At 36.8% G+C, this 57,671-nt stretch carries 45 protein-coding genes and 2 pseudogenes (1 of these 47 running past the window's edge); 30 read left to right on the top strand and 17 right to left on the bottom strand.

Annotated features, from left to right (window positions below; all coding sequences use genetic code 11):
- A pseudogene (locus tag ES765_RS21805) lies at positions 1-238 on the top strand (FAD-binding oxidoreductase); the annotation flags it as partial.
- Positions 239-379: 141 nt separating this feature from the next.
- Here the strand turns inward: ES765_RS21805 and ES765_RS14915 are convergent.
- Positions 380-592 carry a glycogen/starch/alpha-glucan phosphorylase gene (locus ES765_RS14915; protein WP_138115111.1) on the bottom strand — a complete coding sequence of 71 codons (213 nt, stop codon included), beginning with the start codon at positions 590-592 and terminating at the stop codon, positions 380-382.
- 3 nt (positions 593-595) lie between these two features.
- Positions 596-799: a hypothetical protein gene (locus ES765_RS14920; protein ID WP_138115112.1), complete on the bottom strand. Its 204-nt coding sequence runs from the start codon at positions 797-799 to the stop codon at positions 596-598.
- Between the two features lie 326 nt (positions 800-1,125).
- On the opposite strand from ES765_RS14920, the gene ES765_RS14925 reads away from it, so the two are divergent.
- The 4 genes from ES765_RS14925 (at position 1,126) to ES765_RS14940 (ending at position 5,918) form a co-directional block, all read left to right on the top strand.
- On the top strand, positions 1,126-2,574 hold the full coding sequence (locus ES765_RS14925; RefSeq protein WP_138115113.1) for an NADP-dependent isocitrate dehydrogenase: 1,449 nt from the start codon (positions 1,126-1,128) through the stop codon (positions 2,572-2,574).
- 162 nt (positions 2,575-2,736) lie between these two features.
- Positions 2,737-4,080, top strand: a complete 1,344-nt coding sequence (locus ES765_RS14930; RefSeq protein ID WP_138115114.1) for a dihydroorotase — start codon at positions 2,737-2,739, stop codon at positions 4,078-4,080.
- A gap of 11 nt (positions 4,081-4,091) precedes the next feature.
- Positions 4,092-5,054: an L-threonylcarbamoyladenylate synthase gene (locus ES765_RS14935; RefSeq protein WP_138115115.1), complete on the top strand. Its 963-nt coding sequence runs from the start codon at positions 4,092-4,094 to the stop codon at positions 5,052-5,054.
- Between the two features lie 15 nt (positions 5,055-5,069).
- The gene (locus tag ES765_RS14940; protein WP_138115116.1) at positions 5,070-5,918 is read left to right on the top strand and encodes a DUF6671 family protein; all 849 of its coding nucleotides are present in this window, start codon (positions 5,070-5,072) and stop codon (positions 5,916-5,918) included.
- A gap of 231 nt (positions 5,919-6,149) precedes the next feature.
- On the opposite strand, the gene ES765_RS14945 is transcribed toward ES765_RS14940, so the two are convergent.
- On the bottom strand, positions 6,150-6,539 hold the full coding sequence (locus ES765_RS14945) for a hypothetical protein (protein ID WP_249356484.1): 390 nt from the start codon (positions 6,537-6,539) through the stop codon (positions 6,150-6,152).
- Here ES765_RS14945 and ES765_RS22975 point away from each other — a divergent pair.
- Entirely contained in the window at positions 6,481-6,636 is a 156-nt protein-coding gene (locus ES765_RS22975; RefSeq protein ID WP_410504667.1) for a type II toxin-antitoxin system RelE/ParE family toxin, read from the top strand. The two genes, ES765_RS14945 and ES765_RS22975, sit on opposite strands and share 59 nt — an antisense overlap.
- Before the next feature lie 299 nt (positions 6,637-6,935).
- Here the strand turns inward: ES765_RS22975 and ES765_RS14955 are convergent, their stop codons facing one another.
- The 7 genes from ES765_RS14955 to ES765_RS14985 all read right to left on the bottom strand — a co-directional run bounded on the left by ES765_RS14955 (position 6,936) and on the right by ES765_RS14985 (position 19,533).
- Entirely contained in the window at positions 6,936-7,841 is a 906-nt protein-coding gene (locus ES765_RS14955; protein ID WP_138115119.1) for a helix-turn-helix domain-containing protein, read from the bottom strand.
- Positions 7,838-8,335 (bottom strand): hypothetical protein, encoded by a 498-nt coding sequence (locus ES765_RS14960; protein ID WP_138115120.1) that lies wholly within the window; start codon positions 8,333-8,335, stop codon positions 7,838-7,840. Before ES765_RS14960 ends, ES765_RS14955 begins: the two co-directional genes overlap by 4 nt.
- A 109-nt stretch (positions 8,336-8,444) precedes the next feature.
- The gene (locus tag ES765_RS14965; RefSeq protein WP_138115121.1) at positions 8,445-8,936 is read right to left on the bottom strand and encodes a hypothetical protein; all 492 of its coding nucleotides are present in this window, start codon (positions 8,934-8,936) and stop codon (positions 8,445-8,447) included.
- Between the two features lie 4 nt (positions 8,937-8,940).
- On the bottom strand, positions 8,941-9,771 hold the full coding sequence (locus tag ES765_RS14970) for an oxidoreductase (RefSeq protein WP_138115122.1): 831 nt from the start codon (positions 9,769-9,771) through the stop codon (positions 8,941-8,943).
- A gap of 204 nt (positions 9,772-9,975) precedes the next feature.
- A complete protein-coding gene (locus ES765_RS14975) occupies positions 9,976-10,866 on the bottom strand; it encodes a type IX secretion system membrane protein PorP/SprF (protein WP_138115123.1) in 891 nt (296 codons plus the stop codon).
- Positions 10,867-10,887: 21 nt separating this feature from the next.
- Positions 10,888-17,460: a gliding motility-associated C-terminal domain-containing protein gene (locus ES765_RS14980; RefSeq protein ID WP_138115124.1), complete on the bottom strand. Its 6,573-nt coding sequence runs from the start codon at positions 17,458-17,460 to the stop codon at positions 10,888-10,890.
- 864 nt (positions 17,461-18,324) lie between these two features.
- Positions 18,325-19,533, bottom strand: a complete 1,209-nt coding sequence (locus ES765_RS14985; protein ID WP_138115125.1) for a site-specific integrase — start codon at positions 19,531-19,533, stop codon at positions 18,325-18,327.
- 370 nt (positions 19,534-19,903) lie between these two features.
- Here ES765_RS14985 and ES765_RS22380 point away from each other — a divergent pair.
- The 7 genes and pseudogenes from ES765_RS22380 to ES765_RS15015 form a co-directional block, all read left to right on the top strand.
- Positions 19,904-20,140 (top strand): annotated as a pseudogene (locus ES765_RS22380) (integrase core domain-containing protein); the annotation flags it as partial.
- A gap of 267 nt (positions 20,141-20,407) precedes the next feature.
- Positions 20,408-21,604 (top strand): helix-turn-helix domain-containing protein, encoded by a 1,197-nt coding sequence (locus tag ES765_RS14990; protein WP_138115126.1) that lies wholly within the window; start codon positions 20,408-20,410, stop codon positions 21,602-21,604.
- A 317-nt stretch (positions 21,605-21,921) separates the two neighbouring features.
- A complete protein-coding gene (locus ES765_RS14995) occupies positions 21,922-25,011 on the top strand; it encodes a SusC/RagA family TonB-linked outer membrane protein (RefSeq protein WP_138115127.1) in 3,090 nt (1,029 codons plus the stop codon).
- Positions 25,012-25,015: 4 nt separating this feature from the next.
- Complete coding sequence (locus ES765_RS15000; RefSeq protein ID WP_249356487.1) at positions 25,016-26,518, top strand: SusD/RagB family nutrient-binding outer membrane lipoprotein; 1,503 nt, start codon at positions 25,016-25,018, stop codon at positions 26,516-26,518.
- Positions 26,519-26,529: 11 nt separating this feature from the next.
- Positions 26,530-27,033: a hypothetical protein gene (locus ES765_RS15005; RefSeq protein ID WP_138115129.1), complete on the top strand. Its 504-nt coding sequence runs from the start codon at positions 26,530-26,532 to the stop codon at positions 27,031-27,033.
- Between the two features lie 54 nt (positions 27,034-27,087).
- Entirely contained in the window at positions 27,088-27,441 is a 354-nt protein-coding gene (locus ES765_RS15010; protein WP_138115130.1) for a hypothetical protein, read from the top strand.
- Between the two features lie 2,102 nt (positions 27,442-29,543).
- Complete coding sequence (locus ES765_RS15015; RefSeq protein ID WP_171017315.1) at positions 29,544-30,569, top strand: Ig-like domain-containing protein; 1,026 nt, start codon at positions 29,544-29,546, stop codon at positions 30,567-30,569.
- Positions 30,570-31,051: 482 nt separating this feature from the next.
- Here ES765_RS15015 and ES765_RS15020 read toward each other — a convergent pair whose 3' ends face one another.
- Entirely contained in the window at positions 31,052-31,846 is a 795-nt protein-coding gene (locus tag ES765_RS15020; RefSeq protein ID WP_138115132.1) for a type II toxin-antitoxin system HipA family toxin, read from the bottom strand.
- A 1,623-nt stretch (positions 31,847-33,469) separates the two neighbouring features.
- Here ES765_RS15020 and ES765_RS15035 point away from each other — a divergent pair.
- Positions 33,470-36,451, top strand: coding sequence for an ice-binding family protein (locus ES765_RS15035; RefSeq protein WP_138115133.1), 2,982 nt, complete (start codon positions 33,470-33,472; stop codon positions 36,449-36,451).
- A gap of 419 nt (positions 36,452-36,870) precedes the next feature.
- Here the strand turns inward: ES765_RS15035 and ES765_RS22385 are convergent, their stop codons facing one another.
- Genes ES765_RS22385 through ES765_RS15045 form a run of 3 tightly spaced genes read right to left on the bottom strand, consistent with a single transcriptional unit; the run spans position 36,871 to position 39,120 of the window.
- Positions 36,871-37,239: a hypothetical protein gene (locus ES765_RS22385; protein ID WP_249356490.1), complete on the bottom strand. Its 369-nt coding sequence runs from the start codon at positions 37,237-37,239 to the stop codon at positions 36,871-36,873.
- Between the two features lie 44 nt (positions 37,240-37,283).
- Entirely contained in the window at positions 37,284-37,463 is a 180-nt protein-coding gene (locus tag ES765_RS22390; protein WP_249356491.1) for a hypothetical protein, read from the bottom strand.
- A gap of 31 nt (positions 37,464-37,494) precedes the next feature.
- Entirely contained in the window at positions 37,495-39,120 is a 1,626-nt protein-coding gene (locus ES765_RS15045; protein WP_138115134.1) for a BCCT family transporter, read from the bottom strand.
- 371 nt (positions 39,121-39,491) lie between these two features.
- Here ES765_RS15045 and ES765_RS15050 point away from each other — a divergent pair, with 371 nt between their 5' ends.
- The 5 genes from ES765_RS15050 (at position 39,492) to scpA (ending at position 45,751) form a co-directional block, all read left to right on the top strand.
- Complete coding sequence (locus ES765_RS15050; protein ID WP_249356493.1) at positions 39,492-40,442, top strand: DUF4382 domain-containing protein; 951 nt, start codon at positions 39,492-39,494, stop codon at positions 40,440-40,442.
- A 284-nt stretch (positions 40,443-40,726) separates the two neighbouring features.
- Positions 40,727-40,879, top strand: coding sequence for a YqaE/Pmp3 family membrane protein (locus ES765_RS15055; RefSeq protein ID WP_138115135.1), 153 nt, complete (start codon positions 40,727-40,729; stop codon positions 40,877-40,879).
- Positions 40,880-41,285: 406 nt separating this feature from the next.
- Positions 41,286-42,065 carry a DUF6503 family protein gene (locus ES765_RS15060; RefSeq protein WP_138115136.1) on the top strand — a complete coding sequence of 260 codons (780 nt, stop codon included), beginning with the start codon at positions 41,286-41,288 and terminating at the stop codon, positions 42,063-42,065.
- A 154-nt stretch (positions 42,066-42,219) separates the two neighbouring features.
- Positions 42,220-43,596 carry a methylmalonyl-CoA mutase subunit beta gene (locus ES765_RS15065; protein WP_317131428.1) on the top strand — a complete coding sequence of 459 codons (1,377 nt, stop codon included), beginning with the start codon at positions 42,220-42,222 and terminating at the stop codon, positions 43,594-43,596.
- The gene (gene scpA / locus ES765_RS15070; RefSeq protein ID WP_138115137.1) at positions 43,589-45,751 is read left to right on the top strand and encodes a methylmalonyl-CoA mutase; all 2,163 of its coding nucleotides are present in this window, start codon (positions 43,589-43,591) and stop codon (positions 45,749-45,751) included. The genes ES765_RS15065 and scpA overlap by 8 nt, the downstream gene beginning before the upstream one ends.
- A 75-nt stretch (positions 45,752-45,826) precedes the next feature.
- Here scpA and ES765_RS15075 read toward each other — a convergent pair whose 3' ends face one another.
- On the bottom strand, positions 45,827-47,068 hold the full coding sequence (locus ES765_RS15075) for an MFS transporter (protein ID WP_138115138.1): 1,242 nt from the start codon (positions 47,066-47,068) through the stop codon (positions 45,827-45,829).
- A gap of 240 nt (positions 47,069-47,308) precedes the next feature.
- Here ES765_RS15075 and ES765_RS15080 point away from each other — a divergent pair, with 240 nt between their 5' ends.
- Complete coding sequence (locus ES765_RS15080; RefSeq protein ID WP_138115139.1) at positions 47,309-47,881, top strand: RidA family protein; 573 nt, start codon at positions 47,309-47,311, stop codon at positions 47,879-47,881.
- Between the two features lie 278 nt (positions 47,882-48,159).
- On the opposite strand, the gene ES765_RS22755 is transcribed toward ES765_RS15080, so the two are convergent.
- Both ES765_RS22755 and ES765_RS15085 read right to left on the bottom strand, forming a co-directional pair.
- Complete coding sequence (locus ES765_RS22755; RefSeq protein WP_317131429.1) at positions 48,160-48,336, bottom strand: DUF6747 family protein; 177 nt, start codon at positions 48,334-48,336, stop codon at positions 48,160-48,162.
- An 849-nt stretch (positions 48,337-49,185) separates the two neighbouring features.
- Complete coding sequence (locus ES765_RS15085) at positions 49,186-49,584, bottom strand: hypothetical protein (protein ID WP_138115140.1); 399 nt, start codon at positions 49,582-49,584, stop codon at positions 49,186-49,188.
- Positions 49,585-49,675: 91 nt separating this feature from the next.
- Here ES765_RS15085 and xerA point away from each other — a divergent pair, with 91 nt between their 5' ends.
- The 10 genes from xerA to ES765_RS15135 all read left to right on the top strand — a co-directional run.
- Complete coding sequence (gene xerA, locus ES765_RS15090; protein ID WP_138115141.1) at positions 49,676-50,806, top strand: site-specific tyrosine recombinase/integron integrase; 1,131 nt, start codon at positions 49,676-49,678, stop codon at positions 50,804-50,806.
- 233 nt (positions 50,807-51,039) lie between these two features.
- Positions 51,040-51,732 carry a hypothetical protein gene (locus ES765_RS15095; protein WP_138115142.1) on the top strand — a complete coding sequence of 231 codons (693 nt, stop codon included), beginning with the start codon at positions 51,040-51,042 and terminating at the stop codon, positions 51,730-51,732.
- Between the two features lie 436 nt (positions 51,733-52,168).
- The gene (locus ES765_RS15100) at positions 52,169-52,981 is read left to right on the top strand and encodes a DUF6694 family lipoprotein (RefSeq protein WP_249356496.1); all 813 of its coding nucleotides are present in this window, start codon (positions 52,169-52,171) and stop codon (positions 52,979-52,981) included.
- Positions 52,982-53,205: 224 nt separating this feature from the next.
- A complete protein-coding gene (locus ES765_RS15105; protein ID WP_138115143.1) occupies positions 53,206-53,985 on the top strand; it encodes a DUF6090 family protein in 780 nt (259 codons plus the stop codon).
- Between the two features lie 526 nt (positions 53,986-54,511).
- Positions 54,512-54,769 (top strand): hypothetical protein, encoded by a 258-nt coding sequence (locus ES765_RS15110; protein ID WP_138115144.1) that lies wholly within the window; start codon positions 54,512-54,514, stop codon positions 54,767-54,769.
- An 86-nt stretch (positions 54,770-54,855) separates the two neighbouring features.
- Positions 54,856-55,152, top strand: a complete 297-nt coding sequence (locus ES765_RS15115) for a type II toxin-antitoxin system HigB family toxin (RefSeq protein WP_138115145.1) — start codon at positions 54,856-54,858, stop codon at positions 55,150-55,152.
- A gap of 11 nt (positions 55,153-55,163) precedes the next feature.
- On the top strand, positions 55,164-55,535 hold the full coding sequence (locus ES765_RS15120) for a type II toxin-antitoxin system HigA family antitoxin (RefSeq protein WP_138115146.1): 372 nt from the start codon (positions 55,164-55,166) through the stop codon (positions 55,533-55,535).
- Positions 55,536-55,748: 213 nt separating this feature from the next.
- Positions 55,749-56,585: a hypothetical protein gene (locus ES765_RS15125; protein ID WP_171017316.1), complete on the top strand. Its 837-nt coding sequence runs from the start codon at positions 55,749-55,751 to the stop codon at positions 56,583-56,585.
- Between the two features lie 43 nt (positions 56,586-56,628).
- Positions 56,629-56,895, top strand: coding sequence for a TM2 domain-containing protein (locus tag ES765_RS15130; protein WP_138115148.1), 267 nt, complete (start codon positions 56,629-56,631; stop codon positions 56,893-56,895).
- A gap of 213 nt (positions 56,896-57,108) precedes the next feature.
- On the top strand, positions 57,109-57,671 hold the 5' portion of the coding sequence (locus ES765_RS15135; RefSeq protein WP_138115149.1) for a hypothetical protein. Its footprint extends 238 nt past the window's final position; only the first 563 of its 801 coding nucleotides appear in the window; its start codon is at positions 57,109-57,111; its stop codon lies off the right edge, out of view.

The following is a 57,671-nucleotide window of genomic DNA, read 5'->3' on the forward strand; positions in this document are numbered from 1 at the left end:
ATCATTTCAAATAGCATTATCTCAGACCAAAGAGAAAAGGTATGTACAAGATGTTTTATTGAAGCAACAAACCGAAGTGGCTAAAACACTTAAAAACGGTGGTGTTTTTATGTTATGTGGCTCTATGGCAATGCAACACTCCGTACTAGATACTTTAGAGGAAATTACGACTACCCAATTACAACAACCATTAAGTGATTTTGAAAATAATGGGCAGATTCTAATGGATTGCTATTAAAAAATAAAAGTTTATTTGGCATCAAATAAAAACTATCGCTAAAAATTTTAATGCACAGCTTTCATTTTGTGAAGGTTGGTCTTATTGGAAAAAGGAAAGAAATTATCTACTAGGCATGTTTAGTTTCTTTTTAGCTCTACTCTATTTAGACTTTAGATATTCCAATTTCATTGCTGTTTCAATCTCGTTTGTTCTAAATTGACCAAATAAGTTAACCAGGTAAGTATCTGGACTAGATATTTCAGAAGTAATTATTTTATCAAACTCTTCTTTGCTAATAAATCCTTTTTCAAACAACGGTTGAAACGTTTCCTTAAGTATAGGATTGATTTTTTCTATTTCTGATTTTTTCATCCCCTATTTAAACTTTAAATATGCTCTTTTCAATCCAAGGTATATTTGACTATTTAGTGGACCAATCATCTTGAAATCAATACATTCAAACATCTCCTTGTCTGATTGTTCCTTGGGAAAATCTCCGTCCAGTAAGATATCTCTAGACAATTCACCTAAGCGGTCAAACTTTCCGGCGCTTATCTCAATAAAAGTGATTAAATCCATAATATACTTTATTTGAACTCTAAAGGAAGATACTAAAATTTGTGCCAAATAATAAACTCTTTCCAAAAGGTACATTCTGAAAAGAGTATAAATGACAATTTAAAAAGTACAAATTGGTTTTTTAGAACGTATAATTAGTATACCGTCCTAACTAATTCCGTCATCTAATAAAGCTCTTGTCGGCCCACGGATATTTTTAAGGACAAGTATATTATCAACGATACAATATCATAAAATATATTTATGTATTCGATAGAAAACATTAATAAAAATTAATGAAATGATACCTTTAATTTTGACTCTCGAAAAATTAAATACACTTCATTATGACGAAAATCACGGTTGCACATGGGGACGGTATCGGCCCTGAGATTATGGATGCCACGCTTAACATCATGAAAGCAGCGGGAGCCCAATTAGAAATTGAACCTATCGAAATTGGTGAAAAAGTATATCTACAAGGGAACAGTGCAGGTATTGCCCCGGAATCATGGGAATCGCTGCGCAGAACCAAAGTATTTTTGAAAGCACCCATTACGACTCCCCAAGGAGGTGGCTTTAAAAGTTTGAATGTTACCACCCGTAAAACCCTCGGACTTTATGCCAATGTAAGGCCTTGTATTTCTTACCATCCTTATGTGGCTACCAAACATCCGATTATGGACCTCGTAATTATTCGAGAAAACGAAGAAGATCTTTATGCTGGTATAGAACACCAACAAACGGATGAAGTTACCCAATGCCTAAAACTTATTACCAAACCTGGCACCGAAAAAATCATCCGTTTTGCTTTTGAATATGCCAAAGCTTATAAAAGGAAAAAGGTGACTTGTTTTACCAAGGACAATATCATGAAACTTACCGATGGATTGTTCCATAAAATGTTCGATGACATAGCTCAAGAATATCCTGATTTAGAAAGTGAACATTGGATCGTGGATATAGGGGCTGCCAAACTAGCCGACACCCCCGAAAATTTTGATGTCATAGTGATGCCAAATTTATATGGTGATATTCTTTCCGATGTAGCGGCACAGATCACGGGATCGGTAGGTCTTGGAGGAAGTGCCAATATTGGTGCTGAATATGCAATGTTCGAAGCGATTCATGGTTCAGCCCCCCGTAGAGCTGGTCAAGATATGGCCAATCCATCTGGTCTATTATTGGGTGCCATACAAATGTTAGTCTATATTGGCCAACCCAAAGTAGCTGAAAAGATACATAATGCCTGGTTGAGGACGATGGAAGATGGGGTACACACCTATGACCTTTTCAAAGAAGTGGTGAGTAAGGAAAAAGTAAGCACCTCCGGCTTTGCTAAAGCAGTCATTCAAAGGCTCGGTCAAAAACCCAAAAAACTAAAGTCCGTTGAATATAGTGCTGGTAGTACCCATAAAATACAGGGGCATTATACCAGAACAAAACCAGCTAAAAAAGAATTGGTGGGCGTAGATATTTTTCTTCACTGGAACGGTGAAAAAAGAGACCCCAATGTTCTAGGCGATATCCTGAGCAAGTTCAAAGCTGGTTCTTTTGAAAACAAACTGATTACTAACAGAGGGGTTAAAGTATATCCTGATGGCCTTCCTGAAACCTTTTCTACAGATCACTGGAGATGTCGTTTTACTACGGATAAGATGGATGTAGCTGGTAGTTATCAAAACGTTCTTGAACTTTGCACCCTTATTTCAGAAGCGGGTCTTGACATTATCAAAACAGAAAACCTTTGTCGTTTTGATGGTGAAATCAGTTTTTCAATGGGACAAGGGCAATAGAAAGTAGCTCACAGATGGAGGGGTAGATTAATAAAGAAAGGGAAAGGGCAATAATCCTAAACTGAGAGCAAAACCAAGGACTACTTAGCTAAGTAGTCCTTGGTTACATTTCGAAGCTATTATCGGATCCCAGCGCCAACTTTCTAATACATAGGGAATAAAATGACATTAAAATACCTGATAAAAAATATAACCATGGTCAACGAAGGATACAGCACTACGACCGATATTCTTATTTACGACGGAATTATTCAGAAAATCGGAAATATTTATGTTGAACCAAACCACAACGTAATTGACGGAACAGATAAACACCTCTTCCCAGGTATTATTGACGGGCAAGTTCATTTTAGAGATCCAGGACTTACACACAAGGGAGATTTATATACCGAAAGTAAAGCGGCTATAGCTGGTGGCACAACTTCATTTATTGACATGCCAAATACGGTTCCGAATATTTTAACCGTTGAAAGCCTAAAGGAAAAGTATGAAATTGCTTCAAAAAAATCTTTAGCCAACTACTCGTTTTTCCTTGGTGTAAACGGAGATAATATTGAAGATGTAATAAAAACAGACACCAGCCAATTTATTGGTGTTTCGGATGACGGTTTATATTTTACCAAAAAAGGAAATCTACTTGCCGATAATCCAGAGACAATGGAAAAACTATTTGCTAACTGCAAATCTATTATCGCTATTCATTCCGAAAAAGAAGCGGTAGTAGAAAAAAATGAACAGGCTTTTAGAGAAAAATATGGCGATGATATTCCCGCAAAGTTTCATCCAATAATTAGAAGTACTGAAGGGTGTTATGAGGCGACCAAACAAGCTATTGAATTAGCTCAAAAACACAATGCCAGACTACATATCCTACATTTAACCACTGAAGCAGAAACGCACTTATTTCAAAATGACATTCCGCTACAAGAGAAAAAAATAACAACTGAAGTCTCTGTACATCACCTTTGGTTTTCAGACAAAGACTATGAGCGATTAGGAATGCTTATTAAATGGAATCCAGCCATAAAAACTGAACAGGATAAAGAAGGCTTGTTAAAGGCATTACTTGATGATAAAATAGATATTATTACCACGGACCATGCTCCACACACTTTAGAGGAAAAACAAAAACCCTATTTCCAATCTATGTCAGGAGCACCAATGGTACAACATTCCTTAAACTGTATGTTAGAGTTTTATAAACAAGACCTAATTTCATTAGAGAAAATAGTTGAGAAAATGTGTCACAACCCTGCAATTCTCTATAGTATGACAAACAGAGGCTTTATTCGAGAAGGTTATTTCGCAGATTTGACCTTGGTAGACTTGAATAGCCAATGGACCGTTGCTAAAGACAACCTACTGTACAAATGCGGTTGGTCACCATTGGAGGGAACAACATTTCAAACGGAAATCAAACAAACATTTGTGAATGGAAATCTAGTTTATGACCATGGATTATTTTATGAAGAAAAATCAGGTATGGCAATAGATTTCAAAAAATAAAAATGCCAAATATGACCCTTGTTTCAAAAGACATTACAAAAGCCATTGAAATCGTAAATAATGAAGATGTAGTAGCAATACCTACCGAGACGGTTTATGGCTTGGCGGGAAATATCTACAGTGAAAAAGCAATTCGGAAAATATTTCAGGTAAAACAAAGGCCCTTATTCAATCCCCTAGTAGTCCATGTTCACTCTATAGAAAAAATACAAGAAATAGTAAGTGAATTTGCCGATAAAGCCAAAATGCTTGCAAAAGCCTTTTGGCCAGGTTCTTTAACTCTAATATTAAAGAAACGATCGGACATACTGGATTTAATAACTGCAGGAAAAGATACCGTTGCCGTAAGAATACCAAACCATCCTATCACGTTAGCTTTATTAAAGGAATTATCCTTTCCATTGGCTGCACCAAGTGCAAATCCATTTGGTAGTATCAGTCCCACTAGTTCGAAACATGTTGAGAGCTATTTTAAGAACACCATACCAATGGTGCTTGAGGGTGGAGACTGTAAAAACGGAATAGAATCTACGATTATTGGCTTCGAAAATAACGAACCCTTACTATATCGGCTCGGCGCTATTTCCATTGAAGAAATTACAACTATTATTGGCGAGGTAAAAGTAAAGAACAAGAAAGAATTAGCCCCAAATGCACCTGGAATGTTAGCTCGACACTACGCACCCGAAACAAAAACCTATCTAGTAAAAAATGCAGAAAAATTCATAAAAGACTACACCGGGAAAAAGATTGGTGTGCTACGATTCTCTGGTGAGATAGATTCTTCGAATATGGAACATGTAGAGGTATTGTCAAAAAAAGGCGATTTAAAAGAAGCAGCATCAAAATTATACGGTACCCTGCACAAGTTAGATAAATTAAATTTGGATATGATTGTAGCCGAAATTTTTCCAGACTTTGGATTGGGTAAATCCATTAACGATAGGTTAGTAAGAGCAACAAAAAACAAATAAACACCAACAACTTAAATGAGCTTGGAATTATTTAAAAACAGAAAACTAATAATTGCTACAAAACATAGCAAAGAAAAGGTAATAGCCCCTTTGTTGGATGAAAATCTCGGTGTACACTGCTTCGTGGATGAAAACTTTGATACGGATGCTTTAGGCACTTTTACAGGAGAAATCGAAAGGGAACTTGACCCAATAGCAACCGCAAGACAAAAATGCCTTTTGGCAATGGAAATCAACAACTGTGATTTGGGGGTGGCAAGTGAGGGGTCTTTTGGCCCCCATCCTTCATTGTTTTTTGCAAGTGCCGACGACGAATTTTTGATTTTTTTGGACAAGAAAAATAATTTGGAGGTAATCACCAGGGAATTAAGTTTGGAAACCAACTTCAACGGCAAAGAAATTAAGAATGAAGAAGACCTTTTTGACTTTGCAGCTTTAGTCAAGTTTCCCTCCCATGGGATAATACTTCGCAAATCGAAGACCGACAACAATCATATCATCAAAGGTATTTCGAATGTTGATGATTTAAAAAATGCATTTCATTCGTTATACAAAAAAGGTGCGATAATCTACGCAGAAACCGATATGAGAGCAATGTACAACCCTAATCGAATGGCCGTAATTGAAACTACGGCCAAAAAATTGGTTGTTAAGTTAAATTCGTGCTGCCCTCAGTGCGATGTTCCAGGTTTTGGGGTCACCGATTCAAAAAAGGGTTTGGAATGCAGTTTATGTGGTTCACCAACCAATTCTACCTTAAGTTACCTCTATACCTGCCAAAAATGTAATTTCACAAAAGAAGAAATGTATCCTCATAAAAAGAAAGTGGAAGACCCTACCTATTGTGATTATTGCAATCCATAATTTTGGACTAAAATATCAAATGGCACCACTTTCATATCTATACGTGTAAATGATACAAACTACTGAAGATGATTTTTTCGAAAAAACACCGAATGTTGCGTGGTGAGAACATTATAGATTTTCGTTATTATGTTATCTAAAGCACCGGCCAAGGGGAACCCAAACTCCTAGCAAATTCATATGGGTGAGGCCGGTGCTTTCAACAACAAAATAAACACTAATTATTATTTATTATTGGTCAATGGAAACTTCCCTTTTTGTGTTGGGCACTTTCAATTCCTTATTGACCAAAGCTTTTTCAAAATCGGCGGTAATTGTAGGCCAGAACCTAAAAAAGTTGCGTCCGTCTTTTCGTTTTAGCGTTACTGCGGTATTACCGTTTTGTGAACTCACTTTGGTAACCACCACTTTTTGTCCTTCGAGATTATTGAAATTGGCGATTGCCCCTCTTTTAATAATGATATTTTTTCTGGGGAAATCGATATGCTGATACCCCGCCGCGTTTGCCGTACCAAGGGTCAGTATGGTGCCATTTTCAACGACACCCATATTTTCTTGTGCAATCAATCCAGAGCTAGGTCGTAGTGCGGCTGAATATGCCCCACAATTAAAAAGATTCAATTACAAGGCACATACTATTTTTTACGAACCAATAGAAAAAGGCATTTTTGTGGTGCGTATCTTAAGCCAAAGACAAGATTTTGAACGCCATCTTTAAAGTCCATATAAACCTGGGTTAAATTAAAATAGTTCAATTAAGTCGGAATCAGGTTTATTTGAACTTTAAGGATTTGGACAAAGGTTTTGACAGAAGCTTTTTGTTGTCTCCCGACATTTCCACTATAGTTTTCAACGACTGACAAGGTTCAAGTAATTTAATTACGCTGTTCCTATTTAATAATTCCACTTTCATTGTCAAAATATCCCTTTTATTCCTTGAATCAGGGATTTCAATACGGGCCGAGCTATCAATGTTAACTGCGGCCACTTGTCCGATTATTTTTTAGTAGTTATTTATTAATTTAAATTACGGTACGCTTTTGGGCTTACACCGGCCTTGTTCTTGAACATCTTACTAAAATGTTGTGGGTATTCAAAACCTAAATTAAAGGCAATTTGACCGATGGGATCGCTTGAATTCAAGAGCCTATTTTTTGCAGTTTCTACGATATGTAGATTAATATGTTCGGTAAGGCTTTTACCCGTTTCTTTTTTGAGCAGATCGCTAAGATATTTGCCGGACATTTGCAAAGATTCCCCACATTCCTTTACCGACGGGATTCCATTTTTAGATGGCATATCACTATCAAAATAAGAATGAAGATATTTCTCGAATTCGGTAACGAAGTCTTTGTTCTGACTCTTCCTTGTAAGAAATTGGCGGTCAAAATAGCGTTGACTATACCCGAGCAATGATTCTATATTGTGTACGATTATATCTTGCGTATGCTTATCCATGTTTTGATGGATTTCACTTTTTATCTTCCTGACAATTTCGTTTAGCGATATTTTCTCTTTTTCAGATATATGTAAGGCTTCGTTACTGTCATAATCAAAAAATGAACGCTGCTGAATGGAATCGGCAAGTGCATACGGTCGAATCAGGTCAGGATGAAAAAAAATACTCCAACCACCTAAATCGGGACTACGATTTCCAGTACTTGTTGTAATCTGTCCTGGACGCATAAATACTAGACTTCCCTCCTGAAAATCATAAGAAGTTCTACCATACTGAAAAGTACCTTGTATATTTTCCTTTAAGGATATGAAATACAAGTGATTGTTAACGCGAACGTCTACCCCAAAATTAAGGTTCATTTTTTCACTATGTTGTACTATCGATATTAAAGGATGCACAGGCTTCTCTACTTGTAACAAACGGTGCATCTCACTTATACTTTCTATATGTAGTATATTGCTCATTGTAAATTGTTTAGAATATGTTCGTAGTATATTTGAGCTCTTTCTTTCGAAAAATAATCCAAAATAATCAATGATAGGCCAAAAACGGAAAGTGCTACACCAATTGCGTGATATGTTGGGCTTTTAGAAAAAACAAACATAAGAATAACAACCAAAAAACATACAGCACTTATGGATAGAGATGTAGGGTACATAAATTGAAAACTCTCTACACGAATTCTTTCATTTTGAAGAAATTCTTCCGAATCCGCTTGATAGGCCGTTTGAAATTCTGTAATTCTATTGTTGTTGGAATACATCATAAAGCTACCCATTGAACTAAAAAGTAACCCGATAAAAAATGATGGTATTACCAATGCCTTTGCGTTTATGGTGGTGCCATATTTCCAGATTAACAAAGTGCAAACTAAGGTCAGGACCCCAAAAATGATAACGCACAATCCTTCGAACATTTCTCCTTTCGCCCATTGAGTGCTGTATTCTATAAATTTCATAGTTATTTTTAAGTGTTATTTTACTATTATCAATTGCCTTATTTTTTAACAAGATTATTTTGCTCAAAAAGAAGCAATTCTTATCCAAATATTGGTGACAATGTACTTTTTAGATTAATTGTTTAAGTGCTTTTAAATAAACTGCCAACCTGTGGTGTAAAGTAGCATCTAAAATTAACATTGTTAGGAATAATCCTATCAAGCCAAGTCCTAATCCTTTGTAATAATATTGAGACGATAAGAAAAATACAATAGCAGCAATGGCAATGCCTACAAACCAAATATATGGCACTATACTGTACGTTTTATCGTCTTTCATCGCTTTGATTAGTTCGGTTTCCAAGGCTTGTTTTGGATTGGTTGTATGACTTTCGGAAACGGTATCTAAGTGCTTTGGGCGTGCAATGACCTGCATGCTACCATAACCGATTAGAATCAGGATAATCAGACCCATTGGAATCACCATTCCCTTTAGGATTTCATTATTGTTTCTAAGAATAAATAATGCTCCAATACATATTATGACACCTAAAACTAGCATTATTTTACCTTGAAAAACTTCTCCGCTTACCCAATTTGATGTGTGTTTTATAAGTTCCATTATTTTATGATTTTAAAAATCGAAGCATCATTTTGTCTAAAGTTTTGTCCGATAATAATTTTCGAGACCAAATCATTTGTGAGGAAGTTTTACCAGCTTCATAGGCCGTTTTAGGGTTCTTACTTTTAATTATTTTCAAAACGGTATCGGCAATTACCGAAGGAGGTGAAGAGTATTTAGGATTATTGTCTCTAGATTTAGACCAGTCAGCTATCACTTTGGTCATTTCTGCATATGATCCGTTCTCAGGTTGGTTTATCATTGGATCTACATAAGTACCGATCAATCCTGTGCTTACTACACCTGGCCTTATAATAACTACATCTATTCCAAATGGTTTTAATTCCACACGTAAAGAACTTGACAAACCCTCCAAAGCGTGTTTTGAAGCCACATACCAAGAGCTTAAAGGCCCGTGAACCTTTCCTGCAATAGAAGACGTATTGATAATTTTTCCCGCACCTTTTTTACGCATAGAGGGAATAACCAATTGTGTAAGATGTGCCAGACCAAAAAGATTGACCTCAAATAGTTTTTTTGCATCTTCAATAGCGGTTTCCTCCAATGAGCCTAGGGTTGCAACTCCTGCATTGTTAAATAAAACATCAATACCACCATGTGCTTTTTCAATAGTACTTACGGCATGTTCTATGTCCTGCTCATTGGTAATGTCAAGCTGAATAGGAATACATCCAAACTCTTTTAACTCATTCAGCTTGTCTATTCTACGGGCTGCAGCATATACTATATAGCTTTGTTTTGCCAATCTTATGGCAGTTTCTCGCCCCATACCAGAGGATGCACCGGTTATCAGAATTACATCTTTTTTGTTCATGTTCTAAATTTTAAAAATGTAAATCTATGGGGAATCCAAATTCCAAACTGCAATCTAACGCAGTAAGTCTAATACATTTGGAGGGATACAAGGCTCTGAATAGCCAACAGGTATAAAATTGGACTCATGACTTACATACTATTAAAATTTATCAAGAGTAAAAATTATCCATGAATTAAATCGAACTTCCTTAAAACCATTTTCTTAGTGTAAGGTTAGCTTTAGAAATATCTCATGGCTGCCGTTATTGGTGTTGTTCAAAGAAGACTCCACATTGGCTTCATAGGCATACCCAATATCAAAACTATTATCCAGATTAAAGAGTACAAACCCTGCAAAACCTTCATTGAGTCTGTAGGCCGCACCAATTTCAAATGTTTGGTCATACCGTAATGCAGCGGTCAGATCGACTGAAATCGGGGCATTTTCAACATACCGAACCATTGACGATGGTTTCAGAAGCAATTTATCGTTAATCTCAATATCATAGGCTCCCATCAGGTATACGTGCAACTTGTTCCTGCCGAGTCGGGCCGTTCCATTTTCTTGTTCCAACCGTCTTGGCCTTAAAATACTTGGGGCGGATAGAGACAATGAAAGTTTTCTGTTCTGGAAATATACCCCTGCACCAATGTTGGGGGTTATGCCTCCGTCAATATTCATCAAAGAGGGATCCCCCTGTATCCCAAAGGTCATCAGACCATCGGTATTGGCATTATAGGAATTTCCCGAAGCCTTTAATCCAAAATAGATATTGGTATAATTATCCCATTGCACTTTATAGGAAAAATCAATGGCCACCGAGGTCTGGGTTTCGATGAAGGTCTTGTCGTTGATAATACTTACACCTAGACCCACGTTCTTGCCGATATGGGTACTGGCCAAAAAACTCTGCGTTTCCGGAGCACCTGCTACGCCCGACCATTGACTACGGACGTTCGCGGCGAACTCTGTACGGTCTTCTGCGCCTGCATAGGCGGGATTCACAAAGTTCATGCTGTACCTATAGAAGATATAGCTCGGGTCTTGTTGGGCCAAAAGGTTTCCCGAGAAGAAAAATATAAATAGGATGATGTAAATGCTGCTGGTCTTCATTGCGATCGTGGTTTGATTTGGTTAATAGTTTATGAATATCCATCCATTGACTGGAGCAGACCCGTTCTGTAGTTCGATGACATAATAGTAGCTTCCCGAAGGCAGGTTCTCCGACCTGGAACTTGATTTTCCGTTCCAATCGTTTTGGTAACCAATCGTTTTAAAAACTTCGTGCCCGTACCGGTTGTAGACTGTAACAACGGCATTCGGATGGTTTTCTATTCCTTGGACTATCCAAGTGTCATTGATGTTGTCGCCATTGGGGGTAAAGGCTTCTGCAGCGGTAATGGACTGTTCCAAGCCTACATTGGGGTCAGAGTCATCGCTATCGGCATTGGAGCCTATGCCATCACCGTCGACATCTATACTTTCGTCAGGGTCGTTCGGAAATGCATCAACTTCATCTGGCACACCATCGCCATCAGTGTCAAGGCGATCGTCCGTCTCATCGTTTTCATCGTTGATGCCGTCGCCGTCGGTATCTTGACCATTATCAAGTATCCCATCTCCATCCACATCGGCATCCTCATTATCCGGTATTCCGTCACCGTCGTCATCGGTATCGGAGTTGTCGCCAGTTCCATCGCCGTCGGTATCCGTATCCTCGTTTTCATCCAACGGGAAATCATCGTCTAAATCGGGAGTGCCATCATTATCGTCATCAGTATCTTCATCATCGGGTATACCATCACCATCATTGTCAGCAATTTCGTCACCACCTAAGGGAAAGTCGTCATCTTCATCAGGTATTCCGTCACCATCATCATCGGTATCGGCATTATCGCCGATTCCATCGCCATCCGTGTCTGTATCTTCGTTCTCGTCCAATGGAAAAGCATCGTCAACATCGGGCGTGCCGTCACCGTCATCATCCGTATCTGCATTGTTTCCGGTTCCATCGCCATCGGTATCGGTGTCCTCGTTCTCGTCCAATGGGAAAGCATCGTCAACATCGGGAGTGCCGTCACCGTCATCATCCGTATCTGCATTGTTTCCGGTTCCATCGCCATCGGTATCTGTATCCTCGTTCTCGTCCAATGGGAAATCGTCATCCGCATCGGGCGTGCCGTCACCGTCATCATCGGTATCGGAATTGTCGCCGGTTCCATCGCCATCGGTATCGGTGGTCTCGTTCTCGTCCAATGGGAAATCATCATCCGCATCGGGCGTGCCGTCACCGTCATCATCCGTATCTGCATTGTTTCCGGTTCCATCGCCATCGGTATCGGTGTCCTCGTTCTCGTCCAATGGAAAAGCATCGTCTACATCGGGCGTAACGTCACCGTCATCATCGGTATCGGAATTGTCGCCGGTTCCATCGCCATCGGTATCGGTGGTCTCGTTCTCGTCCAATGGGAAATCATCATCAACATCGGGAGTGCCGTCACCGTCGTCATCGGAGTCACAGACATCCCCATCTCCATCACTATCGGTATCCAACTGGCTATTATTAGCTATGGCAGGGCAATTGTCCGTTCCGTCAAGAATTCCATCTCCATCGGTATCCAAGTCATCATCCGTGATGATTATCGTCACGCTCTGGTCTGCCGACGAATCAAAGGCATCGTCTGAACCGGCATCGTTTACCGTCACCGTTATGGTTGCCGAATCGTCACGGTCGATATCATCGTCCACACCTGTCACCGTTGCGGTCTGTGGGGTATCCCAGTTGGCCGCCGTGAACGTTAGTTGTGTTGCGTTTACCGTTGCTTCGTTCGTGTCATCACTCGATATATCGAAAACAACATCGCTTGTGGGTTCGCTATCCAATATAATTGTAAAGGTGTCCGTTCCTCCGTCTTCTGCTATGGTCAATGTAATTTCACTTTGAGTAAAGCCTACGGCATCATCATCGGTCAAGGTAATGGCAACTGTTTGGTTCGCCAAGGCATCAAAGGCATCGTCGGAACCGGCATCGTTGATGGCTACCGTGATCGTTGCCGAATCATCACGGTCGATATCATCGTCCACACCGGTTATGGTTATTGTTTGTGCGGTATCCCAGTTGGCTGACGTGAACGTTAACTGTGCTGTGCTTACTGTTGTCTCATTCGTATCATTGCTCGATACATCGAATACAACATCGCTTTCTGGTTCACTACCCAAAACTACCGTAAAGGTATTTGTGCCGCCATCTTCAGCTATGGTCAATGCGGTTTCACTTTGGATAAAGCCTACGATATCATCATTGGTCAAGGTAATGGCTACTGTTTGGTTTGCCAAAGCATCAAAAGTATCGTCGGAACCGGCATCGTTTACCGTCACCGTTATGGTTGCCGAATCATCGCGGTCGATATTATCTTCGACTCCTGTTACCGTTATGGTCTGGGGCGTATCCCAGTTGACTGCGGTGAAGGTCAGTTGTGCGGCACTTACCGTTGCCTCATCGGTATCATTGCTCGATACATCGAATACGACATCGCTCGTTGGTTCACTATCCAATACGATTGTAAAGGTGTCCGTTCCGCCATCTTCGGCTATGGTCAATGCAGTTTCGTTTTGTGTGAAGCCTGCTGTATCATCATCGGTCAAGGTAATGGCAACCGTTTGGTCTGCCAAGGCATCGAAGGCATTGTCGGAGCCGGCATCGTTGATGGCTACCGTGATCGTTGCCGAATCATCACGGTCGTTATCATCGTCCACACCGGTTATGGTTATTGTTTGTGCGGTATCCCAGTTGGCTGACGTGAACGTTAACTGTGCTGTGCTTACTGTTGTCTCATTCGTGTCATTGCTCGATACATCGAATACAACATCGCTTTCTGGTTCACTACCCAAAACTACCGTAAAGGTATTTGTGCCGCCATCTTCAGCTATGGTCAATGCGGTTTCACTTTGGATAAAGCCTAAGGTATCATCATCGGTCAAGGTAATGGCAACCGTTTGGTTCGCCAAGGCATCAAAAGTATCTTCTGAACCTGCATCGTTGATGGCTACCGTAATTGTTGCCGAATCGTCCCGGTCGATATCATCTTCGACTCCTGTTACCGTTATTGTCTGGGGCGTATCCCAGTTGGCCGCGGTGAAGGTCAGTTGTGCGGCACTTACCGTTGCCTCATCGGTATCATTGCTCGATACATCGAATATAATATCACTCGTTGGTTCACTATCCAATACGATTGTAAAGGTGTCCGTTCCGCCATCTTCAGCTATGGTCAATGCGGTTTCATTTTGTGTAAAGCCTACGGCATCATCATCGGTCAAGGTAATGGCAACCGTTTGGTCTGCCAAAGCGTCAAAAGTATCTTCCGAATCTGTATCGTTTACCGTCACCGTTATGGTTGCAGAATCGTCCCTGTCAACAGCATCATCCACACCCGTTACCGTTATTGTTTGTGGGGTGTCCCAGTTGGCTGCCGTAAAGGTCAACTGTGCCGAACTTACGGTTGCTTCGTTGATATCGTCGCTGGATACATCGAATACAACATCGCTCGTTGGTTCGCTATCCAAGACTACCGTAAAGGTATTTGTGCCGCCATCTTCAGCTATGGTCAATGCGGTTTCACTTTGTGTAAAGCCTACGGTATCATCATCCGTTAATGTGATGGCTACCGTTTGGTCTGCCAACGAATCAAAGGCATCCTCTGAACCGACAGCGTTTACCGACACCGTTATGGTTGCCGAATCGTCACGGTCGATATCGTCATCCACACCTGTTACCGTTATTGTTTGTGGGGTGTCCCAGTTTGAAGTTGTAAAGGTTACCTGCGCTACATCTACCGTGGCTTCGCCTGTATCGTCGCTGGAAACATCGAAAACGACATCGCTTGTAGGTTCGGTGTCCAGGACTACTGTAAAGGTGTTTGTGGCCGTATTCTCGTCAATGGTCAATGTTGTTTCGCTTACCGAAAAGTCCGGTGTTGTAGTCACAAAAGCCAAAAATTGGCCATCAGCCGGATCAATGGAAGCTGCGTATACCGTTCCTCCATCGGTTAAATTAATAATGGTATCAGTACTGTCGAATAGGGTGTCATCGGACAATACTAGGGCCGGTATCCCCGCAGGGAAGCTGTACCCACTTTTAGGAATAGCGATGTACACATTACCTACGGTACCGGTCTCCTCTATTTTCCATACACGGTCGGAGCGGTTGTTGGTTCCGCTGTCAAAACTCGAAGTAAATGAATTATCGATACCGTTGTTATGAGCCATCATCATAAAATTGCCATTGCCCAAGCTGGTCAATGCCGGATCTTGATTGCTGGTAACCAACACGGCCGCGGTGGATAGAATGGGTCCGTTGGCGGTGTTAACCGATTGCGATACTCTTTGGTCCAATCCGGAGACATCATCACGCCCGACACCAAAAACATCCGTTGTATATCCGCTGTTAGCGCTATAATCATATATAACGGAACTGTTGGAGGCCAGATAATCTCCTTCGTTGATCGCCCCGGTTTCCCCGGCCACGCCATCGCCATCAAAATCGGGGTCAAAAGTAGTGCCGTATTTTATTGAAAAATAGGACTCGATCCGTTGGCGTTCGTTATCGGTCAATATTCTATCGTATGTAAATACCTCCGCAATTTTTCCGTCCCAATCCCTTGGGCTGTTGGCCGCCTCTCCGTTACCAAGTCTGAATTGATCAACTTCTGTACCTATTCTGTTTGAAGGTGAAATTCCATCGGGATCGGCAACAGGATATTCCCTTCCATAATAAAAACCATCGTAAATACTATTGACTGATCCAGAACTTCCCGAAACTGAACCTGTGCCATCAAAACTAAAACCAACGACCAAGGGTTTGGTAGTCCTGAATTCTATTGTATTTCCAGGATTCCCATCATTATCAAAATATCTTGATTCGGTATTCCCTGTAGCATTAAGTGCTATACCAGTTTGACCGTCGGTAAATCGGATATATAGTTCACTAGCGCCTTCGTTATTAGCGTCGGTGTCCAACCATCCCCTAAATCCGGTAGCTACGTCAGCTTGTACTACGGAATAAAGAGTAATATCTTGATCTCCCTCAAACCAAGGGGCGTCATTTTCATCCCATTGCAGCCAATCATCCCCATCAAAATCTATGGCAGGGTTGTAGTTGATACCGTTTATCACATAAGTAGGATTACCACCATTGGGCTCGTCTAAGTGATTACCAAGGCCAGAGGCATCATGCCATGCTTCGACCACATCTCCATCTTCTGCCATATCGGTACTGCCGCCGTTTACATCGGCATCTTCAAAGACACCGCTATCGGCCTTTACCCAAAACTCTAAACCGGAGGCCACACCGCCAGGCCCTACGGCTATAAGTTTGGCCAAAGTTAGATACTCGCCATCGGATAAGGATGCTCCTGTGATTTCCCCGTTGGTATTTAAATTGCCTACAGAAGTAAAGCCAGAGGTAAAATCGCCATCACTATCTTTAATAAGTGTCCAAGTTTCGTCAAAGCCTTCGAATTTCATGTTGATAGATTGGTTGAAGTTCGTGGTCTTGTCCACTTTCCATTCCCTAGCTATTCTGACATTATAGGTAGTCCCGTCGATTTCTGTAGACTGTGTGCTTATCGTGCTACCGTTATTGGCCAAAGTCAAAAACTGCCTGTCGTTGGTATGCGTTGTACTACGGGAGGCATCGGTGTTGGCTGTCGTAAAATCGGCATCCAAGGCTATACTCAAAATACTATTGGCATTCACCGATTTGGAAACTCTTTGATTTAGACCGCTATTATCGTCACGACCGATTCCGAAAATATCGCTATCATATCCATCATTATCATCTGCCCACATGTTTGTAGTGCCATCTGATGCTAAATAGTCTTGTTCCATTTCAATACCGTACTTCAAGGCGAGATACGAATCTATTTTTTGTTGATCCGCAGCAGATATATTGGCATCGTAAACAATTACTTCTGCGATGTTCCCTGTCCAGAAAAAGCTCGGAGAACTAGCTACATCTGTACCGATACGAGCAATATTGTTTACTGTATTCCAAGTAGGATTGCCGGTGACCCCGGTTTGCTCAACTCCATTTTTGTCAATAAACGTTGTAGAACCATTATATCTTCCGCCGGCAATTACGGGCGTGTCCAACTCCCAAAAATTCGTTTTTAACTTATCGTTGGTCGCACCCCAAGAACCATAAACCATAGTATTACTACTCTGACGACCTGCTAGTAAATGAGCCTGCGTATTCGAAGGGCTACCGTGACCGAATACAATATCATCTCCGCTAAACGTTGCTGTCGGTGTAGCGACCACCCGCATTAGGCGCGCACTATTCCCAGAAGGATAACTCATTAATACTGAACTTTCCAATGCTTGGGAACCATTGAAACTAACTTGTGGATTAAAATTCAAGGTATTGCTAATACCATTGAAGTAGCTAGGGCCAATAATGCCGCTGATAATTCCGAAGTCGCTAGTGCCTGATGACTGGTCATTCCATTGTTGGATTGTTCCATTATTGATGGCATTTGTACTTCCAGTATCAGAAAAAACATCGCTATCGGCTTTAAGCCAAATAGACAAATCTGATGATACGCCACCTGGAGTTTGTGCCGTCATTAATTGTAATCCACCCAATATCAAGGTTAGGTAAAACACTATTTGCAAGGGATGATTCTTTGGGAATTTAGTTTGATATTTCATAAAATGGTTCGTATTTGGATAATAAAACAGGTAACAAATATTAATTATTTGTAGTCTTATTCTTTCTTTTTGTTGTGTATTTATAAAATATGTGTGTAAGAATATCGATTAAAGGTGTTAAACAATCGACAAGTAGTAAAATTGCAGATGTGTGGAACTTGATATTTTAAGTTTTTGTTTCCACTACCATATTTTTCTGATGAATACCGAGCTTATACCAATGGAGTATTTGAAAGGGCAAATAAATAGTACAGATATTCATCTTAGGTATTCTCATTCAAATTATATTTATATGTAGGAAAAGACTACAAAAGTAGAATGTATTTTGTAGGTAAATTTATACGAGATGCTAAATATTGAATACAATTCACTGAATTATCCTATAGATTGAGGAAATAGTGTGATTTTCATTTGCGGACTTTTACTTAATAAATCTCAGATTTGCTTGGTTTTGGTCTAGAAATTAGTCCCGAGCGCCCGTCATAATTGTTTATTTTGGATATAGTAAATGTTCGAAGACCGATCCGCAATTGGTTTTAGTTAGCATCTGAAGAAATTGTTTAGAATACCTGAAATGAAGGAATAATATAGAATCACGTAGAAAAAACATTATTCTGTATAAAGGCTATTTAGCCAAACCGTTTTCTAAAAGTTCATATCCACATCTCACAATGTTTCATTTATGGCTTTCTTAAACTAACTCTTATTCGAACACCCTAAGTATAATTAAACGGTCCGTTATTTGAACATTTACCCAACCACACAATCATTGAGCTTATAAAGTTTAAAGTACCGTATCAATTAATTAGTTTACTTTTTGACCTTTATTTAAACTTTTTGATCAGCTAAAATATTTCGTTTTTTTTATAATAACACCTCAAGCGCCTTGTCAACAATTCCGGTATCTAATTCTTTCAAATACGCCTGTGTTACCGTCAAATTTTGATGCCCCAAAGATTCACTAATCACATCTGTGGCAACCCCTTTTTGTTTTAGACAATTTGCAAAACTATGACGAGCTACATAACTACTAACGTTTTTTGTGATTTTACAGAGGGTGGCCAGTTCCTTAAGCTCCCTGTTATATATGCCTAGCATTTTGTGTTTTCTATCAGCTAGTTGTGTGGGGGTATAGTCCTCTCGAAAAAGAAGTGGAAGTACATACTTGTTGCTATATCCATGTATGCGATAGTAATCCAATATTTTCTGGACTGGGGGCATAATAGCAATAGAGAAATTTCCTTTAGTTTTTGCTCTAGTATAATAAATAATATTGGCTTCAACATCTTTCCATTCCAAACTCATCATGTCCGCAAAATTCATACCCCTAGTGTAGAAGCTAAAAACGAAATAATTTTTTGTGTTTATTAAATGTGGATTGTTGTTCAAATCTAAATGAATGATGGACATGATTTCTTCGAAATCCAAGGCACGTTTGAAACCTTTGCCTCTTAACTTTGATATTTTGTAGGTTTTAAACGGATATAGACTTTCTTTGATTACACCACGTTCTATTGCTTTATTGAATAGTGCCCTAATAGCTCTCATTTTTACACCTATGCCACCATCGGTACCACCCCTCGATCTGAGAAAGGCATCATACTTACTTAAAAAGGAAGAGTTTATTTCTCTAAAGTTCAATTTCTTGAATTTGTGAAAAATCTGAACGGAGGTTTTAGCATCCTTATACGATTTCGCATTCCCTATCCGTCCAGCGAAGGTCATCTCTTCTATGATTTCGTCAAAAAATGCAAAAACGTCATTCTTCACGGGATTGAAAGTTATTCTATAATTTCTATCGAAGTCTCGTATTGAATAATCCGGATTCTCAATTTCTAGATCAGTAATGATTTTATAAGCTCGTTCCTTGAACTTTACAAGTAGTCGATTAAATTGAGTGTGGTTTGAATTTCTTTTATTGAAATTACCTGTGGGTTCTATCCATTCGTTCAATCTTGCGCTGAACGGAGTTTTGTAATGTTTACATTGTCTTTCTTTGGTAACGCGCAAACAGACTGGATATGTCCCATCGGACAATAACTTTTTTTTGAGAACAATCTTGAGCGTTATCATATTTTATACATTTGGGGACAACATTTACATAGTTTAATTTGTAATACCCTACTGCTACTGGTTGCATGTGATGATAATGGGGACAACATAGGGACAACAAATGGGCTATTAAATGTAATTATTGTAAAACCAAATGCAAAATAAAAAATCATAAAATATTGATAATCAGACTATAAGAAGGTAAATGGCACTAAATGAAAACACTCCATTTGCGGCTGTTAATCAGAGGGTCCTTGGTTCGAGTCCAAGAGGGGGAGCCCAGTAAAGACAAGCCTTTCAAGAAATTGAAAGGCTTTCTTCATTTTAGCAGGTACTAGTTTGGGTACTTATTCCTTTCTTTATTCTAAATTTAAAACATGGAAGGAGTTTAAGTTATGATGGAAGGGTAAAGCAAAGTATGAGCAGAAAAGGAAATTGTGGGGTCAATGCAGTCGCCGAAAGTTTTTTTAAGAGCTTAAAAGTTGAATGGGCATACAAACATGATTATGGTCTAAGGTCCGATGCGGAGCTATCCGTCTTTCAAAGGATATAAACTTGGTACAACAGAAAAAGAATGCATTCAACATTAGGATACAAAACCATAGAAGAATTTAAAAAGGAAATATAAAATCAACAAATAGCTGTATGAACTTTATCTAATTGTCCACTTTTTTGTTGCAAGTCCAGATTACTAGAATGGTAAGCGATGATAAAATAGACCAATCAGAAATAATGAGTAACTAACTACTGACCTCTATAAGGTTAAATTGCGAATATTAGAATATCTTCAATTTACGTATGAAAATTTCATCTGTTAAAATCAAGGCACATAAAGCTCTATCTCTAATATCTCAATTTAAAACCTACCTTGTAGGAAATTATTTGCAGCTGATTCATGAAGATGATAATTTCATATGTTTGTTTCATATGCCCAAATTTTCGGGCAACGGCTCTTGGCTTACAAAGCGAGGGAGCCCCTACTATTCAGTATGACCTTTTAAATTATTTTTTTGCTATTGTTGGCATACTTGGTTTGATACTTGGGCTTTATATCATTGTGAGCTATAGAAAAAAAGACAAACACAATATTTTTCTTGGCATTTTTACAATGACGACTGCTTTAGTACTTCTTGAACTTGTGCTTTATTGGCTCGATGGCATATCCTATAATCCAAAAGTTTTCTTTTACAAATGTCTAGTTTTTTTATGGGGTCCCACCTTATATCTTTACTTTGAAAACAAGGCTTTTCCTACAAAATGTATAGATTTAAAACCCTCAATTTCTAAACATTATGGAATTTTTTTAGTTTCAATACTACTCTTATTGCTTATCGGCAACACGAACGTAGTAACCGAGATACCAAAATATGGAATCTTATGGGCGGCGCTAGAGTTTGTGTCTAATACTTGGATAAAATCGGCCTACTGTGCATTTTACTTTGTGTTAATGATAAGACAATACCTACGTGATAAAAAAGAATTAAACCGCATGGGAAGGACTTGGGCAAAAACTTTGATTACATTTTTCACCCTTGTTTTCTTACTTGTGATTTTAAGAGCTAAATATGCAGAATCAAATGATTGGGACAATATAACGAAGTATTTGGCAGCGTATTTATTTGCCACGTTTATTATAATTATAGGCTTTTTGAATATTATTTTCCCTCAAAAACCTGAAGAAATAAACGACAATAACCAACTTTCAGATGAAAAATATAAAAATAGTGGCTTAACCGAAGACATGGTAAAAGCGTTGAAAGAACAATTGATTGTTGCAATGCAAGAAGACAAACTATTTCTTGACCATACCGTTAATCTTCAAAGTTTAGCAGACTCATTAAATACTGATCGCTATAGTCTTTCACAGGTGATTAACCAAGAGTTCGGAAAAAACTTTTATGAGTTCATCAACGACTACCGTATTGCAGAGAGTGTAAAAATTATAAAACAAAATCCAGAAAGAATTGAACTCGTAGTTGATTTAATCTACGAATCAGGTTTTAACAATAAAGTATCTTTCTATAAAGCTTTTAAAAAGCGAAAAAAAATGACTCCCGCAAAATATATCAAGGAATATTCTACTACTTCTTGATGAACATTTAACATATTCTTTAATTATCCCAATAAAACCTTAAATCTTCTTAGTAATTACAAACATCTTATTTTCAGTATTTTAAAATAGAAGTAAACGTTAATCTAAATCGTATTGCCGTTAACTTAGGTCGGTAGTAAGCGATATTTTAGTTTTTAGCTATTTCTTTAGACGTAAAGTTATAGGGGGCGGTACTCTTCAAAACATTAATGGTTTTGATCTTATTTTTCTATTTGGATTAGCTGCCAATAAAATAATGTTGCCCCTTTTTAACCAACCTTATACAAAAACTAAATACTAACACTCAAAAGAATTCCATGAGAACAAAAACAAGAGGTATTCTAACGCTATTATTGGCGTTTGTCGTTCACCTGTCGTATGCGCAAGACAAAGCGGTTTCGGGTACCGTTACTGACCAAACAGGTATACCGTTACCAGGTGTGAACATAATTGTAAAAGGAACCATCAATGGTACCCAAACCGATTTTGATGGTAACTATGCCATTCAAGCCGCAGAAGGTCAGCTATTGGTATTCTCCTATATCGGTCAAAAAGAAGTAAGTCAAACCGTAGGTACAAGTACTACAATTAATGTACAGATGGAAGAGAGTGCTGAGCAACTTGGCGAAGTAATTGTTACCGGAGCGCTTGACATAAAGAGAAGTGCTAGAGAACTAGTAGCCTCTGTAGCCTCACTAGATACCGAAGATATCACAAAAACCAGAGCCGTAAATGTAGCTACAGCAATTGTCGGAAAAGTTTCAGGATTACAAATCAATACTGTAAACAGCGGTGTTAACCCTAGCACTCGTGTTGTATTGCGTGGTAACAGATCTTTATTGGGTAATAATGAAGCACTTATCGTAGTAGATGGTTTTCCATCTTCGAGAGGTGTATTAGATCGAATTTCCGCAAGTGACATTGAAAATATAAGTGTATTAAAAGGTGCTAACGCAGGAGCCTTATATGGTAGTGATGCTACCAATGGGGTAATCGTTGTTACTACCAAGTCAGGTAAAGGTCCATTGTCGGTCACCTACAATACGTCTTATCAAATGGAAACTGTTGCCTACTTGCCAGAATTTCAAGAGAAGTTTGGTGCAGGTGGTTTTCCTGATGGAACTCTTTATCCCTTAGAGAATGTAAACTGGGGTCCTAGATATGATGGTAGGCTAGTAGACGCAAGTGAGACCTTAGATGATGGTCGCGTTTTACAAGTTCCGTTTACCCCTATTAAGAATAGAAACAGAGATTTCTTTAATACAGGTTCAACGATTAGACATGGTGTTACCGCTGGAGGTGGTGATGACAAAGGAGATTATTTCATGTCTATAGATCAAACCAACACTACTGGTACTGTACCAAAAGACACATATAACCAAACAAACTTCAGACTGAAAGGAAGTCGAACTTTAGATAAATTAACAGTAGGTGGTAACCTTTCGTTTTTCCGCTCTCATGCCAATACAGTTGGGGCAGGTGGTAGACAAAACCGCCCCGTATATTGGAATGTAATCAACACGCCTTTACATATTCCTTTGAACGATCCGGAATGGAGAAATTGGAGGACTGGCGAATTTACTAGGAACGAAGTTTCGTATTACCGTTTTTATGAAAACCCATGGTTTATCATTGATACCCAACGAGAAAAAACTGATTTAGCAGAATTTAATATTCTTGCCAATGCTAAATATGAGTTTAACGACTGGATATCTGCATCTATACGTTCTGGTTATACCGGAAATTCAGCCAGTTTCAAACGTGAATTTGGCGCTTTTAACTATGCCTTTCATCTGCAAGACACGTATTCTGAATTAGGGGAATATGGGGCCAGAACAGCAGACAATATTGCGCAATTTGAGCGCTTCAATACAGATGTACTACTTCAGTTTAATAGAGATATAACTGAAGATTTTACAGCCAAGTTAATTTTAGGTCAAAACATTAGACATGAGTCTTCAAAATTCATAAATGTAAGTGGTCAAGATTTAATTATCCCTGATTTTTATAACGTAAGTACGAGAACTGGAGAATTGCAAGGTGGTGAGAGTTCTACATTGCGTAGAAAATTCGGTTCTTATGCTGACCTTACACTTAGCTATAAAAGATACCTAAACTTAAACCTAACAGGTAGAAATGATTGGTCTTCGACACTACCAAAGGGTAATCAATCTTTCTTTTACCCAAGTGCAGGTCTTTCTTTTATAGCTACTGATGCTTTTCCATCTATAAAAGGAGATCGTGGCATTGGTTATTTGAAACTTCGGGCTAGTACTACCAGAACAGGTAATGATCCTAATATATACCAAACGCAGGGTACATTCTTTGCTCCAGGTAATTTTCCTTATGGAACCACAGCTGGGCTTTCACAATCAGTTCAAGAGCCAGCTCCAGATTTAAATCCGGAGTTTACCACTTCAACAGAAGCTGGTTTTGAAATGCAACTCTTTAGAAATAGACTTAAAATCGAGGCAACCGTTTATAAATCAAATTCTACAGATCAAATAGTACCTATTAACGTTTCTACCTCTTCGGGTGCTGTTAGTAACACCATCAATGTTGGTGAAATAGAGAACAAAGGTATTGAGCTTGATGTTAGTGGTACCGTTTTTCAAAACGAAGACTTTAAATGGGATTTAGGCACTAACTATTCAGGTTTTGAATCAGAAGTAATATCACTAATTGATGGTGTAGATGAATTGGACATTGGCGGTTTTGGCGATGCTCAAATTATTGCTAAAGTAGGCCAGCCCTATCCGCAAATTCGAACAAGCGCTTATTTACGTGATCCTCAGGGAAGAGTAATCGTTGGTACTGATGGAGATCCGTTGCAGGATACTAAAAATCAAATTCAAGGTAAAACCACACCTGATTTCACGGTTGGAGTATACTCGAATATTGTTTATAAAAACTGGAGTCTTTACGCGGTAGCCGACTACCGAACAGGTCACGTGTTTTTTAATGATATCGTAAACGCATTAGAATTTACAGGTCTTACGAAGCACAGCGCAAGTTCTGACCGTCAGCCTTTTATATGGCCCAATTCAGTATATGAACAATCAGGAACTTTTGTAGCTAATACAACTAGACCCACTTCTGGTGGTGGTAATGCGTTCTGGGATAAGTACAACGAGGTAAAAGAAAATTATGTGATTGATGCTACAACTTTGAAGATTAGAGAACTTGCGTTGTCGTATACTTTTGATGATAAGACCTTAGATCAAATTGGGTTAAGCAACATTACTTTAGGGCTTTTTGGTAGAAACCTCTTCACTTTTAGACCAAAGGACAATGTGTATACTGATCCTGAATTCAATTTCACAACAGGAAACGCCATTGGGGTTGGTACTCAAGCGCAATTGGCTCCTACAAGATCATACGGTGTCAACCTAAGTATTAAATTTTAAAAAAATGAAAATGAAAATAAATAATATAATTAAACATAGCCTAATTGTAGTGTGCTCAATGTTACTGCTAGTTGGCTGCGATGATTACTTGGATGTCAATGACAACCCGAATAATCCGCCCATATCAACACCAAGCTTAACTTTACCTGTTGCGCAACAGACGTTTGCCACCTTAAATGGTACTTCCATGGTGTATCTCGGTCAATTTATGACCTATAACTGGACCACCCCATCAAACTGGTCTGCAAATCAAAATTTGATTCGGTATAATTTTACGAACCAGCAGAGTACAAATATTTTTGAGACCTCTTATGCTAGTATTTTTAAAGATCTGACCTATGTTCAGAACTACGAAGATCCTACAGGTGCGTCTGATTATAGTGCATATGACGCTATAGCACAGACGATAAAGGGCTTTCAATACCAATATTTGGTTGACCTTTATGGTGATATACCTTTTACAGAGGCTAACCTTAGGGGAGCGAATAGAACTCCAAAATATGATGATGCCGAAACTGTATACAAAGCTACAATTGATAGCTTAACGAATGCAGCAACGTTAGCATTGAATCTCCCTGATGGAGCTGCGGACCCTGATAGCCAAGATATTATTTTTGGTGGAGACATGGTTTCTTGGGCACAATTTGCGAACACCATTAAGTTGAGAATGCTGGTTAGACTTAGCAATACTGGTCAAGATGCTTATATTAAAGATCAAATAAGCTCGATCAACGCCAATGGCGCTGGCTACATTGATTACGATGTTAATGCTAATCCTGGCTATTCTGATGATTCGGGTAAACAAAGTCCTTTTTGGGGCTACATCGGCCAAGGTCCGGGAGGTACTGATATTGATCGTAATGATTTTACAGTTGCAACAGATTACATATTAGAGTTATTAGATTCTTATGGTGATGTTAGAGCTACTCAATTATATGCCGAAGCCGCAAACGGTGGCTACAAAGGTGCTCCACAATCGACTATACTACCTGGTACTGGTTTTACCTCTAATGACCTGTCAAAAGTTGGACCTGGTCTTTTACTTGACTTTGATCAAGATCAACCAATTATGATATTATCTGAAAGCTTGTTTTTACAAGCTGAGGCAGTTCAACGTGGCTACATCACAGGTGGTGATACCGCCGAAAACTTGTATAATAGTGCTATTGAAGCTTCATTTGAATATTTAGGAGTCGAAGATGCAACTGTAGCTGCACAAGCCTACTATGCACAAGCGATTGCTAATGTTTCATGGGGTTCTTCAACAGATAAAATAGAGGCCATTATCACGCAAAAATGGATTGCATTAAATGGCACCTCTTCCATTGAACCATGGATTGAGCTTACTAGAACAGGTTTCCCTACAAACTTGCCTATTCCGGCTGAATCTGACGGAGTGCGACCAGTGAGGCTTTTATATCCTGACACTGAAGTTTCTACGAATTCGAACAACGTACCAGCACAAACCAAAACTGATGTATTCACTAACAATCCATTCTGGAAATAAAATATAAAAAAATGAAAAACATTAGATATATAATGAATTATACAGTCGGTTTGCTAATGGTACTCGCGTTAGTATCTTGCGATGCTATCTTAGACCAAGATGAAACTGATTTTGGAACAGGATCAAATACTGTTGGTTTTGAAAGTGGCTTTACTACTTTAAAGGCTGTTGCTGATGGACAAACTGTATCATCTGGTATCCCTATTATTATTCAAGGGCCATCGGTCTCAAAACTTAAAGGAGATGTAACTGTTTTGGTGAATCTAGACCCTAGTTCTACTGCAATCGAAGGTGTTCATTACACTCTTGATTCAAACAATATAGTCTTATCACCTAGCTCATCATCACTTTCGCCAAGTGGCGCGGGTGTTCGTTTGGAAGGTACGTTGCCAGTAACAATAATTACTGCAGGTATTCAGCCACCGTTGGATACCCCACCAGTTCTTAATTTTACCATAACTGGAATTTCTTCAAGCGAAAATGTTGTACTCAACGACCTTACACAGCAAGTTTAAGCCACTATTGGGTATTCGTGTGCATTTAATATCGCAGACTATGAAGGAACGTATATGGCGACTACGGATGAATTTGGCATATACATCAGCCAAGCAGAAGCGTTTGAAGTTGTTACAGGCCCGGGAACAAACCAAGTAACTTTAGTAAATGTTGCAGCACACCCTGAAGCATTTGACGTAGTAGTTGATATTGACCCAGTAACAGGTGGTGTAACGGTACCTAAACAAGTAGCATTAAATTACAACAATTTTGGATCCACCCAATATGGAGATCTTAGCTGGGAGGCGTCTGGTGGCAGTTCTGGCTCAACACCTGGTAATTGTATAGGTATTATTGATTTTACTGCTACCTATACCGTTGGCGCAGGCTCTTTTGGAACTTTCAGAACGGTTTTTGAAAAACAATAATATCAATCACAACATTGTGTAAATGATTTACATTCTATAATTATGTTGAGTTTAGTTAGTAGAGACTGTCTGGAGAGGCAGTCTTTTTTTTTACGAAAATTTAAGGAGTAACTAAAAGGATTACTAGCAATTATTGTTATGCTAACTATTATCAGCTATAGGTGATTCACCTTGAGTCTTTTTTTGCAACCAAATAAAGTAAAACTATGGAGAACTAATATAACCATCAACTTCTCGTAATAAACGTACAATTATTATCCGAAGAGTAGGTAAAGATTTAAAAGTAATAAACTCTGTACAAAATGTACTTTTTATAAAGAGTTATTTGTGTTACACAATTTTTATTATCTTCCTTGAAAGTTTCAAAAAAGGATTGATTATCAATAAATAATATTGCATGAAAATAGAGGTAATCATCAATTATTCAGTGGATTAATAAAGCTCAGTAAAGCTATTCGAGATGGCCGCCCTAACCACCACCAATCACCTTATTTTATTTTAAAATCTGGAAATGTAATAAGTCAATTTGAATTTCTAACTAGGGCTGAGTATTTGAATAAACTAGAAAAACGCAAGTATTTCGATATGGATATTGACCTTGCATGTCAATTTGAAGCCTTGAGAATTACTTAAAAATTTAAACAAAATGACGTTGGCGATACTGAAAATTTTTACATTATTGGCTATGCAGAATCATTGATTCTGAAAATGTATGTCTAGAAAAGATTAAAAGACTGGAAAATAGAAGGGTGAATAGAATTCAATATAAAGACGAGTTAGGGCACAATCCCGGTGAACTAAAAGGAAATGAAAAGTTTAAATAAATGAGGTATATGGTCATGAAAATACTGTATTCCAATATTAGAAGTGTATCATTATTTTTAAAGTATTTATTAAATACCTAAGCAGTTTCAGAAAATTTATAACCTAATTACTTATTTTTAAATTAATTATGTAAAACCAATAGAAATCTATAGGTTAAACTAGAGAAATAAAATCGTTTAAGTAAGCTGAGTAGTTTATAACATGATATCGATATTGAGTTGTCGAATCTTCCATCCTTCACCCAAGAGAGAAGAGAGCTTTGGGATAAGACCTATGCTTTCCATAAATATCAAATACGTAAAGGAATAAAAATAATGTCTTTAGATATCCCGAGTCGCTTCGAGTTTTTAGATATCGCTGAATATTAAAGTATTGGAGTTCAAATAAAGGATAGTTCATGGCATTGTGGCTGTATGGTTAGGTAAGAGTCATTATAATGGTTCGAATCAATTCGATGCCTAGCTAATGGCATACAGAATAGATAATTCAAATAGAGGATGAAAGAAGAAGAACTAGAAAAAATAAATCCTATTCTTAAGGAAACGTTTTAACCGTTGCTTAAAAAAGGATTTATTACCGAAGAAGAATTCAATGAGATAATTACTTCCGAAATATCCAGTCCAATACTTACAAGGTCAACTTATTCGGCCGGTCTAGAACAAACGAGATTGAGACAGCAATGAAACTAGACCATGCAAAGTCTAGATAAAGGTTAGGACACCATGTCGGCGAACCAAAACAGAATTAAAAGAATAAATGTAAAATAACCATTATGTCTGAACCAGAATTGAACAATGGTCAAAGCATCACATATATAGACCAATATTAAACTGTAGAAGCCAGAGTAATCTATGCCAGAACAATAGAAGGATTCAGTGCATTTAAAATTCATGTGAAAGGTAGGCCGGTAGTTATAACCAAGGATTTTAAAATGATGTGGGATAAAGTAAATGAGCTGATTGGGAAATATCAACTGAGTGAGTCAAAGTCCAAATAAAGAATGGAATTTTATTGTCGTCTTAAAGGGCTTTTTAAATCAAAAGAGTATTACCGGTATTTGTGCAACTCTAAGACATCAAAGTTTCAATGTGCAAAACAGCAGCATGGACGTCTATACTTGGGCTATGGTGAGAATTTTTGGTTGTTTGTAATCTTATAAAAATCACCTCATTTCCCCTTTTACTTACCACATAAAAATTGTCTTACACCTATAAATATGGAGTACTCACAACTTATTTTTTTTTTACAAATGGTTATCTTTTAGGTTTGGTTGTTATATGATGTGCCTAAAACCAAATACCCATTCTACTTTAACGGAGCTATCTCTTTGCGTATCGGTCTGGTTATTATGTACAACAACATTTTTGATTGCCCAAAAAGCACCCCCAGTGGCTAATGATGATGTTTATGTGACCGGTCTGAATACAACCTTGGATGTAAATACCGCCAATGGTTTACTCACAAACGATACGGACCCCAATGGCACTGTTGGACTAACGGTTCGTGCCACTCCTGTTAGCGGTCCGACCTCTGGGGCTGTGACACTAAATGACAATGGAAGTTTTTCCTATACACCTGCCTCCGGTTCTATCGCCTCTGCTAGCTTTGAATATCTAGTTTGTGATGATGGTACACCTGATATCGTTATCTCACGATTTGATTTCGACACTGCATCGCTAACCAGTGCAACGGTCGGGCCAGATGCTATTTCCATAGATGCTGATGCAACACAGGTAGGATGTGGTATTCATATACCACCAGGGCAAGGTGGTGGTAGCAAAGGTCTCGATTTAGTCATACCCAATACGGGGAATATTTTTGATTTTACCAGTTTTCGATTTGATTTTGAATACCGCGACCAAGAAAGTACCGCAGATATCGCTACAGCAGGAAACTTTCGAGTCTACCATATCACCGGGAATCAATTAGGGCTGCGCGTATCGGTCATTAATGGCAGTACAGGATTACCGGCCAACTACACCGTTACACTAGGGAGCTTTTTGGCAGGCAATATACCGTACACGGTTGAGTATGATGAGCTTACCGGAAATGTTATCTATACTGCCAACGGTAACACAACCACCACCAATATGGCTCCGCCGTATTCAAGCCTTGATGTAAGTTTAGCAACAAATATTACTATTGGTAGGCTTATGGATAATAGTGGGACGGCACTTTCTGCCCTATGTAGCATAGCATTTACTGACACCAGTATACTGTGTGATACGGGCATGGTTACTATAGACATAATCACCTCGGTTATCACTAATCGAAATATTACCTACAGGGTAAACCGAAATTAAAAAGGAGACTTACGAAGTTTAGAAAAACACCGAACAAATAGGTGTGGTATGCTTTAGTTCGTTTAGAAAGCTAACTGTCCCTTTTATTGAATTGATTTTTAAAGCCTGATATTTTTACTTTTTAATAGGTTTCAAACACAAAAGAAGATTTCAAGCTTCTGAAATATGGCCGTAAAGGGAGTATGGTCGTCGTTTAGAAACTGGACCGGTTAACAAAAAGCCTAATTCATTTTACAAATTTTATTGATTATACCAATGAATTTTTAAATAAGTTCGAAAGGACTAAAGCTTCATTTCTATATACTTCGCTAAGTTATCCCACCTCCAGCACTTATCTTTTCCCTCATTGCGCAAGCTACATTCACTATAAAATAAGAGCTTCCGGTTCCGCTCAATACAGATTGGGATTATTCAGCCCTGTACCGTTTATTGAAGCATAAGCAATCACAACCCGTATTTTTTCACCTCCTGTCTATCACCATCTAGGTTTTAGTAATTAGTGTATTGGAATCAATACTAACGAAAGAATCTTTGGCATAAATTTCCCAATCAGCAATCTCACTTTTTACTTCTTCAATAATAGTTTCAGAGTTTTTAACCCCAAAGGTATTTGCCAATTCCAACAAATATTGCTGCCGGGGAGCTTTGCTTTCCCCTGCAACCATGGCGATATACATTCCCTGCATTGAATTTGAAAGGGTAAGATTATTGGCCGGCGCCAATTTCCATGCTCCATTAGGATTCATTAGAAAGGAAATATTCTTGCTGTGGTCGTCGCGGTTATGACGATACACATTGAATGCTGCCAACCGAAGCACTTTTGAATAGGCCGCAACATGATTTTCATGCCTGAATGCACAATCCATTACATTTCCGTAGTCAATATTGCTATAATGAAAATTGTCATTTAGCAGTCCGCTCGCTGAACGCAAGTGCAAACGGCTATTGTGTATTCTATCAAATCTTTTAGTTGCTAAATAGGATGCTCCTGAGGGTATTTCGAATAGTTTGCATTCTGACATTTCAACACCCGCAGCCAAAGCCATATTATAATAGGCGTATTCTATTTGAGTGATATCCTGTAAATCGTTAAAAGACGGAAATTTTACAATCCAATGTTCATAACCTTCAGGGAGTTCTAACGTACCATGAATAAGATGATTGTTTTCCTTATGGTAGCCCACTAAAATTTTCGGTCTTACTCCAACCGAGGAGTCTCCAAGATTATATAGTTCTTCTATGATGTCAGAAGGTGTAACGGCCAATACCTTATTCATCTATTGAGAAATTTCGTCCAGATCTAAAAGAGTGTCGGCCTGAACCTCTGAGTTTAGCCTATATAGGTTAGAGCGCCCATACCGCTAGAACCTATATAGGCTACGATCTAATGGGTAATTTGATATAGAGATATTCCTTTTGATGACAATGTTCTATTCAATAACAACCTGCCCCAACCATCTGGGAGTGAATCGCTTAATATGCCAAAGAGCCCATCAAAAATAGAGGTTTCAGGAGTTAGAATAACATCGGAAAGTATCAGTTGAAATTGAAAAATAGCTAAATCGCTGACAATAAAAGTAGCATCGTATTTAAAAAAATAGCTCCATTATCGACTACCATTTGACTAACTGGAATAGGAGTGTTTTTAAAATGGAGGTAAACTTCTAATCGTTGAATTGGTTCCATCAGCTTTTCCTTTTTGAATCCAATAATTTCTCAATATGTTTAAGATTTTCATCTGGCTTCAGTATACTTTCAAAATTCGATAACCGACCTAGGACGAATACAAGTTTCAAAAGTGATTCTAAAGAAACTTGCCCACTGGTTTCAAACCGTTTTAAGCTGCCTAGGGATACTCCAGAGCGTTCTGTTAGTTCCGTTTAGGACAGTCCCCTTTGTTGACGAAGCATTTTACGTTTGTCTGCAATTTCTATGCGAATATCTATTGGAAGTTTGTCGACACTGTACTTATTCATAATGGAGATGATATATTAGCTTGTAATTATATTTATTATTTTTTACATAGTAATACTTCAACCGCTTCAACCAACACTTTTACGTCAAATTTACGGACATAGGCCTTAGTAGTCAGAACACTTTAAGGTCTCAATGCCCGAACTTATCGATTAATCACTATACCTCATTTTTCATAAGCCCTTCGATACGTCTCTTGCGATTTTCGACCAAAAGAACCCCTTTAACGTGTCTGAATGTTGGGAATCTATGATAGGTATAATCAACGATATAATGTTCTGATGGTAGTCTCCTTCAGGGAATAGTGCTTTTCAATTGACACCTTATCGTACTTCGATGGATACCAATATTTTCGGCTATGGCTGTCTGTGATAATCCTACTATAGGTAGTGATTGTATTTGAAACTTTTATCATTAGAAAAAGTTGACTAGAATTTTTTAGTACAAAATGAATATTAGTATTGATTATAAAATAGCAGAATCTAGCTCCAACTGTTTTAAATAGTCGTGCTGCACTTATGACTTGAACTTAGATATTAATAGTGACTTAAAGTATTTCAAACCAATGAATTTCAGTCAATATATTTTGGTATAAACGTTGGTGAACTTATAAAATAATTCCATTAGTCGACACTTTACAGGCGTTCAGCTACACTTACGCTTACACCTACCGAAGCTAAATAATAGCACTGATTTATAGTCGTATTTTTCCTACACTAAATTAATGTACAATATAAAATAACTAGTAGATAAATAGTTCAACGGATAATTATATATAAACTATGGGTCATTGGTTCATAGGTTGTTATAATATATATAAGATATTCAGGTACGAATTCAACTGGTAAATAATAACATTATTTTATGTAGGAATTTACGTACAAATATATTATATTACGTTAATCTACTTTCTATAACCTCTCGAGATGAACAAAAAATTACTTTTCAATTTAACAACTATCGCACTAGTATCCTTTTCTAGTATAAGTTTTAGTCAAACATTTGAATTAGGAACACTTTCCTCTTTTGAAACTTATACTGGATCTGGAGCTATTACAAATGAAGGAGAAGTTACAGGCGATGCAGGAACAAATGCTGGAATAATTAGCGGTTCCGGATTTGATGCTGCAAATGGGTATACTGGTACCATATACAATAATGAGCCTAAAACTGTTGAGGCGAGAATAGATTTGCTTAGGGTATATATTCACCTTAGTGATGTTTTTGTAACACATCCTACTGGTGCTGTTAATGCCCATACTCCTGCTTTTGGGGGCGGCGAAACCATTACCTCAGGAGTATACTCCATAGGCGGTGCCGGGTCTATTGGTGGAGCTCTTACTCTTGATGGAGGAGGAGATTCAAATGCCTATTTTATAATCAAATTTGAAGGAGCACTTACAGTAGGGGTAGGATCAACAATTACGTTAACTGGTGGAACACGAGCTGCGAATGTTTTTTGGATTGCCGAAGGTGCTATATCTGTTGGGGCAAATTCTGCTTTAAAAGGAACGTTATTTTCCCATAATGGTGCTGTTAGTCTTGGCGCAAATTGTACTATAGATGGAAGAATCCTAGCCACAGAAGGAGCAATAACTATAGGGGCCGGTAGCGTGGCAGCTACGCCTGCTGGTGATAGTACCATTCCTATAAAATGTTTAGGGTTCTGTTCACCTAACCCTCTTGTTGATGTTTTAGGAAGCGTTGGTAGTTATGCCCTTTTTACCAGTGATGGTGCTTTAGCAAATGCAGCTACTTCTGGAGTTGTCGGTGATATTGGCACAAATAAGGGAGCTATAAGTGGTTTTTCAACTTCAACTCATGTTGGTTTTTTTAATACACCAAATGCTGATACAGCGCAAGCTGCACTTGATTTAGATTCTGCGTACAATCAACTAATGGACTTGCCAAATACCCCAGGACTTTCCCATACACCAGCCTTTGGAGCAGGAGAAACGGTCTTTCCTGGGGTATATTCTATTGGAGGTGCAGGATCCTTAGCAGGAACTATCACTTTAGACGCTATGGGAGATCCCAATGCAATATTTGTTTTTAAGTATGCAGGAGCGTTTACGGTAGCGGCACAGTCAAAAGTAATTTTTACGAATGGAACGCGCCGTTGTAATGTTTTTTGGATTGGTGGTGCCGGAATTGCTTCTGGTGCTGTTTCTATCGGAACTTTTACGTATATGAAAGGGACGGTTATTTCTCATGGCGGAGCAGCCACTATGGAAGCAAATGGAAATCTAGAGGGCCGATTGCTTTCTACAGGTGGAGCAATAGGATTTAGTACTGGTGTAGTTTATAATGACACCCTTTGCTTTGAGCCTATTCAAGTTACTGGTTCAAACCAAGAAGGATGTTTTGATGATGTTCAAACCCTTACTGCTACCGCTACTACTAATATTACTAGTCAAAATATTGTTTGGTATGACGCTCCAACTGGTGGTAATGTTATTGATTCACCAACACAAGAGGGTATTGGAGCTGTAACATATTATGGCGAGGCTTTTAACGGTGCCTACGCTAGTGAAGCTAGAGCTGCTGTTACTTTAACTATAAAAGATTGCCCTTTTATTATTGTCCTAGACGATGATTATGACGGCATGACCAATGAAGAGGAATATTGTACAACTAGCAATGCAACGTTTTTAGTTTCTCAAGATGTCGGTGCCAGATTGGTGGTAGTAACTCATACGGATACTGGATATCTTCGCTTGGATTTTTCCTCCATGGACAATTCGTTTCAACTTGATATAAATGGTACAACGGTTCACCCCTCGGTTTTGGAATTTGAAAATGGGGCACTAGGGGCAGGGGAAGAATATTTTGTTTTTCAGTCTGATAACACTTTTATAAGCAGCCCTTGGGTGGCAAACACCAATGGGTTACCTCGCTTACGTCTTATTGTAGACGAATTGGGAAAGATTACTTTTTATGGCACAAGAGCTTCTACCTCCACTTCACTTGAGATTATACAGGCACAAGCTAGTACACCTTTTAATACAATTAACTGGATTCCAGGCTCTAATAACAGCTTCACCATAACTAATCAATCAGGGCCCGGTCCAGAAGGATTCACGGGAGTATTATTCGCTAGTGCTCTATGCGACTCTGACGGAGATGGAGTAATTAATAGTTTGGATTTAGATTCGGATAATGATGGCATCTACGATATAGTCGAATCAGGTGTATTAGATGTTTCGGGAGTTAACGATGTAGATAACGATGGTATAATCGATGGGGTGGCGTCAGATTTTGGTAACAACGGACTACATTCGAATATCGAAGATAACGATATGGCAAACGCCAATTTAACTTATACGATAGCTGATTCGGATGTTGATGGAATCTATGATGCTTTTGAGATAGATGCAGATAACGATGCTTGTAATGATGTTTTAGAAGCTGGATATTCTGATACTAATAATGACGGTATTTTGGCCGCATTATCCACAGTCGTAAATAGTAATGGTTTGGTAACGGGGTCAAGTGTTATTGACGGATACACTACACCAGATGATAACGATTCTAATAGCACGTATGATTTCCAAGAAGCTTCATCGTTGCCAACGATTACGTTACAGCCCATGAATTCTGTGATTTGCCCAGGTTGTAGCTCAACATTTTCGGTTACGCCTGCAGATGCAACTTCTTACCAGTGGCAAATCTTCAATGGAACCAGCTGGCTCGATTTAACAAATACAGGAATACACAGTACTACTACTACGGATGCTTTATCGATTACCAATGCTACATCGGCTGATAATGACAATCAATACAGGGTCGTTTTGGCCAAGAATAACTATGTATGCGGCACGACGATATCCAATACTGCGACCTTGACTATTCGGGGAAACACGGTCATTACCAACCGAAGAAGAACGTATAGGGTAAAAAAGAATTGAATATTTACCATAGTGTAACATTTGAGCTAGCTAAATAGATATGTCATAACTAATCACTAAGTCCATAGTTTATGTCATCTTAGAAAGGAAATACTGGCTGAAATCAAAGTCAATCTCTAGTTAATTTCAATATTTTTTGAGCGTTTGGGTCAAGTTTTAATTTACTCCTTCTAGATCCTGATTAAAAAGTTCCTCGGTAACGCTTCCGACAAGTAAGGAATAGAAGGTATTTCTCCCTTTGTCTCCAACAAGAATAAAATCTACACTAGAAGTTACAGCTTTGATACGTAGTTTTTCTGCAACCCCGTTATCTCTTCCCTGAATAATCTCTGTAGTTAACTCCCCTTTAAATCCAATTTTTTTTATGAATTTCTCATATTTTTCCTTTAAATTACTTTCTACTTTCTACTTTCTACTTTCTACTTTCTACTTTCTATTTTCGAATCGAGATGTTCTTTTGGAATGTACGGAGAGAATTGTACCGGTACATTGTATACAAGTACTGCTCTTACCTTAGCCCCTGTGGTTCTCTGTAAATTTTCAGCTACTTCAAAAGCCTTTTTTGAGGCACTAGAAAAATCTGTTCCCTGCCAAATATTGGTAATAACCCGTTTGGGACTTTTAGAGATAGACAAAATAGTACATTTAAGTAGACAGAGTAATTTTCCGCTAACCACTCCGGTGCCTTTTGAATTGTTTTTATTTCCGATTAAAGCGAGCTGAATCTCATATTTATCAATACTATAATTGATGAGGGATTCAGAATAAGGATCTTCTGAAATAAGCACTTTCCATTGTGCTGAAGATGTAAATTTCTCTTCTACCTTTTCATTTAATTCTCCTCAATTATTTCGTCAAGGTTAAGGTTCTTTAATTGTTCTTCAAATAATTCTAAGATCTCATATTTTTTAATATTATGTATAAAATACACTTTTTTAACCTTAAGGGTTTTGGCAATAAATGATGCATACTCAATTAAGGTACTATCAATAGCTGAAAGATCTAAGGCCACCAAGATGTTTTTATTTCAGTGATTATTCAAATTATTTACTATTATTTTGCTGATTTGTATTTCGTTTTTTAACGATGGCAGAAACTATTTCCTCGTAGTTTTCAAGTTCTTTTTGAGATTCCCGCTTTTTTAGTTTCCGCAGGTCTTCGCTTAAACCTTTGTAAAGTGAAAAGCACATGATTATTAAAATAACGGCAAAGGGCAATCCTGTTACTATAGTGGCTGTTTGAAGTGCCTGTAACCCGCCGCCTATTAAAAGAACCGCTGCTATACCACCTTCGGCAATGGCCCAAAATATTCTCTGCCCCACAGGCGCATCAATTTTACCTCCAGAGGTTAAACTGTCTACCACCAAAGATCCAGAATCTGAAGACGTTACAAAAAATCCTGCAATTAAAATTATAGCTATAATATTAAGAATAAATGCGAAAGGATAATCTTCCATAAATACAAACAAGGCAGTCGCAACGTTATTGTTTACTGCATTTACAATAGTATCGTCTCCAAGAAGCGCCTGATGTATCGCTGTGCTTCCAAAAGCTGAGATCCAGAAAAAAGTAACTATAGAAGGCACTAGTAAAACTCCCAAAATAAACTCACGCACGGTACGCCCTTTTGAAATACGCGCAATAAACATTCCTACAAAAGGAGACCAAGCAATCCACCATCCCCAGTAAAAAATAGTCCAAGCATTTTGCCAATCGGTACCGGTATAACTTTCTGTCCAAGTGGCAATTTCAAGAAAAGCGGAAAAATAGTTCCCTGTATTTTGCACGAAAGATTTAAAAATAAAGATTGTTGGTCCTAAAACCACTACTACCAAAAGAAATAGCACGGCTATTCTCATATTCCATTCACTCAAAACTCTCACCCCTTTATCAACTCCCAAAACAACTGAAATGGTAGCAATTAAGGTTATTCCAGCAATTAGAATAATTTGGGTTTGTACACCGCTATCTATTCCGAAAAGGTGATTTAAACCGGCTGCAATTTGTTGAACGCCCATTCCTAAAGAAGTTGCAAGACCAAATAAGGTAGCGAGTACAGCGAAAATGTCTATAGCGTCTCCAATTTTTCCGTAAATTTTATCTCCTAAAAAAGGATAAAAAACAGATCTGATAGTAAGTGGAAGCCCTCGAGAATATGTAAAATATGCCAAAGATAAGCCTACCAAAGCATACACCGCCCAAGCGTGAAAACCCCAGTGTAAAAAGGTAAATTTCATAGCTTCCTTTGCTGCTTCGGCAGTTCCGCCTTCTGCCATCGGTGGACTCAGAAAATGATAAATCGGTTCTGAAATACTCCAAAATAATAATCCAATTCCCATTCCGGCACTAAATAGCATCGCGAACCAGGAAAGGGTTTTAAATTCCGGTTTTGCGCTTTGCCCTCCAATCCGTAACTGCCCAAATTTACTGAAGGCCAGATAAATCATAAATATTAGAAAAATATTTACGCTCAATATAAAAAACCAACCCGCCTTCTTTGCAACAAAATCCTGGGTTGCAGTAAAATATTGTTCTGCCCCATCTTTAAACATCAAGGTTAATGTTATTATAATGATGACGGTAATAGCCGAAGTGAAAAACACAGGACCATTCACTTCCAAGCCAAAAATGGATTTTCTCTCATCACTTCGTATTATCTTCTTAGCCATAGAGCATGTTATTTTTGATATAATTTAATTTCGCTGAGAGTTTGAAGTCCTCGTTATTATATATAAATTCTAAAAATAGTAGCCAATATTAATGTTAAACCTTGCTTCCCATTTGGCATCCGGATTTCCTTTGGAGAAGTTGTCTAAAAAATTTCCACCTAACCAAGAATGATTGTATCCCGCTGCATAAAAGTAAAATCATCTTCGAATATTTTTTTGATTTGATCTGCTTAGTAAAATTAGGTTGTTGCTGTGTTATTGCTGAATGTCAACACCTGTAAAAACACGAGTTAAGAAAAAATTAACAGCACCCTCAGTAGGGTATTTCTCTATTCCGTTGTTTTACTACCAAACATATAAAAATTAAAAGTATGAGAAATTATTTGAAGACTGTTACTGTTGTTTTTATTTCAACATTGTTAACCGTTTCATGTAGTACTAATGATGAGGAAGATGCAAATATGGATGCCGAGTCGTACGATACTACGTTTAAGATTACCGATGCCCCAATTGATAATGCGAATGTAGAAGCCGTATTCGTCACTGTTTCAAGTGTGAAGGTCGACGGTACAACTTTAGAAGGTTTCAATAGAACAACCTTTGATTTGGCTGCATTGGTCAATGGTGAAACCGAGACCCTCGGTAATTTAGAACTAGAAGCAGGGTCTTATTCTAATATTGAACTTGAATTGGATTACGCAACTGATGCAGCGGGTAATACCCCCGGATGTTATGTTGAGTTGGCTAATGGTGAAAAAGACCAATTAGAGGCTTCTGCCAGCAAAATAAGCATAACAGATACGTTTGAGGTATTCGCAAGTACTACGAATGAAATCATTATTGATTTTGATTTAAGAAAGACTATCAAAGAAGAGCAAGGTACGGTATCAAACAATTTTGAATTTGTTTCGATGTCAGAATTAGCAGCAGGTATTCGAACAGTAAATGGAGAAATGGCCGGTAAGATTTCTGGTTCGGCAAACGACCCTGAAAATACATCTGATAAAATCGTTGTTTATGCATACGAAAAAGGAACATTTAATGCAGACCTAGAAAACGAGGGCCAAGGGGAAAGTAATGTTATGTTCGCTAATGCAGTAACCAGTTCAGAAGTTAGTGGTTTGAATAATGGATATAACTTAAGTTTTCTTAAAGAAGGTGAATATGAATTAGTCTTCGCATCTTATGCTCAAGATGGAGATAGTTTTGGTTTCACAGCTCTATTGGAAGTAGAATCTACTACAGGATTAAATCTTGGTGTCATTAATATTACATCAGCCGTACAGATTAACGCTAATGTAACTATTACGGGAACTAAATAAGACTGTCTAAAATTCGAGAAATCAAGAAAGCCTTATCACTATGATAGGGCTTTTTGTTTGTCATATCACTTTTTAAGTTTATTATGCTAGGGTAAATCACTCAAGAATTTTTCATTCCTCTATTTCAAAATTTTGAAAAGGTAGCTAGTGAAATTAGGGAGATATTAAAAGAAGAAGTGGTCACAGATTTTTAATCATTCACCCTTTAGGGTCAGTATTGTCTTGATTCGAGTTAAGTTAGGAGTGTTGTTACCAGTATATTTGAATGAATCAAAATTTTAAAAATGTCACTACTAACAATAATTTTAAATATTCTTTTACCTCCATTAGCGGTTTTCATGAAACATGGTATTGGTACAACCCTATTAATAAGTATTCTATTGACGTTACTTGCTTGGTTGCCTGGTGTAATACATGCCTTTATTGTCAATAAATAAATTCTTATACTAACTATTAGTCTTGCCTACACATGTGGAAGGTATAATGGATTAAAGCCGAATGGTTGTCAATTTTCGTATTGATTAATTATCCGGCTTTTTCATTGGTTGGCTTCAATTTATAAAGACGGGTCTGGTTTGAACTTTTTTATTCTCTCATTAGCGTTATAAATCAATATATTTTAAGATTGATGAGGTGTTTCTGAAAACCTGAATTATTTGATTTTTAACTTACATCTGTAACCAAATTATTTATTAATAATATCTTTGCTCGGTTAGGATTAAACGTTCCATTCGACAAAACTATTCAGTTAGTTATGATTAGGTGCGTTATCTTAAATATGTAATTCAACTTTAATTTTATATTTTTCAGAGTATGAATCAATTTGTTAAAATAGTGACAGTTATGCTACTTTTATTAATGGTAGGGTGTAAAGATTTGCAAGACAATGATAAGAATGCATCGACTCTTGAAAAATCTGCGCAAGAATTTAACGACGAAAATGCGCATGCTATAGTAAACGAAGCAATTAAAGCGCATGGTGGCACCTTTTATGATTCCGCAAATTATCAATTCGTATTTCGCGGTAAACTTTACACGTTCAATAATAAAAATGGATTTACGTATACCGTAAATTCATTAGATAGTTTAGGAAATCGGATAGAAGATAATTTACAGAATGGTAAGTTTAATAGAACTGTAAATGAAGAATTTGTAGAATTATCAGAAAAGGATGTTGCCAAGTACAGCAATGCTTTAAACTCGGTCATTTATTTTGCAACCTTACCTCATAAATTAAATGATACGGCGGTACATAAAGAGAATGTAGGCGAAGCGGTAATTAAAGGGGAGGATTATGATGTTGTAAGGGTCACTTTTGGGAAGAAAGGTGGCGGTACAGATTATGATGATATCTTTATGTATTGGATAAATAAAAAGTCGCATTACATTAATTATTTAGCATACAGTTATAGCGTGGATGAGGGTGGAGTCCGTTTTAGAAGCGCTTATAATCCTAGAACTATTGATGGGATACGATTTCAAGATTATGTCAATTGGGAAGCTCCCGTTGGTACGCAATTAGTACAATTGCCTGTGATGTTCGAAAATGGGCAGTTAAAAGAATTGTCAAGAATTGAAAACGAAGATGTGCAGAATTTAAATCACATTAATGTAGAGGAGTAATTTAGTAAGTACGCATTTTTACAAATGCTATAAATTAAGCCAACAATTTTCTTGTTGTATCTTTGATAGGTGCTGTTTGAACATTTGATTACAACTCAAATACAACTCAAATACAAGTCCAATTAGCCTGAATCATAATTTAAAGTTGGCGTATATGATGGGTAAAACCTTATTTGACAATTTCCGGGAGGTTTCTGCTAAAGAGTGGAAGCAGAACATACAATATGATTTAAAGGGTAAGGATTATAATGAGAAGGTTGTCTGGGATTCTCCAGAAGGCATAAAAGTAAAACCGTTTTATCATGCTGATGATTTTCTAGAACAGAACACCATACTAACTACGGACTCACGAACGTGGAAAATAGGACAAGATATTTATGCGGGAAATGCAATAATGGCCAATGAGGCGGCTCGTAAATCATTAAAAAAGGGTGCCGAAGCTATTCGTTTTATAATTCCATCAACCGATATAAACGCAAGCACTCTTTTGAACAATATTGATTTAAACACTAATTTGGTATATCTAGATATGCGATTTTTGTCCAAAGAGTACATATCCAATATTTTTAAAAACATTTCAAATGCGAATACTATTCGGTTTCAAGTTGATCCAATAGGCCATCTTTCTAAGACTGGAAATTGGTATCAATCTTTGTCTTCAGATTTGGCTATTCTTAATGAACTGGCACAATTAAAGGTTGATAACTTAGTAAGCGTTGATCTTACCCTTTATGAAAATGCTGGGTCAGATATGACACAACAATTGGGGTACGCATTGTCTCATGCCAACGAATATTTGAACCAATTTAATAAAAATGGAAGCCTTGATAAGCTAAAGGATATTGAATTCAAAGTAGCAGTAGGTGGAAATTATTTTTTTGAGATTGCAAAGATAAGAGCATTGCGAAAGCTTTGGAAAATACTAGCAGGTGCGTACGAAGTATTCCCAAATTGTCACATAACGGCAATTCCATCAAAACGGAACAAAACTATTTACGATTATAACGTGAACATGATTAGGACAACTACAGAATGCATGTCCGCAGTTTTAGGTAGTGCAGATACCGTGTTTAATTTGCCCTATGATACCGTGTATAAAAAGGATAATGATTTTGCAGAACGAATTGCGCTCAATCAATTAGTGTTATTAAAAGAAGAAAGCTATTTCAATAAAGTCGAAAACCCTGCAGAGGGTAGTTATTATATTGAAACGATAACGAATCAGTTGGCAGAAAAAGCATTAATTATTTTCAAAACTATTGAAAAGGAGGGTGGTTTTCTACACCAACTAAAGAACCATTCTATACAGAACAAAATAGCTGATAACGCAAAAAAGCAACAAGAAAGTTTTAGTGCTAAAAAGGCAGTTTTGGTCGGCACAAATGCTTATCAGAATGGAGAAGATATAATGGGAGGTGAATTGGAAATTTATCCGTTCGTGAAAAAGAATCCTAGAAAAACATTGATTACGCCCATCATTGAAAAACGATTAGCAGAAGAATTGGAGCAAAATCGTTTGGATCATGAGTAGAAAGAATTTGCAACATATCAGTTTAAAAGACGTAAGCATTGAAAAAAACAGCTCTAAAAAAGGGAAGGTAGCTTCAAGTAGTGAATCATTCTTCACAGCTGAAGGTATCTCGCTAAAAAGCAGGTATTCTGCGAAAGATTTGGAGGATGTTGAACACCTGAATTTTGCAGCAGGAAATCCGCCATTTTTACGAGGGCCCTATTCAACGATGTATGTACAACGCCCTTGGACCATACGACAATATGCAGGTTTTTCTACAGCTACAGAGAGTAATGCGTTTTACAGAAAAAATTTAAAAGCGGGTCAAAAAGGACTATCGGTTGCATTTGATTTGCCGACCCATAGAGGGTATGATAGTAATCATGAACGCGTTGTAGGTGATGTTGGTAAGGCTGGTGTGGCAATTGATACGGTAGAGGATATGAAAATTTTGTTCGATGGTATCCCGTTGAATGAAATATCGGTTTCTATGACCATGAACGGGGCTGTTCTACCTATTATGGCTTTCTATATTGTTGCAGCTGAGGAGCTTGGCGTATCATTAGATAAATTGTCTGGCACGATACAGAATGACATTCTTAAAGAGTTTATGGTGCGTAATACCTACATCTATCCACCAAAACCTTCAATGCAATTGGTGGCCGATATATTTGAGTATACGAGTAAGTATATGCCTAAATTCAATAGCATAAGTATATCTGGGTATCACATGCATGAAGCTGGGGCACCTGCACATTTAGAGTTGGCGTATACTTTGGCCGATGGTTTAGAATACATAAGAACTGGTTTAAATGCCGGATTGAAAATTGATGATTTTGCGCCGCGACTATCTTTCTTTTGGGGAATAGGGATGAACCATTTTATGGAAATTGCAAAAATGAGGGCGGCAAGAATGCTATGGGCAAAGGTAGTTAGGGAATTTAATCCTAAGAACGAAAAATCTCTAATGCTGAGAACACATTGTCAAACGAGTGGTTGGAGTCTTACTGAACAAGACCCGTTCAATAATGTAGCACGAACCACTATAGAGGCTTCTGCTGCAGTGTTTGGAGGAACGCAGAGCTTACATACAAATGCTTTAGATGAGGCAATAGCGCTACCCACTGATTTCTCTGCGCGTATTGCAAGGGAAACTCAATTATACCTTCAGCATGAAACCAATATCACCAAAACTGTTGATCCTTGGGCAGGGAGTTTTTATGTGGAAAAACTGACGCATGATTTAACGCATAAGGCATGGGAACTTATGGAAGAGGTCGAGAACCTTGGAGGGATGACTAAAGCGATTGAAACGGGAATTCCGAAAACACGTATAGAAGAAGCTGCCGCAAGAAAACAAGCGCGTATTGATAGTCTTCAAGATGTAATTGTAGGGGTGAATAAATACCAGTTGACAGCCGAAGATGAACTTCAAATATTGGAAGTTGATAATCAAGAGGTACGAAGACAGCAATTAGAACGCTTAGAAAAAATAAAAGCCGAACGAAATATTGAAAATGTAACACAATGCTTAAATACACTTTCAAAAGCAGCTAAAAATAAGCTGGAAGGAAGTGATTCGGAAGAAAATTTATTAGCTTTAGCAGTAGCTGCGGCTAGAGAACGAGCTACTTTAGGAGAAATCAGCAGCACCTTAGAACAGGCATTTGGAAGACATAAAGCAGTTATTAATTCATTCACCGGCGTGTATTCAAAAGAAATTAAGGAAGATAAAAGCTTTAAAAAAGCACAAGAGTTGGCAGACCGTTTTGCGGAGCAAGATGGTCGTCGACCCCGTATATTGGTTGCCAAAATGGGGCAAGATGGTCATGACCGTGGCGCAAAAGTAGTTGCTACGGGGTATGCTGATTTAGGTTTTGATGTTGATATCGGACCTCTTTTTCAAATGCCCAAGGAAACCGCAAAACAAGCTGTAGAGAATGATGTACATATTTTGGGAATTTCTTCCCTTGCTGGGGGTCATAAAACTTTAGTGCCAGAAGTGATAAAAGAATTGAAGAATTATGGTCGTGAGGATATTATGGTCATTGTTGGTGGCGTAGTGCCAAAACAAGATTATACATTTTTAAAGGAGGCTGGTGCAACTGCGGTTTTTGGACCTGGCACTAAAATTAGCGATGCAGCGATACAGATATTAGAGTTGCTTTTAGAGTAAGCTCATCAAAAAATTTAAAATAAGAATGGCCGAACAAATTAATTGTTCGGCCATTCTTTTAGAGGTAATTATTAGTTAAACTGTAGCAACTTCATTTTTTCTTCTATTCTTCATCCAAAAATAAAGTATGATGAATAATATTATCAAGATACCAGGGAAAATGGTCAATTTCTCCAAAGTATTCTGTCCAGCAATCAGTTCTAGCTCATCGCCGGTAAAACCTTGTCTCGTTGCTTCAGCTAAATCACTATCAATCCACCCTCCTATAACAGGCTGAACGGCTCCGGTCATAAACATTCCAATTGCACCCACTATGGACATGCCCAAAGCACCACTTTTTGGAATTTTATCCGCTACAAATCCTATCATATTCGGCCAGAACAATGCGATACCAAAAGCAAAGACTATCGCAGCTACATAAGCCATGGCACCTGTTTGTGTGCTAAATAAATATATTCCGATTGTCGCTAATATTGCAGAACCTAAAAGAACCCCGGACTGATCGAATTTTTTTACAAAATCCCCTCCAAAATATCTAGTAATAGCCATCAAACCAGCTGTCAATGCAAGAATAATCATTGGATTGGCACCACTTTTAGATAAAATAAGACCTACCCATTGATTGGGTCCAAATTCAGATATAGCGGTTAATGTCATACAAAAGGCTATAAACAGAAATAAAGGCGACAATATTGATTTGAAATTTCCACCAAGTGTCGCAGCTTCTTTAACCTTAGCCTTAGGCCAAGACTGTCCGAAAAATAAGTAAGCATAGATTAACGTAGGAATTAGTATAAACCAAATTTGTGTTTCCCATGATAGTCCTGCATCAGTCATGAACTTTGATAATAAACTACCTATTGCAATGCCACCAGGAAACCACATGTGAAAACGATTCAACATTTTACTCATTCTATTTCCTTTATAAGCATCAGCAATCATTGGATTACAAGCCGCTTCTGTACATCCATTACCTAAACCAATGAGAAGGGTAGAAATCAAAAGCCCTACATAACTGCCAGAGTATATCGTCAATATTATGCCAAGAGCATGTGCGAAAAATGCAAATTGCATAATCACCTTTCCACCCACCTTATGATAGATTAATCCACCCACAATCATTGCTAGCGGAAACCCTAAGAACCACATAGAATTAATAAAGCCCAATTGTGGCCCTGTTAGACTTAGTTCTTCGCTTAATTGTGGTAAGATACCGGCACGTATACTAAAAGAGAATGCTGTGGTAATCAATGCAAAACAGCTGGCATAAAACAGTCTGTTAGCATTTAAACTAGAAGTTGCGGTTGAACTTTCCATATTTGTATTGATTTAGTTGTTGTTTTGGTTAATGCGCTAAACTAATAAAAATGAAATAATAACAGAGCTTTTTTAGGAAAATGATACCTTAAGTGCGATATATAGCACAAAAAATATTATTTCTAAATTTTTTTATGTTTTTTGTGTAATCGCAACATCGTAAGTTTTGGCCTTACAATGTTGATACTTAGGTATTCCCTAACTTATACTTAAATTTATGAACCACTAATCAAAATATTTATGAAGAGAATTATGTTTGTTTTTCTAAGCTTTATAGCTTTTAGTTGTGCCGATATAGATAGGAGTTTCGATAAAGAAGTAGGAAATACTAAGCTCACGGCAAATGTTAAATATAACCCAGAGTCTAATTTGGATAGCTTAGGCATTGTATTGAGAGATCAAGGAACGCCAGTAGCAAATTATGTACATGCAGTAAGGAGCGGTAACCTCTTGTTTTTGTCAGGAAAGGGACCTAAACAAGCTAGTGGAAAGAATATTGTGGGAAAATTGGGTAAAGAACTATCCTTGGAAGAAGGCTATGCTGCTGCGCGTGAAGCAGGTATCAATCAATTATCGGTCTTAAAAATGGAATTGGGAAATCTGAATAAAGTAAAGCGAATTGTAAGTGTTCATGGAATGGTAAATGCTACTTCTGATTTTAAAGACCATTCAAAAATAATTAATGGGTATTCTGACTTAATGGTGGCTGTCTTTGGTGAGAACGGAAAACATACGCGTGCAGCAGTTGGCATGGGTTCACTACCTGGTAATATGGCGGTTGAAGTAGAGATGATTGTTGAGGTTTACGAATAAACTTTGTATTGATTACTGTAAATAGTTAAAAGGGTTTTTTATAAACCCCTTCAATTATCATTTGTTTATAGTTTGATACACTCTAATTTTATATTGACTGAATGTTTTAAATTTTGTCAAGAACTCAATCAAACTAAAATATTTCATCAAGATTGATTGTTGAACAGAACTTACCACAATCAGATTTTATATATGACTTTGATTATCAATGTCAATATTCAAACTTACAAACTGCCTATTATTAGAAGCAGTTTAAATTCATGTATTAGATTTCAATTTCAAATATTAGAAAAAGAAAAGCCAGAAAATAATCTATGTATAAATACATAAAGTACTAATATTAACATAATTACAGTAAACCAAGTAAAGGCTTTTAAAGAATACTTAAGCATGTAATTTCCCAAGTTTTTAAATCCTTCCTCATATATTTCTTTCAAAAGTATAACTGTCTTCATAATGTTAGGGATTATTATTTTTAACAAATCTCCTGCAATAAATCAACGTAGTTTTTAAGATTCGACCAAAATGAGTCAATACTAGGTTGAAATACATGCTCAATTCCTTTTAAAGAAGAAATCGTCCTTTTAAAGACCAAGTATTAATTTCCTCTTAAGTTAAACGGTGATTTTTGAAGAGCAACGACAATGTAATTAGCCATGCCATATCATGTAATTTTAAATTTTTATAAATTGTACTGGATAACTACGTGTAAAAGTGCTCGTAGTTTAATAGTTCTTATTGTAGTAAATAAGGCATTAGATTTCAGGCCATAGGATAATTTAATTCAATACCGTTTTAGTATAGTAATAGTAACGAACTACTGATTTTTTTACTTTTGGTAATTATACATAGGTACGCTTAGCATTTAAAACTAAACAAGTATGAAATATAAGTGTTTATTAAAGTTGCCTGAAGCCAAGAACTGTAAATGTGGAAGATGTGCGCATAACAAACGCCTTTAAGTTAAACTTAATTAAGGACGAAAGTAAAATCGTTTATTTTCAATAGTATAGAAAATAAGAACATAAATATACGAAACACTGATAATCAGTACGTTTTTATTCTTAACGGGTCTATTCAATTGTTGAAAAGTGACCTCGGCAAGAATCGAACTTCATTTGCTAAGCCCTTATTTTTAAAGGGTTATAAAAATTTACTTATTACAATGTTGACGATTTGTGAACTTTTTTGATGATTTTTTTTCCGTCATATCAAATGTATGTAAATTGAATTAAAAGGAAAGATTGTAAAGGGTGAAATAAAATAGAAAGTGTTTTTTGTAGGTTATATTGTTTGTAATAATATTAAATTTTCAGCTTAAAATTCTTATCCATATAGTCTTGCCATATGACCAATACGTATTTGTCCTTTCCATTTTCGTTCTTTGTTAAGAAACCATATTCGTAAACAAATAAATAGATCTCTCCTTTTTGATTTTTCCAATAATGAGTGAAGAAGTTTGGGTCAAATCCTAATTCCAATAAAACACTACTTCTAATAGTTACCTTTCCTCCCTTATTATATTCCTTAAGTAACCTACGGTTTAATTTCAATTGATTATCTACCTTATTATAAAAGCGCTCAGGATTTTGTTTTTCATTTTGGTATTGGTAAGCACTTTTGCATTGAGGGTCACAAAATTTCTTATCTGTCCTACCGCTTAATTCTTTATTACAATAACGACATTCCTTATAGATTCTCATTAAAATCGATTTAATAAAATATTATACGTATCCTATTCGTATAAGGTACGATTAAATAAAATGTATCAATTAGATTACCAAAAAAAAAGCCATGGAAAAAGGTAGGAGCGTTACATTAAAGCATCTTTTAATTAAAGAAAGACGCTACATAGGTTTACAATTCAACACGGATAAAGTTATTCATGCACTTGTAAGGCAATTGCCAGATGTAAAATGGAGCAATAGCTTTAACATGGCTTACATTTTGAACACCAAACAAAATCTGGATGAGCTATTCAAAATATTTAATGGTGTTGTTTGGGTTAATTGCAACCACTTTTTTGATAAAAACATCGCAAAAGAAAATAACGAGCCGATAGATATTACATGGTTTAGGAAAAGGGAACTACCAGCAACATATCGAGTTTGTCCTTTAAGTTATTTAGATAAGTTAGAATTGAGAAAATATGCCAATAATACGGTAAAAGCATATGTGACTTCTTTTGAAACATTCATCAATTATTACAACAATAAAGATTTAATCTCTATTAATGAAAGAGATGTTAGAGATTATCTATTAAAACTAATTCAAGAAAACAAATCGAATGCCTACATAAATTCGGCTATCAACAGTATAAAGTTTTACTATGAATCGGTTCTTGGTATGCCAAATAGGTTTTATGAAATAGAAAGACCTAGAAAAGAAAAAAAATTGCCAAAAGTACTTTCAAAAGAGCAAGTTCTCAGTATTATTGCCCACACCAACAACTTAAAGCACAAATGTATTGTTAGTCTTTTATATTCTTCTGGAATACGCAGAAATGAATTGGTAAATTTAAAAATAACCGATATTGATAGTAAACGAATGTTGATACGGATTGAAGCAGCAAAAGGTAATAAAGACCGTTATACATTGCTTTCACATTCATTGTTGAAAGATCTACGAGAATATTATAAACAATATAAACCAGAAAAATATATCGTTGAAGGTTTATACGGCAAGCAATATTCAGGTCAAAGCATTGGGAAAGTAGTAATTAATGCAGCTGAAAAAGCAGGGATTAATATTCCTGTAACTCCACATATGCTAAGACATAGTTTTGCCACACATCTATTAGAAGCAGGTGTAGATTTAAGACAAATTCAGGTTTTATTGGGTCATAGCTCTAGCAAGACAACTGAAATATATACCCATGTTGCCACAACAACTTTTAAAAAAATAAAAAATCCTCTTGATTTCTAGAAATTAATATAAAAGATATATATAACATATGTTATATATATTTTATATTGGAGGTATATAGAACATATGTTCTATATACAATTGTTAGGCACAAGCTCACTTCGACTCAAAATATCGATGAATATTTTCGCTAACTATAAGGTGAATTTAATATCAAGTTTGATTTGAGAATACTAAACAACTATAAATCTGACAATTAACTTTGCGTAAGTTTGAATTTAAAAAATAAAACAATGAGACAATTTTACACTTTAACTCTAATTCTAATTTTTTCAACAAGTTTTCTATGTGGACAGACAGCAGATGACTTGAATAAAGAATTAGATAGTTTAACTTTGATTTTAGAAAAAGTTAATTTGAAAATCAATGAATTTAACAATCAAAAAACTGAAATTCGACAACAAATAAGTGAGTTAAATCAAAAAAAGAACAAAATAGAGCTTGAAAATGAATTTGCTATAGGAATTCCTGTTACAATAAATTACATGGGAGGGACACTGCGGGATAAGCCTAACATTTCAGGTAGTGAAATTATTAAAATTCCAACTGGAGATACTATTCTAATTTTTAATTGCTACGAAAAACCTTACTTCAAAGCAGCTTATAAAGAGAAAGTAGGCTATATTAGTCATTCTTCTTTAAACAATAATGCTAAGATTGAATCAATAATTAAGAAGGAGTTGTCGGAAACAAATCCAAAACTAGCTAGTTTAACACAAGCATACGGAGCCTATTATGCCGAAAAGATAATCAAAGGCGAATATTGGATTGGAATGACTGATAAGATGGCAAGATCAAGTCTTGGCTCCCCAGACAATATTAATAACACAACTGGTTCGTGGGGAGTACATGAGCAATGGGTTTATTCTAAAAATGACATTTATCTTTATTTTGAAAATGGGAAATTGACAAGCATACAAGATTAAAAAAACACAACGAAAAACCTAAAGAGACAGATGATCTAGAACAATTAGTTTTTTCTTTTGCAAAGGAAAGCGGTCTTGAAAAATGGATTGAATACGATGATTCAATGAAAAAGTATTTTCCAACCGCAGATATGGAGGATGAAATACTCATTCATATTGACAAGTACGATAAAAAACCATGACATTGATAACAAAGCCAGTGCCTAACAACACCTATGTGTAATGTGGAAATTCATCGGTAACCGTTCGTGCAGAGCACATCCGAACACCGCCAAATTTTTTGATTTGGCTTTTACTACAAAATTTAAAAACAAAACCAAAAAATTTGGCTTCGTGGGAACTTTGAAAAGTTAATTACTATTCCTATTCCACACTCCACATAGCCGCAACCGTTGTAGCACATTTGAGAAAAACCATAATCTATAAATTAAACAATATGAAAAAAATTACTTTACTACCAATTTTACTATGCTTATTAATCGTTTCCTGCCAAAAGAAAATCGATGGTTCAAGCGAAGAGTCTATGAAAAACTCAATCAAAGAGATTAATGAATCGCTGGAAGATGATAAGAAAGAAAATTTTCAAGAATCGATGCAATTGATGATGTTTAATGGACTTGAACTTTCCGACTTAATGGAAGATGGCGGAGCAGAAAAAACAGCCGAAGATTTCAAAACAAGAATTGACGGTATGACAGCAGATGATATTATTGAAGAAGGAGATAAGATTAAAAAGCAAATAGAACAAAAGAAAAAAGAGCAAGCCAAATCGGAAGTGATGGAGCTTTATACCGCAAGAGAAAATGCTGAAAAGGATAGACAAATGTTATCTAAATTTGAAGTAGTGCGTTCTCGATTTTATATGAGAAGTGAAGGAACATATTATGTTACTAAAAAACCAATAATTGAATTGACCGTCAAAAACGGAACAAACCAAGCTATTTCAAGAGCATATTTTACTGGAACATTAGCGAGTCCTGAAAGAACTGTTCCTTGGATAAAAGATGATTTTAATTATGACATTTCTGGTGGTTTAGAACCAGGCGAAGAAGTGACTTGGTATTTAGCACCAAATATGTTTAGTGATTGGGGCGAAGTTGATGCACCAAAAGATGCTATATTAACAGTAGAAGTAACGCAACTTGATGGTGCAAACGGAGAAGAATTATATTCTACAAATAACTTCGGAAAAACTGAACAAGAAAGGTTGGAAGAGTTGCTTAAATCGTACCCAGAGTTCGCGAAATAAACGTGCTACAACAACGTATATAGCTCATAGCTAGGTATTTGCTTAATTGAAGTTAAGGTATATTTGCCAGTCCGCCAAATTTTTAAATTTGGCTTATTAGAAAAAAAGATAATAAGAAAAATTTAAAAATTCGGCTCGTGCTTCATCCGAAAGTAATTGTTTAATTTGCACGCTACGAGCCATATACAGAGACGTTGTGCTTCATTATCAGAAACCGCTAACCAATGATAAAATTCTTTAGAAAAATTAGACAAAATCTTCTCTCAGAAAACAAGTTCAGCAAGTATCTGATTTATGCAATCGGAGAAATAATACTTGTTGTCATTGGAATTTTGATTGCTTTGAGCATTAATAATTGGAATCAAAACAGAATAAATACTGATAAGCAACAAGACTATTTAATTGGACTTAAAAATGATTTAGAAAAACAAATAACATCTTTCAATTCTTCATTTCAATTTTATGAACTCATAATTGGTAAAGGAGAATCGGTTTTAGTAGATTTTAGTTCAATAGGGAAATTAACAGAAATTGATAATATAAATAGCAAGTTGTCTTTTTTGATGTACACAAGAGGTTACCCGAAAATTACAACCACTTTTAATGAACTAAATAGTACTGGGCAACTCAACTTAATAAAGGAAAAATCATTACGTTCTCAAGTTATAAAGTATTATCAAAACTCGGAAGATAATCAAAAAGCGGTTGAAGGAAATACAGAAAATGTTATTTACAATCAAATATTCCCAATAATAAAATCTAATATTATTATACGACCAGAAAATTTTGGATTCGAGAACAGCACGATAAGTTTAATGGAAAAGTTGAAATCAACCTTTGAGAATAATTTAAATGATTCAAATAAGGAATTTGAGTTGATAAATGCAATTAGTTTGCGAATTATAGTAGCCAAAACCAACAAATATACTATCGAGAACTCAAAAAATGAAGCAGAGCTATTGTTGGATAGAATAAATAATGAATTAATGAAAATCAATCCTTGAAATTTAAAAATAACGAAAGCACAACAACGTATAAAAATAATAGGGCAATTGTCGCTTAATTCAATGTTTCAGGCACTTTTGCGAGGTCGCCAAATTTTTAAATTTGGCTTATTGAATAAAAAAGATAATAAGTAAAATTTAAAAATTCGGCTTATGTTTAACCGAATGGTAGTCGCTTTTTTTCCGCCCTACTATTCTTATACAAAACCGTTAGCGGTAATATGTGGTAAGAAGTAAGATAAGCTTCGGAGTCTTTCCTTTTTTGCTGCTTACCCTATAAAAGACCCACTCAGTTCTCAAGCAGAACGTTTATCAGAGCAACAAAAAATCTACGGTACCAATTTCATTAGTTTATCTTTTAAGTGTGGCCTAGGCTTTAAAAATAGAGCAACTTTCGGTGTCTTCCCTTTTGCCGACACAACGCAAGTGTTGCGCAATCACTATCCAGGCGGACTTGTGGCTTGCCCGTATTTATAAACCTGCTATACCTCTTAATTTTTTTATGTCTACTTAGGTGTATCGCTGCATGTTAAAAGCGGCAAAATCTAAGGGTAATATAGGAATAGCTTGTCTTTTAGCGTTTGGTTCGGGTTACATAAAACCGCTAACAAGACCTATACGTAATGCGGGACTTGGTCAATATCAAAAGGTTTGCGTATTTTTAGGAGGTACGCCAAAACAGTTTGATTTGGTATTTAAAGCAAAAAATAAACACAAAAAAACTGCTTTAGCTAAGTGTAAAGTAAGGAAAATCAGTACTGCTCTGCTCCCGCACTACTCATAGCTCAGGCGTTACCCTTTATTAAGAAAAAACAGACCGAAAGTTCTTTATCAGAGAACTAATTGTATCTTTGCTTCATAGTTCGTTGGATGAAACGTATAATCGCAAAAAGCACGCTCCGAGAATATTGGGAAAAACACGCTGATTCAGAACAGTATTTAAAGACTTGGTACGACACTGCCAAAAATGCTCAGTGGTCATCTCCGAATGATATTAAGCAAACCTATATTTCAGCGAGTATCCTAAAAAATGGACGAGTGGTTTTTAACATAAAAGGAAACTCATACCGCCTGATTGTTAAATTCAATTATGAAAGGCAGTGGGCGTTCATTCGCTTTATTGGAACCCATGCAGAGTATGATAAAATAGATGCTGACACCATTTAAAAAGAACAAAGATGAATCTCAAACCCATTAAGTCCGACAAGGACTACCAAGAAGCACTGGGACGCTTAGAAGTGATTTTTGACGCTCCCATTGACTCCAAAGAAGGAGATGAAGCAGAAATCCTATCGCTAATGATAGAGAATTTTGAAAACCAGAACTATCCGATTGAGGCACCTGATCCAATTGAAGCGATTAAAATCCGAATGGAAGAATTGAACCTACGCCAAAAGGATTTAGTAGGCATTATAGGTGGTAAAAGTCGGGTGTCAGAGATATTAAATCGGAAGAAGAAACTGACCGTTGACATGATAAGAGAGTTAGAAAGAATCCTTCAGATTTCTGCTTCTGTCTTAGTGAACAATTATTCGCTTGAGAAAAAATAACAAAGGGTAACAACACCTATGCGCAATGCTAGCTAAGGGAATACTAAAAAGGTCTGTGCTTCTATTCCGCCAAAGCTGCGCTTTGACGTTTTAGTTATCAATTTAAAAACACAAAACGCAGCTTTAGCTTCCGTTTGTGCCTGATGGAAAGTTTAGGCTTTTATATTCCGCACAGCGCATAGCCTAAACGTTATAGCCAAGCAAAAAAGACAGATGAGAATACAATTAACAGAATTATTAATATTAACATTTAAGAGAAATACTATGAAAAAAATCACATTAGGATTTATGGTAATTGCAACATTAATTATAACAAGTTGCACTAACCCGATGGACAAACCATTAAACAGCGAAGATTTTGTAAAAGTAAAAGAAGAAATCTCTGCCGACAAGAATTACAGTCAAATGAAAAAAAATTACATTATTGATAATTTGTCTGAACAACTTGGATTCCTTGAATTAGGAAAGACTATGGGCAAGGCAATGGGAAAAGATATGGATGAATTAAAAATATCGACTTTTAATGAAGAAATAGCCGAATTAACAGTTTCTTTTGATTCTATTAGTACTGCAAAAATAGAAATAGCAGAGAATAATAAGAAACTTGAAAACTTCATAGAACTGATTGATGCAAATACAATTTCGATGGACAAATACAAAGGATACCTGAGTATGACATTAAAATTCAATAATCAATTTGAAAAGGAGATACTTTACATAATTCTCAATTATAAATACGTAAATAAATACGATTCTGAATTTTTCGATGAAAAGACCAAACTAACGGATGAAGTTGCTGGTGATTTTAAAGGTGAACTTGAAGTATCAACGACTGAAAAATATAATGATGTTGCAGAATTTATGTACACAAAAGTACCTGTTCAAGCAAAAAAAGCATTAAGAGACGAATTAGGTGAAGAAAAAGCGAATAAAAAAGTTAAACACGATTTTTTAATGGAAGGTCTGAAACTTGAAACACTTGGGATTGTTTTTAAAGACAAATCTGAATTTGTAAAACAAGATGCTGACTGGAAATATCTTGAAAAGTAAATAATTAACACTTAAATAATTTATAAATTAAAATTCAATTATTATGGACACTAACAAATTAATGGCTTATGAAAGTCGCAAAGCAAACACAACAACAGTTTGGTTATTATTTTTATTTTTAGGTTGGTCTTATGGCTCGCTTGACAAAATTGGTTTACAGATTCTTTTTTATATCACTTTGGGTGGTTTTGGACTTTGGGCATTAATTAGACTATTTACTCTTAGTGGTGCAATCAAAACTTATAACCGTAGAATTGCTGGACAAGTAGGTTTAGATAATCAAGAAATGGCTACTCTAAATTTATTATAAAAAGAAAGGTTGTATTAGTCTGATAAGATATAAAACATCTTGAAAACAAAGAATGCCAGGCTATAACAATGTATATAAAAAATAGGCGATATAGTAGTAATATCAAGGCTTGTAGCTTGGTTGAACTTTCTTGTAAATTGAAAGTTTCGAGCTTCTAAATCGCCTACTTTTCATATACTAACCGTTGTGCGTCATTAAAATCAGAACCCAAAATTGAAAATCCTGCTGAAAATAATAATCCGATTTATTCTATTTTGCTTTCTAACTGCTGTGACTCAAATCGGTGGAATTGTTTATTTATTAAGTTTAATAATTTCGAAAAAGTGGAATAAAAATCTGAAGTTTAAAACTCTGATTATTTTTACAAGTTTTTACCTTTTTTCAACGCTTTTAATTGTTCCATTAATTGCTCCGATTTTTGGGCGTGAAAAAGTAAAACATTCAGAAAATATAAACCCAACGAACTATATTACTGTTCTTTTGAACAGAAATTATGTCCGACCAAAACTAAACGAATTATTAAGCCAAACGGAGAAAGAATTAAACGGAACAAATATTGAGATTCACTATTTAGATGCAAATTTTCCTTTTATTAATAAGTTCCCTTTACTTCCCCATTTGAGTCATAATGACGGTAAGAAAATCGACATTAGTTTGATATACGAAACAGAAAACCGAATCATAACTGACAAACAAAAATCTGTAAGTGGATATGGTGCGTTTGAAAATCCTAAACCAAATGAATATAACCAAATTGAAAATTGCTTAAAAAATGG

This window comes from Maribacter sp. ACAM166 (assembly GCF_005771495.1).
Lineage (GTDB): Bacteria > Bacteroidota > Bacteroidia > Flavobacteriales > Flavobacteriaceae > Maribacter.

Excerpts from the sequence above, each read along its gene's own strand:
- ES765_RS14915 (WP_138115111.1), bottom strand. The coding sequence starts at position 592 with ATGAAAAAATCAGAAATAGAAAAAATCAATCCTATACTTAAGGAAACG.
- ES765_RS14920 (WP_138115112.1), bottom strand. The coding sequence starts at position 799 with ATGGATTTAATCACTTTTATTGAGATAAGCGCCGGAAAGTTTGACCGC.
- ES765_RS14925 (WP_138115113.1), top strand. The coding sequence starts at position 1,126 with ATGACGAAAATCACGGTTGCACATGGGGACGGTATCGGCCCTGAGATT.
- ES765_RS14930 (WP_138115114.1), top strand. The coding sequence starts at position 2,737 with ATGACATTAAAATACCTGATAAAAAATATAACCATGGTCAACGAAGGA.
- ES765_RS14935 (WP_138115115.1), top strand. The coding sequence starts at position 4,092 with ATGACCCTTGTTTCAAAAGACATTACAAAAGCCATTGAAATCGTAAAT.
- ES765_RS14940 (WP_138115116.1), top strand. The coding sequence starts at position 5,070 with ATGAGCTTGGAATTATTTAAAAACAGAAAACTAATAATTGCTACAAAA.
- ES765_RS14955 (WP_138115119.1), bottom strand. The coding sequence starts at position 7,841 with ATGAGCAATATACTACATATAGAAAGTATAAGTGAGATGCACCGTTTG.
- ES765_RS14960 (WP_138115120.1), bottom strand. The coding sequence starts at position 8,335 with ATGAAATTTATAGAATACAGCACTCAATGGGCGAAAGGAGAAATGTTC.
- ES765_RS14965 (WP_138115121.1), bottom strand. The coding sequence starts at position 8,936 with ATGGAACTTATAAAACACACATCAAATTGGGTAAGCGGAGAAGTTTTT.
- ES765_RS14970 (WP_138115122.1), bottom strand. The coding sequence starts at position 9,771 with ATGAACAAAAAAGATGTAATTCTGATAACCGGTGCATCCTCTGGTATG.
- ES765_RS14975 (WP_138115123.1), bottom strand. The coding sequence starts at position 10,866 with ATGAAGACCAGCAGCATTTACATCATCCTATTTATATTTTTCTTCTCG.
- ES765_RS14980 (WP_138115124.1), bottom strand. The coding sequence starts at position 17,460 with ATGAAATATCAAACTAAATTCCCAAAGAATCATCCCTTGCAAATAGTG.
- ES765_RS14985 (WP_138115125.1), bottom strand. The coding sequence starts at position 19,533 with ATGATAACGCTCAAGATTGTTCTCAAAAAAAAGTTATTGTCCGATGGG.
- ES765_RS14990 (WP_138115126.1), top strand. The coding sequence starts at position 20,408 with ATGAAGATGATAATTTCATATGTTTGTTTCATATGCCCAAATTTTCGG.
- ES765_RS14995 (WP_138115127.1), top strand. The coding sequence starts at position 21,922 with ATGAGAACAAAAACAAGAGGTATTCTAACGCTATTATTGGCGTTTGTC.
- ES765_RS15000 (WP_249356487.1), top strand. The coding sequence starts at position 25,016 with ATGAAAATGAAAATAAATAATATAATTAAACATAGCCTAATTGTAGTG.
- ES765_RS15005 (WP_138115129.1), top strand. The coding sequence starts at position 26,530 with ATGAAAAACATTAGATATATAATGAATTATACAGTCGGTTTGCTAATG.
- ES765_RS15010 (WP_138115130.1), top strand. The coding sequence starts at position 27,088 with ATGGCGACTACGGATGAATTTGGCATATACATCAGCCAAGCAGAAGCG.
- ES765_RS15015 (WP_171017315.1), top strand. The coding sequence starts at position 29,544 with ATGATGTGCCTAAAACCAAATACCCATTCTACTTTAACGGAGCTATCT.
- ES765_RS15020 (WP_138115132.1), bottom strand. The coding sequence starts at position 31,846 with ATGAATAAGGTATTGGCCGTTACACCTTCTGACATCATAGAAGAACTA.
- ES765_RS15035 (WP_138115133.1), top strand. The coding sequence starts at position 33,470 with ATGAACAAAAAATTACTTTTCAATTTAACAACTATCGCACTAGTATCC.
- ES765_RS15045 (WP_138115134.1), bottom strand. The coding sequence starts at position 39,120 with ATGGCTAAGAAGATAATACGAAGTGATGAGAGAAAATCCATTTTTGGC.
- ES765_RS15050 (WP_249356493.1), top strand. The coding sequence starts at position 39,492 with ATGAGAAATTATTTGAAGACTGTTACTGTTGTTTTTATTTCAACATTG.
- ES765_RS15055 (WP_138115135.1), top strand. The coding sequence starts at position 40,727 with ATGTCACTACTAACAATAATTTTAAATATTCTTTTACCTCCATTAGCG.
- ES765_RS15060 (WP_138115136.1), top strand. The coding sequence starts at position 41,286 with ATGCTACTTTTATTAATGGTAGGGTGTAAAGATTTGCAAGACAATGAT.
- ES765_RS15065 (WP_317131428.1), top strand. The coding sequence starts at position 42,220 with ATGATGGGTAAAACCTTATTTGACAATTTCCGGGAGGTTTCTGCTAAA.
- scpA (WP_138115137.1), top strand. The coding sequence starts at position 43,589 with ATGAGTAGAAAGAATTTGCAACATATCAGTTTAAAAGACGTAAGCATT.
- ES765_RS15075 (WP_138115138.1), bottom strand. The coding sequence starts at position 47,068 with ATGGAAAGTTCAACCGCAACTTCTAGTTTAAATGCTAACAGACTGTTT.
- ES765_RS15080 (WP_138115139.1), top strand. The coding sequence starts at position 47,309 with ATGAAGAGAATTATGTTTGTTTTTCTAAGCTTTATAGCTTTTAGTTGT.
- ES765_RS22755 (WP_317131429.1), bottom strand. The coding sequence starts at position 48,336 with ATGAAGACAGTTATACTTTTGAAAGAAATATATGAGGAAGGATTTAAA.
- ES765_RS15085 (WP_138115140.1), bottom strand. The coding sequence starts at position 49,584 with ATGAGAATCTATAAGGAATGTCGTTATTGTAATAAAGAATTAAGCGGT.
- xerA (WP_138115141.1), top strand. The coding sequence starts at position 49,676 with ATGGAAAAAGGTAGGAGCGTTACATTAAAGCATCTTTTAATTAAAGAA.
- ES765_RS15095 (WP_138115142.1), top strand. The coding sequence starts at position 51,040 with ATGAGACAATTTTACACTTTAACTCTAATTCTAATTTTTTCAACAAGT.
- ES765_RS15100 (WP_249356496.1), top strand. The coding sequence starts at position 52,169 with ATGAAAAAAATTACTTTACTACCAATTTTACTATGCTTATTAATCGTT.
- ES765_RS15105 (WP_138115143.1), top strand. The coding sequence starts at position 53,206 with ATGATAAAATTCTTTAGAAAAATTAGACAAAATCTTCTCTCAGAAAAC.
- ES765_RS15110 (WP_138115144.1), top strand. The coding sequence starts at position 54,512 with ATGTTAAAAGCGGCAAAATCTAAGGGTAATATAGGAATAGCTTGTCTT.
- ES765_RS15115 (WP_138115145.1), top strand. The coding sequence starts at position 54,856 with ATGAAACGTATAATCGCAAAAAGCACGCTCCGAGAATATTGGGAAAAA.
- ES765_RS15120 (WP_138115146.1), top strand. The coding sequence starts at position 55,164 with ATGAATCTCAAACCCATTAAGTCCGACAAGGACTACCAAGAAGCACTG.
- ES765_RS15125 (WP_171017316.1), top strand. The coding sequence starts at position 55,749 with ATGAGAATACAATTAACAGAATTATTAATATTAACATTTAAGAGAAAT.
- ES765_RS15130 (WP_138115148.1), top strand. The coding sequence starts at position 56,629 with ATGGACACTAACAAATTAATGGCTTATGAAAGTCGCAAAGCAAACACA.